Genomic DNA, 55,819 nt, shown 5'->3' with positions numbered 1-55,819 from the left:
CAAGGGCGTCTCCTCAAGGTCATTCTTGAAACGGGCGAGCTTGTCGATCCCGCCTTGATCGAAACCGCGAGTCGTTTGTCGATTGATGCGGGCGCCGATTTCATCAAGACATCCACCGGCAAGTCTCCCGTTTCCGCGACGCCGGAAGGGGCAGAGATCATGCTTAACGTCATCAAGGCGTCTGCGCGTCCCGTCGGGTTCAAGCCATCCGGCGACATCCGCACGTCCGAGGACGCCGCATTCTATATCGCGCTCGCAGACCGCATCATGGGTGCAGGCTGGGCGACGCCGAAGACGTTTCGCATCGGCGCGAGCAGTGTTTACGATGCTTTGATTGCCACCATCGAAGGCCGTACGGGCCCGACGTCCGCAGGAACTTATTGATATGACGATGCTTCCGCAGGAATTCATCCGCCGCAAGCGTGACGGCGGCGCGCTTGCCGCCGAAGAGATTCAAGAATTCGTGGAAGGCATCACGACAGGCCGCGTCTCCGAGGGACAGGCGGCGTCCTTCGCCATGGCCGTGTTCTTTCGCGGCCTCTCCGTGCCGGAGCGCGTGGCGCTGACGCGCGCGATGATGAGTTCCGGTGAAGTGCTGAAATGGGACCTGCCGGGTCCGGTGCTCGACAAGCATTCCACTGGCGGCGTCGGCGATACGGTGAGCCTCGCGCTCGCACCGGCAGTCGCGGCGTGCGGTGGCTATGTGCCGATGATTTCCGGTCGCGGGCTCGGCCACACAGGTGGCACGCTCGACAAGCTCGATTCCATTCCGGGTTACGTGTCACAGCCCGACATCGAAACGTTTCGCCGTGTGACGCGCGAGATCGGTTGCGCCATCATCGGCCAGACGGCGGACCTCGCGCCTGCCGACAAACGGCTCTATGCCATTCGCGATGTGACGGGCACGGTGGAATCCGTCGACCTCATCACGGCTTCGATTTTATCGAAGAAACTCGCTGCTGGATTGCAGGGTCTGGTGATGGACGTGAAATGCGGATCCGGCGCTTTCATGGACAATGCGAAGGACGCGCGCGCGCTCGCCGAGAGCCTCGTTCTTGTCGCCAACGGTGCGGGCCTGCCCACAAGCGCGCTTCTGACCGATATGCACGAACCGCTCGCATCCGCCGCAGGCAATGCGGTCGAGGTGGCCTATACCGCCGATTATCTCACGGGTCGTCGCCGCGAGAAGCGCTTCCATGAAGTGACCGTGGAGTTGTGCGCGGAGATGCTGGTGCTCGGCAAGCTCGCCGCGACCATCGACGATGCGCGCGCGAAGATCGAGCACGCGATTTCATCCGGTAAGGCTGCCGAGATTTTCCAGCGCATGGTCGTCGCCCTCGGTGGGCCGAGCGATCTTCTGGATAAGCCGTCCGCGCATTTGAAGGCCGCGCCAATTGTTCGCGCGATTCATGCTGAGCACGCTGGCATCGTACAGCGCGTCGCTACGCGCGATGTGGGCGTCGCCGTTGTTGCGCTTGGCGGTGGCAGAACGCGCCCGCAGGACGCAATCGATCACGCCGTCGGCTTGACAGATCTTGCCGGCGTCGGTGAGCGCGTGGATTCGCAACGCCCGCTCGGCATTGTTCATGCGCAGACGGAATCGCAGGCTGAAGCGGCAGCGGCGCAGTTGCGCCTTGCTTATACGATTGGCGATGCCCCGGCCAAAAGCGCACCTTCCATTCTGGAGCGCGTCGACGCGAGTGCTTGATCATGTCTCTTTGAAATGATCAAGCACTCGATTCTTTAGATTCCGCATAATCCGGGCGAACAACCGATTTTCACTTGTTCTGATCGTGCTCGAAAGGGTGAAGCTTTCGCGGCTTCACTTCCTACCGAGCGATGGCAGACGTTTGATCGAGGTGATGGGCCTTGCCTCGTTCGCCAGAATACGCTCCTGCGCGACGCGCAGAGGTTCAGAGAGAACCGTCATCGTGAAACCGGTGGCGTGAAGCAGGCGGGTCTCGTCCTGCATCATGCCCACATGGCCTTTCCAGAACACGAGATCGCCGCGCTTGAGATCGCTCAGATCGGAACGGATCTCGACCTGCACACCGACTTGTTCTTCCTGCATGTCGCTGTCGCGGGGCGCTGAAATGCCGGCGGCCTTGAGCGATGTTTGCGCGAGACCCGAGCAGTCGAGTCCGAGGCTCGACTTGCCGCCCCAGAGATAAGGCACGTGCAGGAAGCGCTCGGCGACGCTGACGAAATCAGGCTCCGTCACATCGAGCCCGATGAGATGCGGCGCGAATACGAAGCCGCCGGTCGCAAGCTCCGCATAATCGCCTTCGATTTTGGTGACGCTCACCGCCGCATTCATCGGCAGATGATCGAGGAACGGCAGCTTCAAACTCGGGCCAGGATAGAGAAAGCTGCGGATCGTGCCGATGCGGTGGGTCGGCTCGATATTCGTGCCCAAAGCCGCGCTGGAAACGTAGCCAACATAGCCGTCGTTTTCGAGCTGGATCCACGCCCAACCGTCATGCTCGTCATAGACCCGCGCCAGTTCGCCGAAGATCGCCTGCGTATCGATGGGCGCGTCGGTAGCGGGACGGCGGTGCAGCGATATGCACGGTGCGATGACGCGTTTGAGAGTGCCCGTGGCGAAGCGCTCAGCCTCGACTTTGCCGCGCAGACGCTCGTCGGCGAGATCTGACCGGAAGGGCGTGATGCGGCGGTCGAAGGTCATAGCGGCAACTCCTTGGCGCGAATAGCGATGATATCTCCTAGTCGTTCCACCGCCAACGCGCCAGCGACTGTGCGCTGAATGATGACGTTGCGCCGGTCAAGCTCGTCGCGTCGCCGTGTCACAAGGTCGAGCTTGCCCATGCTGTCGAGAGCACGGGTGATCACGGGCTTCGTCACGTTGAGCTTCTTGGCGAGGCCACGCACTGTGTGCGGAGGCGCTTCGAGATAGATCGTGAGTAGGATCGCAATCTGCCGCACGGACAGGTCGGCTCCTTCATGCACGAGGTCGAGATTGACATCGTGCCAGAGCCTCAGGGCTTGCAGAGCGCGCAATTCGACAGGCATGGCCGCACCATTCGTTTCGGGGCCGTATTATTCTACAGCTTCCGCGTGGTGCAAGCCGAGCCTGTCGCTATGCTTAAGAAAGCCGCTCAGAGTTTGTTTGGAATGGATCGGTCCTTCGTCATTCCGGGGCCGCGTCAGCGGAGCCCGAACCCATAACCACAACCGTTCAGAACTGTAAGCAACGGGTGAATTGCATCGCATCCGGAGCTGTCGGCGGTTATGGGTTCCGGGCTCGCCTGCGGCGCCCCGGAATGACGCTGAAAGCGCGCTAGACCATTTCCAAAAATACTCTCAGGAATAGCGCTTCCGAATCAGCGCATACATGGTCCGCGCTGCCTGGATCTCCGCGCCTTCCGGGCGGCCCGGCTTGGAGGCGTTGTTCCAGGCAAAGATGTCGAAATGCACATACGATTTCGCAGCGCTCACGAAATGGCGCAGGAACAGGGCCGCCGTGACCGAGCCCGCCATCGGGCCGCCGGTATTGTTGAGATCCGCGATCTTGGAATCGAGCTGCGCAAGATAGGGCGACCAGAGCGGCATACGCCAGACGGGGTCGTTCGCTGCCTCCGACATCCTGGCGATTTCGCCCGCAAGCTCATCGTCATCCGTGAAGAAAGCCGGAAGCTCGGGACCGAGGGCCACGCGGGCAGCCCCCGTCAGCGTCGCGAAATCCACGATCAGGTCGGGCTTTTCCTCATCCGCCAGGAAGAGCGCATCGGCAAGGATCAGGCGACCCTCGGCGTCGGTGTTGCCGATCTCGACGGTCGTGCCCTTACGGCTCGACAGGATGTCGCCGGGGCGAAAGGCGTTGGCCGAGATCGAGTTCTCGACGGCGGGGATCAGCACGCGCAGGCGCACGGGGAGCTTCGCGCCCATGATCATGTCGGCAAGCGCGAGCGTTGTCGCCGCGCCGCCCATGTCCTTCTTCATCATCAGCATGGAAGCGGCCGGCTTGATGTCGAGGCCGCCCGTATCGAAGGCGACACCCTTGCCGACGAGGGTGACGAGCGGGGCACCGGCCTTGCCCCACGTGAAATCGATGAGGCGCGGCGCGACAGCCGAAGCGCGACCGACCGCGTGGATCATTGGAAAATTCTGCTTGAGCAGATCGTCGCCGACGATGCTCTTGAACGATGCGCCGTGCTTCTCCGCAATCTTTTTCGCCGCCGCCTCGATGCCGTCCGGGCCGAGATCGGAGGTGGGTGTGCTGATGAGATCGCGGCTGTAGGCGACAGCCTCCGCGATGCGCGTCACGTCGTCAGCGTCCACGCCGACCGGCGTTACGAGGCGAACAGATTTTGCAGGGCGCGTGCGATAGCGGTTGAAGGAATAACCGCCGAGAAGCCAGGCGAGGGTGGCCAGCGTCGGCGAGGGCGGGGCGCTCTCGAAGCGATAGACGCCATCCGGCAGAAGCGTCACCAGCTTGCCGGGCAGGAACGGATCGGGACGCTTGGCTTTCGCGCTATCGAGGCCGAACACGACGCCGACGGGATTTCCGTCCGCTCCCGGCAGCAAGCAATGCGTGCCGGCCTTTGCCGCGAAGCCCTGCGCTTTGGCGAAAGCCAGTGCGGGCCTTGACAATGTCTCGCTCACCTGCGGCCACGTCTCCTCGGTCGCGAACCAGATCGGAAGGGCGGTTTCAGAGGAAGACGCAAGCAGGGGATGGGGCATCGCTGAACTCGAAAGAGTGGAGTGAGACGGTGGGGTTCTTCATAAGGTATCCGCGCGCGTGTGAAAACGCTGCGGAATGTGCCTTTCAGTGCGCGACCTCGCGGACGATTTTCTCCAGACCGGCGATGAGCGCTTTCTGCGGCGCGACAACGATGGTCGCGATGCCCTTGCGGGCGAGCGCTTCCACATAAAGATCGGCGCGAGGCGAATCTGCGATGATGGTGATGGAGGTCGGGCGTGCGAATTGCGACAGGGCGCTGTTGATCTCATCGCCCGTGAGAAGGCCGGAGAGATAAGGCCCAAGCAGCGAGCTTTCCATGCGGCCCGACACGACAGCAGCCCGCGCACCGAAGAGAAGATTGAGCAGGCCCGCATGATGAGCCGCATCTTGTCCGCTGTTGCGCTCGGCGGCCTCCAGCCCAAGATCGAACCCTTGCGGATCTTCCGGCTCGGTCGCCGGGCGACCGATCATCGAATGCTCGCGCAAGAGCGCGTACATCTCGCCCGTCATGTAGGTAGCGAAACGCTCGACCTTTCCAGCGCGCATCTCGATCCATTTGGGATGCGTGCCGGGCAGGCATACGAGCCCGTCCGTGACGCCGGAACCGAGCACCAAAGTTTCTTCCCCTCGCATCACGTCGGCGGCATCGGGAACGGGCTCATAGAACAGGCCGGGGACGATATGGGCTTGCCGCCCGTCGCCGAGATCGACCGGGATCATGGCTTTCGCGATATCGGCGGGGCCTGCGGGGCAGGAGGCGTAAGGGGCCATGACCCAACCCTCGCGGCTGCCGACCATGCCCACGAGGAGGATGGGCGCTTCCGGCTCGGCATCGAGCCAGGGCCCGCAATGCCTCATGAACACATCGCGATGCTGCCCCGACTTGAGGGCGGAGACGCCCTCGGACGAGGAGACGGAATCAAGGATCGTCTCGTTCTCGACGAGATAGCCGCGAAAGCGTGTGGTTCCCCAATCGGCAACGATGAAGCGCACCGAAGTCTCCACTTTTCCTCATTGGCGAGGCGCTGTAACGCGTCTCCCGCCTGTTTAGCTTAACCTCAGCGCGTGCCGTACATCCGGTCACCGGCATCGCCGAGGCCCGGCACGATATAGCCGTGGTCGTTGAGCTTATCGTCAACCGCCGCCGTCCAGATGTTCACGTCCGGGTGCGAGCCACGCAGCTTCTCGATACCCTCGGGCGCCGCGAGCAGACAGACGAAACGCAGATCCTTCGCGCCGCGCTCCTTCAGGCGGTCGATGGCCGCCACCGCTGAATTGGCGGTCGCAAGCATCGGGTCGAGGACCAGAACCATGCGGTCGGCGAGATCGGACGGGGCCTTGAAGTAATACTCCACAGCCTGCAAGGATTCCGGGTCGCGATAGAGGCCGATATGGGCCACACGCGCTGCCGGCACCAATGTGAGCATACCATCGAGAAAGCCGACGCCAGCGCGCAGGATGGGAGCGAGAACGAGCTTCTTGCCTGCGATCTGGGTGCCCACCATGGTCGTCATCGGAGTTTCGATCTCGACAGATTCGGTGGGCAGATCGCGGGTCACCTCATAGCAGAGCAGCATGCCGATTTCGTTGAGGAGCTGACGGAAACCCTTGGTCGACCGCCTTTTGTCCCGCATCAGCGACAGCTTATGCCTGACGAGCGGGTGATCGACTACGGTGATGCCCTGCATGCTTTTTCCCCCTGCATTTGCCGTGTGCTGATTCATTTTAAAATACCGTCCCATCGCTGATGATAACCAGCGGCGGAGCGCCGTCCTCTCGCTTCGCTTTAGCGAGCCTGCGCCCGGTCGCCCAGGTTCCGCCTTCGAGGATCTTCGCTAACGGGAAACCGGCTTTTTGCAAGCTGAGTTTGGTGCGGATCGGCTCCGCGATCAAATCGAGCAGTGCCACGGTCAAAGCGCGCCATTCGACCACCAGGGCCGAATCGACGGTGTGCGGCCGCTGTTCGTCAGCCCGGTCTTTGAGTGCGAGAACGCCTGAATCGAGAAACAAGCCGCCATTGCGATACTCCGGCAGCCCGGTCAGGTCGTCGATGTCGATGACGGTGAAGCCCGCCCATTCCAATGGTTCGATCAGGGAATAGGACAGCCATTGCGACAACTTGTGGAAAGGTACGAGGCCGGCCGATGCATCCTCAGCCTCGACCAGCGGATGTCTCCAGGTGTCGCCGAGATTGATGCCGCCAAGGGAAATGCGGCCCGGCCAGATTGCCCCGAGATAGGCAAACAGCGTTTCGAGAATGGTCGCCGCCTTGATTTTTCCGCCCTTGGCCGTGGCTGCAATGACGTCGAACAAACCTCCCGGCCTGGGGTCGTCATGGCTCCCGAAAATATCGGGATTGGTGGTGACCACCCGACCGAGTCGATTGAGAAGCAGGATGCGCCCCTCATGGCCTACGATGGGGTTCTCAGGCCCGACCTGGAAGCCCATCGCAAGCTCTTCCGAAGTGAGCGCGAGCAGGACATCCCCGTCAACACGGAAAGGGTCTTCCGGGTGGCTCGAGAAGGCACCGCTGACGAACATATCGAAGCTTGCGACGGCCAGGCCCTCGGAGCGGGTAAACGTCTCGCCGGTCCGACCCTCTTCGTAGTGCCAGGTGGGGCCTGCTCCCGCATCGAGCAGAACGGAGAGGATAGCCATATCGAAGGCAGCACGCGCCATGGCGGCTTCATCGCCCCACGATGCGCTCTGCATGATTGCGCCCCAACGCTCATGACCACCGGCCGCGAGATGCCGCCAGCGGGCGTGGAAGGGGATTTCGAGGGAGGGATAGGTGGAACGTATGGTCTTCACCACCTCGTCGGCGCATGCGTCCAGCCGGTCGAGATGGATCATGAAGTGTCGGAGCCTGCCATCCAGGCCGTGCTGGAAAAGCTGACCGGCCCTCTCTCGCACGGCCGCAGACGACAGTAATTTTCGCGCGGCTTTCGCTTCTGAAGACAAAGGCTGATGATCGCTCACGAAGGGCTCCGGGTGCTCTTGCGAAGACTGTTTGAGAGGAGGGTTATCACAAGTCGCGTCCCATCAATCGTCCTTCCCACGGGCGTTTGATGAGACGGTTAAGAGCTAGGGCATGATTCGGAAAAGTGGATTTCGGTTCTCCGAAAAGATAATGCTCAACCAATGGCGATCAGCGAACGAGCTCTAGAAGCGATCGAGATCACGCTCCTTCACCTGTTCGAGATGGCACCGATGCACTACCGGGCGAGTAATAGCCGGCGGCCTTATTCGCCTCTATCTCGACCCTAGCATCCGGCGGAACAAGTTCTTCCGGGATCGGGACCCGTTCCACGATTTCGATGCCGGGACCGATGAGGGCGTCGTATTTTTAAGTTCGACATGGACATGAGCCGGTCGATGCGGCGGACGCCGAGCAAGTGGAGCACGTCTGGCATCAATCGCGGAAGCAGGCATCCCGGACACTCGCCACGGATTCCGTGTGCTCGAAAAAGGTGGGCGCGGAATCGCCTCCCTCCTGCCGGTTGCGCGCATTGTACACTAGGAATTTGGTGACCTCTGCATAGGAGCCAGGGTCAAGGTATTTGGCGCTTATCTGCGATTGAGAGAATGTTGGAAATTTGATTGATTTCTTCCGAAAAATCGTCTTGCCGAAAGTAAATATGGGTCAGTTTAGACAAAATATCTTTTATATCTTCTGTTAGATCCATGCGACTGTTTAAGATATTCCCAGCCCTCTTATGAGGATTTGCTAATGCCTCTATGAGCAATCCAACATCATTTTCCCAAAATGATTGCCTAATTGACTTAGTGTAACCTGATTTAGAGAGATATTTATTGAGTGTAATTATCAATATTTCTAAATCATTCTCATCAAGGGGCAAATAAGAATTGTATAGAGACGGTAATAATTCGAGGAGCGTACGGTCATCTCTAGAAAGCAAGTTCTTGAGCGAAGAGGATCCTTCTAAGCGAACAGAAGCTAATTTGAAGATTGCCGCGGCAATCTTGTCTTGTTCTTGACTTGAAAGGTCATTGAGAAGCTTGATGGAATCTTTGTCGCCCAGACACATTAAGGCCTTTGCAGCGGCGAGCTTTTGAAGCCGATGAGGTGCGGTGAGGGTTTCTTGCAATCGGTCTTTGAGACCAATGTAGCGGGATATAGCGGCGGCATGACAGAGCTCAACAGGAAGGGGTCCTGATTGAGTCGACGCTTGTTCGAGATCCTGCTCGCTGACCAGCATACCGATCCCGTCCTGATTGGACACGAGAAAGGTCATGATTGCACCATGAACCAACTTTTGCCTTTTCGCAGTGCTGGAAACCCAAGGTGGTCCATAAGAGTTGCCCCGATATCGGCGAAGCTTTCCCGCCGTCCGATCTTGTCCGCCTTCATACCCGGTCCGAAGGCAAGAATCGGGGTGTGTTCACGGGTGTGATCCGTGCCGCGCCAGGAGGGGTCGTTGCCGTGGTCGGCGGTGATGATCACGAGATCGCCTTCACGCAAGGCCGCCTCGATTTCCGGGATCCGCCTGTCGAAAGCTTCCAAAGCCGCGGCATAACCGGGAATATCGCGGCGATGGCCGAATTCGCTGTCGAAATCGACCAGATTCGCAAAGACGAAGCCGCCGTCGGGCAGGCGGCCCATGGCATCGATGGCGGCGGAGAGGCAGGCGTCATTGCCGTGCGGCTTGATTTCTTCGCCCGTGCTGCGGTGGGCGAAGATATCGCCGATCTTGCCGACCGTGACGACGGAGCGCCCGGCCTTCACGAGCGTGTCGAGAATGGTGTCGGAGGGCGGAAAGACGGCAAAGTCCTTGCGGTTGCCTGTGCGCTTGAAGCCTGTCTCCACCGACCCCACGAAGGGCCGGGCGATGACGCGGCCGATATTGTAGGGGTCGCAAAGATCGCGCGCGATCTTGCAGAGATCATAGAGGCGCTGAAGACCGAAGGTTTCCTCATGCGCCGCGATCTGCAGAACACTGTCGACCGAGGTGTAACAGATCGGCTTGCCCGTGCGCACATGCTCAATGCCGAACTCGTCGATGACATCGGTGCCAGAGGCGTGCTTGTTGGCGAGAATGCCGGGGAGTTGCCCTCTTGCGATCAACGCGTCAGTCAGTTCTGCCGGGAAGGATGGGATCGTGTCGGGAAAATAGCCCCAGTCGAAGGTGACCGGAACCCCCGTGATCTCCCAGTGGCCCGACGGCGTATCCTTGCCGTTGGAGGTTTCGACGCCGTAGCCCCACGCGCCTTTCAAGGGGCTTATCGGCGCAAGGTTTGGCGGCAGGCGGCCGGTGGAGGCTTCGCAGGCGAGGCCCAGGCCGAGGGCCGTCATGTGGGGAAGATCGAGCGGCCCCTGACGCAAGCCCTCCCGGTCGCCTCGGCCTTCCGCGCAGGCCTCCGCAATGTGCCCCACGGTATCGGCTCCGGCATCACCATAAGCGGCGGCATCTTCGGCGCCGCCGATACCGACGGAATCGAGCACGATTACAAGAGCGCGGGGCATTCATTCATCCTTTAGATCATGATCGGAACAAGTGGAAACCGGTTGTTCGCCCGGATCATGCGGCAATAAGAAATCTAGAGCTTGATCGTGTTTCAAAGAGACACGATCAAGCTCTAGTGTGGCGTTGAGCCGACCGATACCTCATATCGAGGGAGGATGCATCTCATCAGGAGTGAGGTGCTGGTCCCCCATGATCGTCGGGGTCGAGAGGGCAGTGATCCTGGCGATGTGGGGAGCCGATTTCGATCTGCAGCGTCGCATGCCCGATGCCGAAGCGCTGTTTCAGCTCCCTCTGCGCGTCGGCGAGAAAGTCGTCGCCGGGATGGCCTTCCGGCATCACGAGATGGGCCGTCAACGCGGTATCCGTCGTGCTCATCGCCCACACATGCATATGGTGCACGCCGCCGACGCCGGGCAGATTTTCGAGCGCGCTCCTAACCTCGGCGACCGCGATGCCGCTCGGGACGCCATGCAGTGACAACGTCAGGGACTGTCGCAACAGGTCCCATGTGGTCCACAGGATGACACCGGCGATGATGAGGCTGATCGCCGGATCGAGCCAAGCTGCTCCGGTCCACAGAATGACGAGGCCGGCAACGACGACGCCGAGCGAGACTGCGGCGTCTGCCACCATGTGCAGAAAGGCCCCGCGAATATTGAGGTCGCCATGGCTGCCCTTCATGAAGAGAAAGGCGGTGAAGCCGTTGACGACGATGCCGATGCCCGCCACCACCATCATGGTACCCGCGGCAACCGGTGTCGGCGTGATCAGGCGCAATACCGATTCCCACGCGATGCCACCGACGGCGATCAGGAGTAGGAGCGCATTGAAGAGAGCCGCGAGAATGGAGCTGGAACGCCACCCGTAAGTGAAGCGGTCCGTCCTTCTGCGCCTTGCCAGCATGGCTGCGCCCCAGGCGATGCCGAGCCCCAAGACGTCAGAGAGATTGTGGCCTGCATCCGAGAGGAGCGCCATGGAATCTGCGAGGAAGCCGTAGAATGCCTCGACGGCGACGAAACCAAGATTGAGCGCGATACCGATGGCGAAGGCCCGACCATATCCGTTGCGGTCATGGTTGTGTGCATGGCCGTGATTGGAATGGTCGTGCCGATGACTTGCCATGGCGACAATCCATCTACTCGCGAACCGCTTTCGCGCCCGTCGCGTCCAGATTGAAGGCGGCGGCGAAGAGCGCGCGGGTGTAGTCTGTTTTCGGGGACGCGAAGATCGTTTCCGCAGCGCCTTCTTCGACGACCTTGCCGTTCTGCATCACGATGACCTGATTGGCGAGGGCGCGCACAACCTTCAGATCGTGACTGATAAACATGTAGGCGAGATCGCGCCGCTTTTGCAGATCGCGAAGAAGCTCGACGATCTGCGCCTGGACCGACATGTCGAGCGCGGAGGTCGGCTCATCGAGCACGATGAATTGCGGTTCGAGGACAACGGCGCGCGCAATTGCGATGCGTTGGCGCTGGCCGCCGGAGAACTCGTGCGGGTAACGATCCATGGTCGCCGGATCGAGACCGACATCGGCAAGCGCGCGCGCAACGATCTCTCGGCGCTGGGCATAGGACGATCCCTTGTCCTGAACGAGCAAGCCTTCCTCGACGATTTCTGCCACCGACATACGTGGCGAGAGAGAGCCGTAAGGATCCTGGAAGACGACCTGCATATCCTTGCGGATGGGACGCAGTTCGCGCGAGCCTAGCCCGTTGAGCGGCTTGCCCAAAAAGACAATAGGCCCTTCGGAAGAAACGAGCCGCATGATGGCAAGCCCAAGCGTGGTTTTCCCCGATCCCGACTCGCCGACGATCCCGACCGTCTCGCCTTTGCGGACGCGAATCGACACTCCATCAACCGCCTTTACGTGACCGACCGTCCGACGAAAGAAACCGCGTTTGATCGGGAACCACACCTTGATTGGACCCGCTTCGATGACAGGCGGCGCATTGGGCGAGACCGGGTTCGCACGGCCACGCGGTTCGGCGGCGAGGAGCTTTTTTGTGTAGGCATGCTGCGGATTGTCGAACACTTCCGCGACTTTTCCCTGCTCGACGATTTCGCCCTTCGACATTACGCAAACCCGGTCGGCGACTTTGCGCACGATACCCAGATCGTGGGTGATGAAGAGCATCGCCATGCCGAGCCGCTTCTTAAGGTCGGCAAGAAGCGCAAGGATCTGTGCCTGAACCGTCACATCGAGCGCGGTGGTCGGCTCGTCTGCGATCAGGAGATCGGGCTCGTTCGCCAGGCTCATGGCGATCATCACGCGCTGGCGCTGGCCGCCGGAAAGCTGATGCGGATAAGCGGAGAGACGGCTTTCCGCGTCGCGCAGGCCCACCAGGTTGAGCAGTTCGAGCGTGCGCACCCGCGCCTGACGATCCGATAGGCCACGATGGAGGCTGAGGATTTCGCCGATCTGCCGGTCGATGGTGTGGAGTGGATTGAGCGATGTCATCGGCTCCTGAAACACCATGGTGATGTCGTCGCCGCGGACACGCCGCATCTCGTCCTCTGTCTTGGCGATGAGATCCTCGCCCTTGAAGAGGATTTTGCCGGAAGGATGATGTGCGGACGGATAAGGCAGGAGTTTCAGGATCGAGAGGGCGGAAACGGATTTTCCGGAGCCGGATTCGCCGACGAGCGCCACCGTCTCGCCGGGCATGACATCGAAGGAGATGCGATCGACGGCAAGGCTATCCCTTCCGCCCTGGCGGAAGGCGATGGAGAGATCCTGAACGGAGAGAAGAGGTTCGGTCATTGGAACGTCTTTCTCGGATCGAAAGCATCGCGCACGGCTTCGCCCGTGAAGATGAGAAGGCTGAGCATGAAGGCAATGATGAAAAAGCCTGTGAGGCCGAGCCACGGTGCCTGCAGGTTGGCTTTGCCTTGAGCGAGCATTTCGCCGAGCGACGGTGAGCCGGGTGGCAGGCCGAAGCCAAGGAAGTCGAGAGAGGTCAGCGTCGAGATCGAGCCGTTGAGAATGAAGGGCAGGAAGGTCAGCGTCGCGACCATGGCGTTCGGCAGGAGATGTTTGAGCATGATGTTGGCGTTGGAGAGACCCAGCGCCCGCGCGGCGCGCACATATTCGAAGTTGCGCGCGCGCAGGAACTCGGCACGCACGACACCGACAAGCGCGACCCAGGAGAAAAGGAGAAGAATGCCGAGCAGAACGAAAAAGCTCGGCGTGATGATCGCGGAAATGATGATGAGAAGATAAAGCGCGGGGATCGCGGTCCAAACTTCGATGAAGCGCTGGAAGAGAAGATCGACCCACCCACCGAAATATCCTTGAACCGCTCCCGCGAAAATGCCGATGACGGATGAGATACCCGCGAGGATCAGGCCGAAGAGAACGGAAATGCGGAAGCCGTAGATGAGACGCGCAACGACGTCGCGGCCCTGATCGTCCGTGCCGAGCCAGTTCCATTCAAGGCCTCGGCATCCGTCGACGCCGAGACGTTCCGCCATCGGCTTGCATTGCTCCTCGGTGAGCAGCCACGTCGGCGGCGATGGCGCTGGAACCGGCAAGTCGAGATTGTGCGTGTTGTAGGAGTAGCGGATCGGCGGCCAGATCATCCAGCCGTTTGCCGTAATCTCCTTCGCGATGACGGGGTCGCGATAATCGGTCTGCGCGAGAAAGCCGCCGAACTTCTCTTCCGGATAATCGACCAGCACGGGAAAGAGCAGTTCGCCTTTGTAGGATGCAATGATCGGTCTGTCGTTGGCGATGAATTCGGCGAACAGGCAGAGGATGAAAACGACGATGAAAATCCAGAACGACCAATAACCGCGTTTGTTCGCCTTGAAGTTCTGCAGGCGCCGCCGGTTGAGCGGCGAGAGGCGTAAGAAACCCTCTTTCGGCAAGGGCGGGGCGAGGGGTGTCGCGATGACGTTTGCTTCGTTCACGTCAGGCCTCCCGCGTCTCGAAATCGATGCGCGGATCGATCCATGTGTAGGTGAGATCAGAAATGAGGTTCACCACGAGGCCGATCAGGGAGAAAACGTAAAGGTTCGCGAACACGACGGGATAGTCGCGATTGACGATGGATTCGAAGGAGAGAAGTCCGAGGCCGTCGAGAGAGAAGATCGTCTCGATGAGAAGAGCGCCTGCGAAGAATGCGTGGATGAATGCGCCCGGGAAGCCCGCGATCACGATCAGCATCGCATTGCGGAAAACATGGCCATAGAGAACCTGCCCCTCGGACAGCCCCTTCATGCGCGCCGTCAGGACGTACTGCTTGCGGATTTCATCGAGAAACGAGTTTTTCGTCAGAAGTGTCGATGTCGCGAAAGCGCCGAGCGCCATGGAAATGATGGGCAGGGTGATGTGCCAGAAATAATCGGTAATCTTTCCGGTGAGTGAAAACTGCGCCCAGTTTTCCGAGGTCAGCCCGCGCAAGGGAAAGATCTGCCAGAACGATCCGCCGGCAAACAGCACGATCAGCAGAATCGCGAACAGGAAGCCCGGAATGGCGTAGCCGATGATCACGACAGCCGAGGTCCAGACATCGAAGGATGTGCCGTCATGAACCGCCTTGCGGATGCCGAGCGGAATTGAGATGGCGTAGGAGAGAAGCGTCATCCACAAACCGAGAGAAATGGAGACCGGCAGCTTCTCCTTGATCAGCTCCAGCACCGAGGCATCGCGGAAATAGCTCTTGCCGAAATCGAACCGCGCATAATTCCAGAGCATCATCGCAAAACGCTCGGGGGCCGGTTTGTCGAAGCCGAACTGAACCTCGAGCTGTTTGATGAATTGCGGGTCGAGGCCCTGCGCGCCACGATAGGCTGATGAGGAAGCGTCGCCGCCTGCGGAGAAATCTCCGCCGCCGCCCGAGATGCGCGAGGTCGCGCTCGAATTCTGTCCCTGCAATTGCGCGATGATGCGCTCGACCGGCCCACCCGGCGCGAATTGCACGATGGTGAAGGAAATCAGCATGATCCCGAAGAGAGTCGGGATCATGAGAAGGATACGGCGCAGGATGTATGCGAACATCAAGTATCCATGTTGGCGCGGCCGATACGGCCGAGATGAGTGTGATTGAAACCGGATGCGTATTTCAAACCGTATCCGAGCATGCGGTCAAATCCGATATGGGCGACCCAGATGGCGGCTACCGCAAGCAGGCCCGGTTGGTTGAAAAGAAAGGCGGTAACGGCCAAGGCCGCTGGGCCGAGTGTCGCATGAAGCGCATTGTAGACGATCGCTCCCGGCTTCGGTCCCGCGAGATAGGCGGCGAAACTCAGATCAGGCACCAGAAAGAGCAGAACGAAGAGCCACCAGGAAAAGCCGGTCAAGGCATAAGCGACGATGGCGACGACGAACAAAGCCGCACCTTCGTAGCGCAGAAGCATGCGAGGGCCACCTGTTACCGCGCCAAAGCTTGTGTCCATCACGCTTATGCCTTTCCGATCCGTTTGGCCTTCTCGGCATCGTACCACCAGATACCGGGTGCGCCGGAGCTGAGTCGGGGCTTCGTTTCGGGACGGGAGAAGATGTCCCAATAAGCGACCCAATCAGAGTTCTTGTACCACATGGGAACCCAGTACTGGCCCGCGCGTAGAACGCGGTCGAGTGCCCGGCAGGCAACGTAAAGATCCTTACGATTGTCGACCCGTGCGATATAGTCGATGAGCGCATCGGCGGCCGGGCTCTGAATGCCGGCGATGTTGCGCAGGCCCGGCGTGTTGGCGGCGTCGGAGCCGAAAATGCTGCGCAATTCGTCACCCGGCGTCAGCGAGCTTCCGAGAGCACGGCTTGCCATGTCGAAATCGTAATTCTCCATGCGCCGCTGATACTGGGCCGCGTCTACGAGGCGGGATTGTGCGTCGATGCCCAGTCGCTTGAGGTTTGCCTGGAACGGCTGCGTGTGTGGCTGCAACGCCCCTGAAAAGTCCAGGAACTCGATGGTGAAGGGTTGGCCGTTCGGCAGCTTCAGCACGCTGCCTTCACGCTTGCAGCCCGCTTCCCGCAGCAGTTGATCGGCTCGGCGAAGCAGGTTGCGATCTTGCCCGGAGCCGTCGGAGATAGGCGGTACATAAGGTTCTCCGAACACGGAGGCCGGAAGCTTGTCGCGGAGTGGTTCGAGAAGCTTCAGCTCTTCGGTGGAGGGAAGGCCGTTCGCCTTCATATCCGTGTTCTCGAAAAACGACGTCAGCCGCTTGTAGAGACCGAACATGATGTTCGTGTTCGTCCATTCGAAATCGAAGGCGAGGCCGATGGCTTCGCGAATACGCCGATCCTTGAACGCCTCGCGGCGTGTGTTGAAATACCAACCCTGAATCGGCACAGGGCCACCGTCCTCAATGATTTCCTTCTTCACACGTCCGTCACGAATGGCGGGAAAATCGTAGCCGGTCGACCAGATACGGGACGTGTATTCCTCATTGTAGTTCAGGGTGCCGTTCTTGAACGCCTCGAACGCCACCGTTCTGTCGCGGAAATATTCATAGCGAATGCGGTCGAAGTTATTCTGGCCCACATTCATGGGCAGATCCTTTGCCCAATAATCCGCCACGCGATCGATCTCGATGAAACGGCCGGGCTCGAAACGCCCGACGCGATAGGCTCCCGATCCGAGAATCGGTTCGAGCGTCGCTGCCTCGAAATCGCGGTCCTGCCAGAATTTTTCCGAGAATATCGGCATGCCCGCCACGACGAGGTGAAGATCGCGGCTGCGCTTTTCCGAGAGCTGGACCCGCAGGATGTCGTCCGCCTCCGCCTCGGCCGAAATCATCTCGGCCAGCAGCAGTCGGTAGGTCGGATATCCCTTTTCTTTCAGAATGTTGAGAGAAAAGGCCGCGTCGCGAGCGGTGAGTTTCGAACCGTCGTGGAAGCGCGCTTCCGGCCGCAGGAGAAAACGATAGGTCAGTTTGTCCTTCGAGATGCGAACGGCGCGCGCCACGAGGCCGTAGACCGAATCCGGCTCGTCGCCCGATCCGGCCATCAGGCTGTCGAAGGTGGCGCCTATTCCGGCCGCGCCGTCGCCCTTCAACACGAAGATGTTGAGCGTGTTGAAGGTGTCGAAATTCTGGTTGCCGCCGCCCTGCTTGAGCTGGATGGCCAACGTCCCACCCTTCGGTGCGGCCGGGTTTACATATGAGAAATGCTTGAAATCCGGCGGATAAAGAAGTTCGCCGAAGCTGGAAAGGCCATGAGTCTCGGTTTTCTCCGCCGCTTGCGCCAGGGCGAGCCTGGGCGCGCTGCTCCAGGCGGTGAGCGCGGCAGCCCCGACAACGATGTCTCTGCGGCTCGGGCGTTTCATGGCGTTCCTCCGGTCTTTCGGACGATCAGGGGCGTGGCCACAAGGGCGCGGAGACGGCCCATGCGATTCACAAAAAAGGAACCTAAGGGATTGTCGTTAAAAAACAAAAGCCGGGCCATGGGGCCCGGCTTCAAAAGAGCGAGATGACGCAAAAGTCTTACTGAGCAGCCGGGAAGGGGACGGGGCTGTCGGACAAAGTGCGCAGATAGGAGAGGATGTCCGCGCGCTCCTGAGCCTGGGCCACGCCCGCGAAGGCCATGATCGTGCCCGGCACGTAACCCTTTGGGTTGTTGATGAAGTGGTCGACCTCTTCATAGGTCCACTTTCCACCCTTGCCCTTCATGGCGCCGGAATAGTTGAAGCCCTCGTGCGAGGCGACCGGGCGGTCGATCAGGCCGTAGAGATTCGGGCCGACCTTGTTGGGGCCGCCCTTTTCGAAGGTGTGGCAGGCCGCGCACTTCTTTGCGGCGGATTGCCCTTTGGCCGGATCGGCCTTGGCCAGAAGAACGGGAAGCGGCTCGGCAGACGCGGCAGGCTTGGCAGCCGCCTCGGCGCCGGCTTCCGGGGCCGGAAGGTCATAGCCGGGAACGGCAGGCTTCTTGGGAGCAAACAGACCGCCAGCGATGACGTTGACGCCGACCACGAAGAGAAGCGTGCCGAAAACGGCGCCCGCGATCTTATTGGCCTCGATATTCATGAAATGGGCTCTCCTCGCCTTTAAGTCACGGCGGAACCAGCGCAACGGTTGGACAAGCACGGGCAGCGCCCGCGCGGATAGTGGCGTTGCTTAGCCATAGAGAGGGGGGTTTGACAATGGGGTTTTGTCTGTCTCTTGGTCGCAGCTTGGCATTTGTTTTATTAAAATGTGGGAATCCCGACCGGATAGGGGTTTTGCACCTCTCGACGAGTCGCCAGTCATGACAAGCCCGCTAGGGCTTGGTAAGGACGCGGCGTCCTTTACGCGTTGTCCAGATATGTCCAATCCTCTTGTCCTGATCCCCGCACGCCTCTCAGCCACACGCCTGCCGAACAAGCCTTTGGCCGATATTCAGGGCGAGCCGATGATCGTCCATGTCTGGCGTCGGGCCATCGAGGCGGGCGTCGGGCCCGTGGTCGTGGCGACCGACACACCCGAAATCGCCGCGGCCGTCGAAGCGGTGGGCGGTGTGGCGGTTATGACACGGAGCGACCATGCCTCTGGATCGGATCGCATTTACGAGGCTGTGGAAAAGATCGATCCGGACGGACGGCACGATATCGTGGTGAACGTTCAGGGCGACCTTCCGACCATTGATCCAAGGGTAATCGCTGCATCCGTCTCGCCTTTGTCGAATACGGACGTCGATATCGCAACCCTCGTGGCCCTGATCACGCGCGAGGAAGAAAAGACCGAGCCTAGTGTCGTCAAAATGGTCGGCAGCGAAATCGCTCCAGGCCACTTCCACGCTCTCTATTTTACGCGCGCGACAGCCCCTTATGGGGATGGGCCCCTTTATCATCACATCGGTTTGTATGCCTATCGGCGCCAAGCCTTGCGACGCTTTGTCGGCCTTGCGCCTTCTCCGTTGGAACAGCGCGAAAAACTCGAGCAGTTGCGTGCGATCGAGGCTGGAATGCGGATCGACGCCATTGTGGTGAACGACGTTCCGCTTGGCGTCGATACGTCACACGATCTGGAGAGGGCGCGCGCGATTATCGCGGCCCGGAGGAAGCCATGAACAAGTTAATTTCATTCCAGGGCGAGCCGGGAGCCAATTCCCACATTGCCTGCGAGGAGACTTATCCCGATTGGCAGGTTCTGCCGTGCCCGACCTTCGAGGATGCCTTCGCCGCCGTGGACGAGGGACAGGCGGAGCTGGCGATGATCCCGATCGAGAATTCGATCGCCGGACGCGTGGCGGATATCCACCACCTTCTGCCGACCTCCGGGCTTCACATCATCGGTGAGCACTTCCTGCCGATCCATTTTCAGCTCTTGGGTCTGCCGGAGGCCAATCTCGGTACCATCAAGAGCGTGCACAGCCACGTTCATGCGCTCGGCCAATGTCGTAAGATCATCCGCAAGCTCGGACTGAAAGCGCACGTGGCCGGCGACACGGCAGGGTCCGCGCGCGAGGTTTCCGAATGGAAAGACCCGACGCGGGCATCCCTCGCGCCCCGCATGGCGGCGTCGATCTACGGCCTGAAGATTCTGGCCGAGGATGTGGAGGATGAGGCGCACAATACGACCCGCTTCGTCATTCTCTCCAAGACTCCGCAATGGGCGTCTGCCGGACAAGGGCCGCTCGTCACGAGTTTCGTTTTCCGCGTCCGCAATATTCCCGCTGCGCTCTACAAGGCGCTCGGCGGGTTTGCGACGAACGGCATCAACATGACGAAGCTTGAAAGCTACATGCTCGAAGGCGATTTCAACGCGACCCAGTTTTACGCGGAAGTGGATGGTCATCCGGACGATGCCGATCTCAAGCGTGCGCTGGAGGAACTGGAGTTCTTCTCGCGTGAGCTTCGCATTCTCGGTGTCTATCCGGCAGCGCCCTTCAGGAACAAGGTGAAAGAGGCTGCCGAGTAACGATGCTGGTTCGCGAAGCACTGGAGATTGATGTCGAGGGCGTTGCCCGCGCACACGTCCAGGGCTGGCGCGAGTCCTATAAGGATTTTCTCAATCCGGAATCGCTTGCCGGCCTTTCGGTCGAAGAGCGCGCTCGGATGTGGCGCTCTACGTTCGAGCAGCCCGACCCAAGGGCGAGATTTCTCGTTGCCGAGGCCGGCGACGGAGAGATTGTCGGCTTCGTCCGCGGAGGAGCGGTGCGATCCAAAGGAACGGTGCCGCTCGATACGGATGCGGAAATCTACGCCATTTACCTTCTCGACAAGGTGAAACGTCAGGGCATCGGCCGCCGGCTGATGACAGGCGTTCTCGATCATCTCAGAGGGCAGGGTTTCCAGGCGGCGGGACTTTGGGTTTTGAAACAGAACCTCCCAGCACGCAGTTTCTACGAAGCGCTCGGCGGCAAAGCTGGTCCCGAGCAGTCCCTTGAATTACGCGGTCAGATCGTCACGGAAATCGCTTATCGGTTTGAGCCGATCTCGCGACTCTCCGCTTAGATCCGACATTCTTTGTCATGGCTGGGCTTGTTCCGGCCATCCACGCCTTCCTTCCCACCGCTCATCCGGTCCAAGGCGTGGATGCCCGGGACAAGCCCGGGCATGACGTGGAGGGGTTTTGAATCTCATGCAGAACCTGCGAATGCTGCTCTAACTTCGCATCCATTCGCGCAAGAGATAATGCGCGATTGCGATAGGATTGGGCGCGGCATAGTGCTCGTGCGTGCCGTCGAGCATGCGGCGCACGTCGTCGCGGGTGAACCACCGCGCATCCTGAAGCTCGGCCTCGTCGATGACGATCTCATCCGACAAAGCTTCACCGATGCAACCGATCATCAGGGATGAGGGGAACGGCCAGGGTTGCGAGGCGAGGTAGCGCACCTCACCCACATGCACGCCCGCTTCCTCGAAGGTTTCACGCCGCACTGCATCCTCGATGGTCTCGCCGGGTTCCAGAAAGCCTGCGAGGCAGGAATACACCTTCTCCGCAAAACGCGGCTGTCGCCCGAGCAGGCACTTATCGTCGCGCGCGATCAGCATGATGACGACCGGGTCGGTGCGCGGAAAATGCTGCGTGCCGCATGCGGAGCAGTCGCGCCGGAAGCCCGCATGGGCGAGGCTCGTCGGCGCGCCGCAATTGGCACAGAACCGATGGCGGGAATGCCAGTCGAGCACGGATTTCGTCGTTGCAAGCAGCCCCAGTTCCTCCGGCCGCACGAGCCCCTGTGTTGCGATGGAGCGCAGATCGGTGACGGTAAAAGCAGGATCCGCGCGAAAAAGGTCGGCGGTCTCGGGTGAGGCCAGAGTCGCGACGACCTTCTGGCCTGCGAAAATGCCGAGAAACACTTGTTCCTTATGATCCGGCAGGCGCTCCAGCATCGAGGCCGGGAGCAGGCTGGAGCCCGGTTGCCCCGTGAGCAGAATCGGAATGTCCCCCGCCATCACCACCATGGCGGTCTTCGCATCGGCAATGGCGTGCGCGAGTGCCTCCGGATCGCCCTCGGCGGTGTGACGGACGAGGTGGTTGGTGGCAAAACCGATAGCCATTCAAGCCGCCTGAAAAAGCGCAGCGGCGCGCTCGATCAGCGCGGTTGTCGCATGGTCGGGATAGGGCGTGCGAGTACCGTGGCCCCAGACGGGGCCGGGCCAGGCCGGATCGGAGCGAAAGCGCCCGATCACATGCACATGAAGCTGTGTCACGATGTTGCCGAGAGCACCCACGTTCACTTTGTCGGGACGGGCGAGGCTCGCCATCACACCGGTCGCGAGGCGGATTTCGCGCATCAAGGTCGCGGCCTGATCATCCGACAGATCTGTCAACTCGCTCGCGTCCGGGATGCGCGGCACCAGAACGAACCAGGGAAACCGGGCATCGTTGAGGAGCAGAACCGAGGACAGGGACAGATCGCCGATGGGAATGGTGTCGGCTTGGAGGCGGGAATCGAGAGCGAAGGTCATAGGGCTTTGTAGCCCAGGGGGAGGGGCGGTGTCAGCCGTCATCCCGGTCCATCGTCATCCCGGACGCCGCAGGCGATCCAGGATCGTGCGCCGGATAAAGCGCCATTCACCTCGGACGATCCCCGGTACCACTAGCGCGGCCCCCGGGATGACGGGTAGGTACCGGGGATGACACGGGAGGGCGTCGACACCTAACTTGCGTTCCTCTTCCGAAAACCTCATATAGGCCTCGGGAGGTTGGCGAGGGACGTCTCACTCGCCAACCGGGTCAGATCCGGAAGGAAGCAGCCCTAACGAGACCGAACGGGTCTTCGTCCAGCCTCCCACCCTGGCGCCTCGAAACCCTGGCGCTGACAATCATTCCAAAGCCTTTAAGCCGATGGACGAAACCACAGCCGGCACGCCCCTGAACGACGAGCCGGCTCTGCCGGGGTTCCCGGCTGCGCCGGTGGCCGAAGCGCCCGCTTCGCCTTATCGCGTTCTCGCCCGCAAATACCGTCCGAGCACCTTCGAGGATCTGGTCGGGCAGGAGGCGATGGTTCGCACCCTGTCCAATGCTTTCGAGACAGGCCGCATTCCGCAGGCCTGGATGCTCACCGGCGTGCGCGGCGTCGGCAAGACGACGACGGCGCGCATTCTGGCGCGCGGCCTCAACTACCAGAAGGCCGACGGTTCCGGCGCTCCGACCATCCATATGCCCGAACTCGGGGTGCATTGCGCCTCGATCATGGAATCGCGCCATGTGGACGTGTTGGAGATGGACGCCGCGTCCCATACGGGCATCGACGATGTTCGCCAGATCATCGACGGCATTCGCTATTCGCCGGTCTCCGCGCGCTACAAGGTCTACATCATCGACGAGGTTCACATGCTCTCCGAGAAGGCGTTCAACGCCTTCCTGAAGACGCTCGAAGAACCGCCGCCGCATGCGAAGTTCATTTTCGCGACCACTGAAATCCGCAAAGTCCCGGTCACGATTCTTTCCCGCTGCCAGCGCTTCGATCTGCGGCGCATCGAGGCGGACAAGCTCGTAGCGCATCTTGCACGCATCAGCGATGCCGAGGGCGTGCAGGCCGAAACGGAGGCGCTCGCCGCCATCGCCCGTGCGGCCGAGGGCTCGGCGCGCGATTCACTGTCGCTGCTCGATCAGGCCATCGCCCATGGCGCGGGCATCGTGAAGGCCGACACCGTTCGCGACATGCTCGGCCTTGCCGACCGCACGCTCGTCATCGACCTGTTCGAGGCGGTGATGCGCGGCGATATTCCGGCTGCTTTCGCCGGACTTCGCGCGCAATACGATGCGGGTGCCGATCCCGGCATGATTCTCTCCGATCTTGCCGCCTTCACCCATGTTGTCACGCGCCTGAAGCTCATTTCTGAGGCGGCGAAAGATCCTGCGCTTTCCGAGATCGAGCGCACGCGCGGTCTCGAATTCGCGGCGAAGCTTTCCGTGCGCATTCTCTCGCGTACATGGCAGATCCTTTTGAAAGGTTTGCCGGAAGTGCAGGGTTCGAACCGGCCTGTCGCGACAGCCGAAATGGTGCTCGTGCGTCTCGCCTATGCTGCCGATCTGCCGACGCCGGATGATGCCTTGCGTGCGTTGAAGGATGGTGCGCCGTTGTCTACGGGCGGATCGCTTTCGCCCGCACCGACGCGACCCTCCGGTGGCGGCGGCCCGATGATCTCCGGCAATATCGCGCTCGCGACATCGCAACCGTCCCCGCAGCCGCGCCTCGAACCGCCGCAAGGCGCTCCCGTCATGCGGCTTCGTCGTTTCGAGGACGTGGTCGCTCTCATGGGTGAGAAGCGCGAAATCGTGCTCAAGGCCGCGCTCGAGCGTGATGTTCGTCTCGTGCGTTTCGAGGAAGGGCGCATCGAGTTCAATCTCGCCCATGGGGGCAGCCGCGCCATCGCCAATGATCTCTCTCGCGCGCTCCAGCAATGGACCGGCCAGCGTTGGGTCGTGGCCTTGTCCTCGCAGGATGGCGATGCGACCTTGAAGGAGAGAGCGGACGCCGCCGAAAAAGAACGCAAGGATGGCGCAGCGTCCCATCCGCTCGTGCAGGCGGTTCTTTCGAAATTTCCCGGCGCGCAGATCGTGAATGTGGTCGAGCGCAGCGACAAGTCTGGCGACGATACATCTTCCGACACCGAGATCGATGCGCCGGCCGACACCGATATCGACGACGAACTGGAGTAGAGATCATGCGCGACATCATGGGATTGATGAAGCAAGCCCAGGCCATGCAGCAGAAGCTTCAGGATGCACAGGCCGAACTTGAAAACGTGGAAGTCGAAGGCTCATCCGGCGGCGGCGCCGTCGTCGTGAAGATCACGGCCAAGGGACAATTGCGCGCCATCAACATCGATCCGTCTCTGATGAATGCGGACGAGAAGGAGATCCTGGAAGATCTCATCGTCGCGGCCATGAACGACGCCAAGGGTAAGGCCGACCGCGCCACGGAAGAGCGCATGTCGGCGCTTACCAAGGGCCTGCCTTTGCCGCCGGGCCTGAAGCTGTTCTGAGAGTCGAATGGCCCAGTCCGTCGCCGGCCCTGAAATCGAACGTCTGATCCAGCTTCTGGCGCGTCTGCCGGGGCTCGGTCCGCGTTCGGCCCGGCGCGCGGCGCTTCATCTCATCAAGAAACGCGACACGCTTCTCAATCCGTTGAGCGAGGCCATGCGCGTCGCTACCGAGCGCATCGTCGTGTGCTCGGCCTGCGGCAACGTGGATACGTCCGATCCGTGCACGATTTGCGCCGATCATCGCCGCGATTCGTCCATTCTCGTCGTGGTGGAAGACGTGTCGGATCTGTGGGCGCTGGAGCGTTCGGGCGCGATCAACGCGCGCTATCACGTGCTCGGCGGCGTGCTCTCGCCGCTCGATGGTATCCGTCCGGAACATCTCAATCTCGACAGCCTCGTCGCGCGCGCTTCCGATCCGGGAGTGGGCGAAATTATCCTGGCGCTCAACGCTACCGTCGATGGCCAGACGACAGCCCATTACGTGACCGATCTTCTGAACCATCTGCCCGTGAAAGTGACGAAGCTCGCCCATGGCGTGCCGGTGGGCGGTGAGCTCGATTATCTCGACGAGGGCACGCTCTCAGCCGCAATCAAGCAGCGCACGGCGTTTTGAGCGAGTGCTCGTCATCCCGGACGCCGAAGGCGATCCGGGATCGTGAAACGAGAAAAGCTCCACATCCGGCAGACGATCCCGGGTTCCGCTTCGCAGCCCCGGAATGACGGTTAACACTTCAACGTGACAGCGCCGACAAGCGTTGCTAATCAAGCTTCGTCCCTTCACCTAAGCTCCGAGCCAGTCCATGCCCTTCGCCGATCTCGCCCGCACCATCGATGCCGCCTGGGAAGACCGGGCTAATGTCAGCCCCTCGACGAAAGGTGCGGTTCGTGAGGCTGTCGAGCAGTCGCTCCACCTTCTCGATTCAGGCAAGGCGCGCGTCGCGGAAAAGGTCGGGACTGAGTGGCAGGTCAATCAATGGCTGAAGAAGGCCGTACTTCTGTCCTTCCGCCTCCACGACATGGGCATCATCAAGGGTGGCCCCGGTAATTCCGTGTGGTGGGACAAGGTGCCCTCCAAGTTCGATGGTTGGTCGGACGTCGAGTTCAAGCAGGCGGGCTTCCGCGCCGTGCCGAATTGCGTAGTGCGTCGGGGTGCGTATATCGCGCCGAACGTCGTTCTCATGCCGTCCTTCGTGAACCTCGGCGCTTATGTGGGCGAGGGCACCATGGTCGATACCTGGGTGACGGTCGGCTCCTGCGCACAGATCGGCAAGCATGTGCACCTCTCCGGCGGCGTCGGCATCGGCGGCGTGCTGGAGCCGTTGCAGGCCAACCCCGTCATCATCGAGGACAATTGCTTCATCGGCGCGCGCTCTGAAGTGGTGGAAGGCGTCATTGTCGGCGAGGGATCCGTGCTCTCCATGGGCGTCTTCATCTCGGCCTCCACCAAGATCATAGACCGCAACACGGGCGAAATCTTCATCGGCCGCGTGCCGCCATACTCCGTCGTCGTCCCCGGCTCGCTACCCGGAAAGCCCTTGCCCGACGGCACGCCCGGCCCGTCGCTCTACTGCGCGGTGATCGTGAAGCGCGTCGATGCGCAAACCCGCGCGAAAACGGCGATCAACGAGTTGTTGCGGGATTAGGCCGAAGGTCGACTGGAAGTTTTATCTCGAGTGTTATAAAGGAGCAAAACACATTGGGGGAATAGAGTGAATCTTTCGCAGCTTCTTTTCAGCTTCAACGGTCGCATTAACCGCGCCCGTTATTGGGGCGCAGTCGGAATTATGCTCCTGATAGGGATCTCTCTGGGAATCCTACAGCTCGTTCTTCATGGGCTTTTTAGCGCGGTTGTCAGCTCGATTATCAGCGGTTCTCTCAGCTTGATTTCGCTGATCCCGAGTTTTGCCATCGAGGCAAAGAGACTTCACGATCGTGACCTGAGTGCGTGGTGGATGTTCGCCCAACTGGCTCCCGCGCCGGTTTTGATCCTAGGTGCTATTCTCCAGAGCCCGGCCTTGATGATTTGTGCCGGCATTTTCATGTTCAGCTTCGGCGTCTGGCTTTTCGTTCAAACAGGATGCTTGCGCGGCACTGACGGCCCGAACAGGTTCGGGAGTGATCCGCTCGATCCAGGTGCTAGCCTTAGCCTCAACCTGGCCGAGTAATCGCCGCATCGGGGATTGATTTCCGACAGCAACGTGCGCCATGAAAAGCCATGCCGCACGACACATCCCCCCTCGCTCTTGCCCAATCCCTTCTGCGCTGCCCGTCCGTGACGCCCGTGGAGGGCGGGTCGCTTGCCTTTGTCGCGAGCGTTTTGCGCGAAGCGGGGTTCGAGGTTCATCGTCCTGTTTTCTCTGAAGCAGGCACGCCGGATGTGGAAAATCTTTACGCGCGCTTCGGTAACGCTGAGCCCTACCTGCTCTTCGCAGGCCACACGGATGTGGTGCCGCCCGGCGATGTGAGTCGGTGGCGGCATGATCCGTTCGGAGGCGTGATCGACGGCGGCGAGCTTTATGGGCGCGGCGCGGTCGATATGAAGGGCGGTATCGCCTGCATGATGGCGGGCGCGCTATCGTTCCTGCGTGACAATCCCGATTTCAATGGCTCTATCGGCTTCCTCATCACGGGTGATGAGGAGGGGCCTGCGATCAACGGTACCGTCAAGCTGCTCGAATGGGCGAAGGCGCGTGGCGAGCGCTTCGACCATTGCATCCTGGGCGAACCGACGAACCCGGACCACCTCGGCGATATGATCAAGATCGGCCGTCGCGGTTCGCTGACGGGCCATGTGATCGTGGAGGGGAAGCAGGGGCATGTGGCTTATCCGCATCTGGCGGAAAACCCCATTCCGGGTCTCATGCGTCTTCTTGAAGGCCTCTTGAGCGAGCCGCTCGACAAAGGCACGGCGCATTTTGATGCGTCCAATCTCGAGGTGACCACCTTCGATGTGGGCAACCGCGCGTCGAACGTCATTCCCGCCGAGGCGCGGGCCACCTTCAATATCCGCTTTAACGACCTGTGGTCGCCGCAAAGCCTGGAGGAGGAGTTGGCGCGCCGCCTGCGCGAGGCCGCGGGCAATACGGTGCGCTACACGCTGATCGTCGAGCCGACTAACGCCGTCGCCTTCCTGACGCCGCCCAACGATTTCGTCGACTTCATTGCGGATGCCGTCGAAGACGAGACAGGACGGCGTCCAAAGCTTTCCACCACCGGCGGCACCTCTGATGCCCGCTTCATCGTGAAGGACTGCCCCGTGGTCGAGTTCGGCCTCGTCGGCCAGACCATGCACCAGATCGACGAGCGGGTTGCGGTGGCCGATCTCGACCGGCTGGCGGCGATTTATCGCAAGGTGCTCGACGCCTATTTTGCTCCCAAGGGCTGACAAGCTCTCCATCTCAGTCATACTAGACTAAAGTCTAGTTTTGATGGAACCGCTCCCAAACAGGCCGGTTCTGCCTTGGCGAGGTCTGCTGGAGGCGTTCAATGATCGTTTCAGCCGAAGAGGTGAACCGTTCTCTGAAAGGCGCGATCGATCTGCTTCATAGCCGAACGGAAGGGCTTCAGGCTTTCGACATGAGTGAGCGTGGTTTCTGGCGCTCCTTCGCCGCAATTTGGCTCGCGCTTCCGGCTTACGTAGTTTCCGTGGCGCTTGAGCGCCTGCGCCTTGGCCTCCTGCAACCGGATCGGGCGCTGCTCGGCAGCATCTGGGTCGATCTCGTTGTTGCTCTCGGCTTCGCAGCGAGCTTTCTAGCGTTGCCTCTGGCGATGATCTGGATTTCACGCAAACTGCACAAAACGGATCGCTATGTGCCGTTCGTGATCGTGACGAACTGGATCACGGTTCTTGCGCTTCTCGCACTCTCTATTCCTGCACTCCTGCTCGTGGTCGGCTGGGCGACGCCTGCGCTCGCCAGCGTGTTCACCGTTGCTTTCGCCATCATTCTCATGCGTCTGCAATGGTTCGCCACGAAGGAGACTCTCGGCGTGTCCGCTGGGCTTGCCTTCGGCATCGTGGTGATCGGCGTTGTTCTCAATCTCATCATCGACGGGATAACGCGCACGCTGATCGGCTAGAGTTTGATGCCGCATGATCCGGGCGAACAACCGGTTTCCACTTGTTCTGATCATGCTCTAGGGTAATCCACACCAATCAGATAAAGCCCAGTGGATGGGGCCATGGGGCCGCAGCGTTGACGGTCGCGCGAGTCGAGCGCCGCTTTGACGTCCTCGACCGACCATTTTTCCGCGCCAGCGCGCTCCAATGTGCCGACCATCGAACGCACCTGATGGTGAAGAAACGAGCGCGCCGACGCGAAGATGCGGATCTCGTCACCGATGCGCTCAACATCGAGCCTGTCGAGAGTCCGCACCGGGCCACTCGCCTGGCATTCAGCCGCGCGGAAAGTCGTGAAGTCGTGGCGTCCCACGAGATGCTGCGCTGCCTCGTGCATGGTCACGGCATCGAGTCCCCACGCCACATGCCAGACACGATTGGTATCGAGAGCGGGCGGGGCACGGCGATTGAGGATGCGATAGAGATAGTGTCGCTTCACTGCTGAGATGCGCGCGTTGAACGCCTCCGGAACTTCCTCGGCGGAGAGGATCGCAATCGGCCGTGGTTTCAAATGGGCATTGGTCGCATCGCGCACGGTATCGGCACGCCAGTGCTTTTCGAGATCCACATGCACGACCTGATGCATCGCATGAACACCGGCATCGGTTCGCCCCGCGCAATGAATGCGCACGTCGTGTCCGGCGAAACGCCGGATGGCGGATTCCACCGCTTCCTGCACGGACAATCCGTTCTGCTGATGCTGCCAGCCGGAATAGGGCGTGCCGTCATATTCGACGACGAGTTTATAGCGCGGCATGTCAGAACAGCTCCGTCAGACACGCTTTGTGAACGACCGCGCTCATAAAAGCTTGATGCCGGGTTCCAGGCGAATGCCACGCATGAAGTCTTCGGCACTCATCGGCGATTTGCCCGCGCGCTGAACTTGCAGAAGCCGTACCGCACTCTCGCCACAGGCGATGGTGCCGCTGGAATCGAGGAGCATTCCCGCCTCACCAGAGCCCTGTGCAAGAGCCGTGCGCAGCACTTTCACCCGCTCGGGACCTTTGCCGAAATCAGCGCTGAAGAAAGCGCCGGGAAAGGGCGAGAGGCCGCGCACATGATCGTGGAGCGCCTGGGCTGGAAGCTGCCAATCGATGCGCGCATCGTCATTGCCGAGCTTGTGGGCATAGGTGACGCCGATCTCAGGCTGCGGTGTGAAATTCAGGCCGCCACGCGACAAGGCTGCGAGCGCACGCACCATCAGATCGGCGCCAAGCACCATCAGTTTGTCGTGCAAGTCACCTGCATTCATGTCCGAGGTAATCGCAACCTTCTCGACCATGCCGACGGGGCCCGTATCGAGGCCTTCCTCCATCTTCATCACCGCGACGCCGGTCTCCTCATCACCCGCCATGATGGCGCGTTGAATCGGTGCTGCGCCGCGCCAGCGCGGCAGGAGCGAGGCGTGAAGGTTGAGGCAGCCGAGCTGTGGCGCTTCGAGGATCGGCCTCGGCAAAATCATGCCATAGGCCACGACGACGGCAACGTCGGCTTCATGATCGAAGAAGGTTGCGCGCGCCTCTTCCGTCCGAAGAGTCGAGGGCGCGAAGACCTCGAGGCCGAAACGCTCTGCCATGGCGTGGACGGGCGAGGGCTTCAATTCCATGCCGCGCCCGGCAGCGGCCGGGGGGCGCGTGTAGACGGCGACCACGTCGTGACCTTGACCGACGATCTCGGCCAAGGTCGGCACGGCGAAATCGGGCGTTCCCATGAAGACGACACGGAGGGTCATGCGGTTTTTTCCTCGCGTTTCGCGGCCTTTTTGAACTTGGTCACCACCCGGTCGCGCTTGAGCTTCGACAGGTAATCGATGAACAGCACTCCGTTGAGATGGTCGATCTCATGCTGAATGCAGGTCGCCAGAAGCCCATCGGCGTCCTGCTCGACGATTTCGCCCTTAAGATTCATGTAGCGAAAACGCACGCGGGTCGGGCGCTCGACTTCTTCATAATATTCGGGGATCGAGAGGCAACCTTCCTCGTAGACGCTCTTCTCCTCGGAGGAGGAGACGATTTCCGGGTTGAGCAGCACTATGGGCTGACGCTCGTCCTCGGATCTCGACACATCCATGGTCACGACGCGCAATGGCACCCCAATCTGGATGGCGGCGAGGCCCACGCCTGGGGCGTCATACATGGTTTCCAGCATGTCGTCGGCAAGCGCGCGGATCTCGTCCGTAATGCTCGCGACCGGCTTGGAAATGAGGCGCAGCTGGGAATCAGGCAGGATGACAAGGGGTCTTATGGTCATAGTTGCTGGAGATAAGGTTTCGCTTGAGGATGGTCAAATCGTTCGTGATCTGTTCGGATAGGCCGAATCGCTCTGAGACGTGAAGCCATGAATTTTCCCGCCCTGACTTTCGGATCCACAGTCGTGACCCTGGGTGACCTCGCCCTCGGGATGGCGGGTTTGGCCCTGGTCCTGCTGTTCACGGTCACCATACTCCTTTTGAAAACCAGGCGGGAGCGGGCGATTGCCGATGCGGTTGCCGCTGAGCGCGCCATGGAGATGGACGATAAGGTCGCGGAACTCGCCCGCATCAATTCCGAGATGACCGGCCGCATGCAAACCATAGCGGAGGTGTTCGGCAGTCGCCAAGGCGAAGTCGTCCGCATGCTCTCCGAGCGCATGGACGGCTTGCAGCACCGGTTAGGGCAGGGGCTTGAAGCTTCCTCCAAGCAGCAGAACGACAGCTTGTCCAAGCTCAACGAGCGGCTTGCTGTCATCGACGTCGCTCAAAGGAACCTCACCGATTTGACTGGCGAAATCGTGGGTCTGCGCGATATTCTGGCCAACAAGCAGACACGGGGGGCCTATGGTCAAGGTCGCATGGAGGCGATCATTCGCGATGGCCTCCCCAACAATGCGTTCGAATTCCAGCCGACGCTGTCCAACCGCACACGGCCGGATTGCGTCGTGCGGCTTCCCGGTGATGAGCGTGGCCTGGTGATCGATGCCAAGTTTCCTCTGGAGAGCTTCACCCAGTTTCGCGACGCCAGCGGTGACGAAGCGCGCGGGCGCGCTGCAACGCGCATTCGCAACGACATGCTGACTCACGTGAAGGATATAGCAGAGAAATACTTCATCCCCGGCGAGACGCAGGATGTGGCGCTGATGTTCGTGCCGGCGGAATCGATCTACGCGGATGTCGCAGAGTATTTCGACGACGTCGTGCAGAAGGCCCATCGCGCCCGCATCGTAATCGTTTCGCCCTCGCTTCTTGCCCTTGCGATTCAGGTTATGCAGGCGCTGGTTCGCGATGCGCGCATTCGGGAGGAAGCGCGCGTCATTCAAGTCGAGGTTCAGAAGTTGCTTGGGGATGTCGAGCGGCTGTCCACGCGCGTGACGAAACTCGATACGCATTTCCGCCAGGCGCAAGACGATGTGGCGCAGATCAAGACTTCGACCGACAAGATCACGAAGCGTGGGCAACGGATCGAGACGCTCGAATTCGATAAAAGCGAAGCTGTCGATCAGGCCGATCTTTTGCAAACGCAAGGGCGCAGTCTGCGCGCGGTCGAATAGCGTACGAGCAGACTCTAGGACATCATTCTAGAGCTTCCGCAGGAACAGATCGCGGACCACAACGTTCTCCCCCACCTGGGCGATCTCTGTTGCCAACGGATTTCGACGCCATGCGAAGGAGTGAAAGTATGGGTCTTTTTTCAAAGGACATTAAAACTCTGGACGATCTCTTCGTCCACACACTGCAGGACATTTATTACGCCGAGCACCAGATTAAGAAAGCGTTGCCGGACATGATGGAGAAGGCGAGCGATCCGCAGCTCAAGCAAGCCTTCAAGAAACATCTTGGCGAGACGGAAGAGCAAATCAAGCTCGTCGAGAAGGTGTTTGGCTTGCATGGCCACAAGCCGAAGGAAGTGACCTGTCCGGCGATCAACGGCATCATAGACGAAGCACAGGACATAACGAGTGATGTCGCGGACAAGAAGGTTCTGGATGCCGCGCTCATCGCGGCAGCACAGGCCGTCGAGCATTATGAGATCAATCGCTACGGTACGCTGACGGCTTGGGCGAAACAACTCGGCCGGGAGGACAGCGCAGCAATCCTCCATCAAATTCTCGAACAGGAAAAGGCGACGGACGTAACGCTGAATGGTATCGCAAAGAGCAGCGTCAACACGAAGGCTGCGTAGAGAAGTCTTCAACGAAGAGCGCGGCCCGCCGCCGCTCTTCGTTATTCAGATGACGAGTTGTTCGCTTCTCGCAGTATCGGCTTCGGGGTAACAACACTTTTCTCGTCAGCTTCACCCTTTGGAGTCTGATCCTGTTCTGTGAGCGGGATCGGACTCTAAGGATCGGTTCTGAGGCATCGTTTCAGGAAGATCGCGAGATCGTTCGTGATATAGTCGATGTGCGGCGTCTGGACCGCATCCTGCTCGAAAGCTTCACGGAACGGATCGACGGTCTTCGGGACAACCAATGTCGTCATCATGCCGAGTTCGCGTGGCACGATGAGATTCTTGGCAAGATCCTCGAACATGGCCGCACGAGCCGGATCGACGCCGTGCTTCTCAAGAAAGATTTCGTAGGCGCGGCGTTCGGGCTTCGGCACGAAGTTGGCGGCGGCGATATCGAAAACATCCTCGAAGTGATCAAGAATACCAAGCTTCTTCGCCACGTTTTCGGCGTGCTTCCGTGAGCCGTTGGTGAGGATCAGTTTACGGCCGGGCAGGCTCTCTATGGCGGTGCTGAGGCTGAGATCCAGCTCAAGATCCGTGTGATCGATATCGTGCGCGAAATCGAGAAAGTGATGAGGATCGATGCCATGCTCTTCGATGAGCGCGCGCAAGGTCGTCCCGTACTTGTGATAGAAGAACTTCTGCAACGCCTTGGCGGAAATGCCATCCAACCCGAACATGTCGGCGATATACAGGGTGATCCGCTCGTCTATCTGCGGCCATACGCGGGAGCTGTGCGGATAGAGCGTATTGTCCAGATCGAAGACCCAGATATCGACATGCGCGAAGCTGCGCGGTTCGGTGACGGATAGGGTGGGCTCGGCAGGATTGAAGACGTTCATATCACTTCTACAGACAGCAATGGGGCCGGACAGCCCCATTGAAGGTAATATAAGAAATGTTGAGCCAACCGCAAATGGCTCGGAAGGATGACCCTGTTTCAATGAAACAGAGTTACGCCTACCCGCGTCGGATCATTGTGCCGGCACCGTGATCTGTGAACAGCTCCAGAAGCACCGAATGCGGCACCTTACCGTCCAGAATGACGACCGCCTCGACCCCGCGCTCCAGGGCGTAGATGCAGGTCTCGATCTTGGGAATCATGCCATCCGTGATGGTGCCGTCCGCGATCAGCCGGCGACAATCCTCGATGGTCATGTCGGGGATGAGGTTTTTGTTCTTATCGAGAACACCGGGAACGTCAGTCAGCAGAAGCAGGCGCTTTGCATGCATGGCTCCGGCGATGGCCCCCGCGAAGGTGTCCGCGTTGACGTTGTAGGTCTCGCCGTCATGGCCGGCTGCGACGGGTGCGAGAACGGGGATGAGCTCGGCGCTCAGGACCTGATCGAGTACAGCGCGGTTTACATGCTCGGGCTCGCCCACGAAGCCGAGATCGACCACTTTCTCGATGTTCGAATCCGGATCGACCGTCGTGCGGGTCACTTTGCGGGCGGTGACCATGTTGCCGTCTTTGCCGCAAAGCCCCACGGCCTTGCCGCCTTCGGCGCCGATCCAGCCGACGATCTGTTTGTTGATGGAGCCGGCCAGCACCATCTCGACCACCTCTACGGTGGCGGCGTCCGTGACGCGCAATCCGCCCTTGAACTCGGACTTGATGCCGAGCTTTTCGAGCATCTTACCGATCTGCGGCCCGCCACCATGCACGACGATGGGCTTGATACCCGATTGTTCGAGCAGCACCACATCCTCGGCGAAGTCTTCCGCCGCAGCACGGTCGCCCATGGCGTGGCCGCCATACTTCACAACCACGACCTGCTGGTCATAGCGCTGCATGTGCGGCAAGGCCTGAACGAGCACTTCGGCGCGCACATGCACGTTGGGGAGCTGGTCGGCGGTATCGGACATCAAAAGGCTCCGGTTACGGGAATCGGGCAATCGGCGAGCCTTCTAACTCAGCTGCACTGCCCTGGAAACTCAAGATTTCAAGTGTTTCGACGAAGGACAGCGGAGATGCCGATAAGGGCCCAGCCGATCATGAGCAGAACCCCGCCTGTCGGCGCGGCCATGGGAGCGAGGGCCTCCCCGGCAAGCGCCCGCCGCGCGAGATCTCCGCTGAAGAGGGCAAGGCCCAATACCAGAATGAACCCGGCAAGCCGCGCCAGCTTCGGGCGAATCGCTTCGGTTTTCACCAGGGCGACGAGGGCAAGGAGAGCAGGGGCGTGGAAAAGCAGGAACTGCGCCGCAACCTGCAGGCTGCCGTCGCCCGTCACATGGGCCGCGGCGGCAGAAAGGCCGACTCCGAAGAGCCCTGCCAGAGCAGCCAGCACGGTAAGGATGCGATCGGACGCGCTCATTGCCCCCCTCTTTCGGCAAGAAGCTGGGCTATGCCCGCCCGCAACTCCGGAATACCCCCGCCGGTGCGGCTCGAGGTCGGCATGATCTCCGGGAAGGCCGCCGCGCGTTTGGCGATTTTCCCGGCGGTGTCGGCGATGCATTTTTCGATTTCGCCGCTCTTCAGCTCATCCGCCTTGGTCAGGACGATCTGGTAGGAGACGGCGGCCTTGTCGAGGGTTTCCAGAACCGCCTCGTCGGTCTGCTTGATGCCGTGGCGGGAATCGATCAGCACATAGACCCGCGCGAGGCTGGCGCGGCCACGCAGGTAATCGTGGATGAGCTTCGTCCAGGCCTGCACCTTCTCCTTCTCGACGGCGGCATAGCCATAGCCCGGCATGTCGATGAGATGCAGGCGTCCGCCGATGTCAAAGAAGTTGAGCTGTTGGGTCCGGCCCGGCGTGTGGGAGGTGCGCGCGAGCGTGTTGCGCCCCGTCAACGCATTGATAAGGCTTGATTTTCCCACATTCGAACGCCCGGCGAAGGCGATCTCGACCTTGGTCATGGGCGGGAGGTTCTTGAGGGATGTCGAAGCCCATTTGAAATCCGCCTCGCCGGCAAAGAGCTTGCGGCCGATTTCGAGATAGGGGTCGGGTGCGGTGTCTGTCATGCCCCCTTATCGGCGCTCAGACCGCATTCTTCAAGCGCTTCGATCCGCGCCCGCGCTCCAAGGGAGGGATGGCGTGGCTATTCCCAGAATGGCTTGACCTTCGAGAGCTTGTCGGCTGCCGACGCGGCTTTGCTGAGAAGTTTGCGTCGCTGTTGCTTGGCGCCCTTGTTGACGCTCTTTATATCGGGCGCGAGGGATTTCGCGATGGCCTGATCGTTGATCTCGCCCAGGGCATCCTGCAACACTTCGAGTTGCGCGAGGAATGCTTTTCGCCGTCGCTTGATCGTGGGCACGTCGAACAGGCTCGCGAAAAACTCCGTGCCATATCGCAGGGCCTTGATGCGAATCCGCAGTTTGTGATGCTGATCGGGGTTCAAATCTTCGACGCGCGTGACGCGCTTACTGATCCGCTTCCAGCGACGGGAGAGATCTTCGGCGGCGCGCTGCTCCACACGCATGAAGCGTTGCGCTCGCGCCTTCCGCTTGTCTCGCGTCAGCCATGCGCCCGTTTCGATCCATGCCGCCAGCGCGAGAAGAGCTTTCTTGAAACGGCGCGCGGCGAGGACTTCGAATAGGGCGATGTAAGTTTCCTTGCGGCGGGCCTCGATCTCGCGCAGATCGCGTTGGCGCGCGTGCGCATGGCGCAAATTGCCAAGCAGCACATCGATGTCCCGCGCCGGATTGAGCTGCTTTGCCATCCAGCGCAATTCCAAACGACATGCGCGGCTCTCGCGATCGCGGAGCTGGTCTTTGAAAATGGATGTCGCCGCACGCAACCTTCGTATGCCCACCCGCAATTGATGGACGGCTTCCGGTGCGCGGTTTCGTTGGAGAACGGCATCGTTTCGGACGATCTGAAACAGGCAGGAGCGTGCGATGACCTGAAATGCTTCCGCGCTCGCCAGATAATGCGGAAGCGCGACAGGTCGAGCGTGCGACGGCTTGAGAGCGGACTTCTTCGAGAGTGCGTAGGCGCGCTCCGATTTCGTCACGAGCGAAAGGCGCAGCGGAACAGCTTTCGCGATTTCGCGCGCGATGGCGAACAGGGTGGTGGGCTCGCCCCGTTTCAGTTCAAGCTCGATCTCGGCGAAGTTCTCCTTGTGCTTGCCGCATGACGCACGCGCCATGTCGATGGCGATCTCGATGCGAGAGCCGTCGCGTGCGATCAGGAAGGCGCGCCTGTCGGTTTCCACTGTGAAGAGAGGGCGGATCTTGTCCTTCGCCGATGGGTCGGAGAGGAAACGGGTGAGCGGCGTTCCGGCCGCAGCCGCCGGATCGAATGCGCCATCGACGGCGCATTCCCATTCGGCCCTGTCGAGGGCGAGAGAGTGCGATTTCTGTTCCGCCTTGATCGTCTGGATGAAACGTCCGTTCTCGTGGCGCACGCGTAGCGACAGGCCCGCCCGGCGCAGGGCGTGATTGGGCGTGTCGTAGTAAACCGCGTGAAGATGGCCGCCGCGTTCCGGCAGCGCTTTCGCCTCCGTCAAAATCGGATGCCGCAAGATGCGATGAATGTCGTGCGGCGCGAATTCGAGCTTCAGTTCGATCTCACGCGCCAGCTTGGCGCGATCTGGAATCGCCTTCTCCGGATGCTCGACCTTGTTCATGAAAAAGCCGCCGCGATGGTGCTCGCGACGGCTGATTTAGGGCGTGAAGCCGGAAGGGACAACGCGGCCCTTCCGCCGTTTTCGTCAGCTCTTGGCCGGAGCCTTGCGGCTGAAGGTGTTGCGCAGGTTGTCGAACAATTCCACCTTCACGCCGTTGCGCCGCATGATGAAGGCCTGCTGCGTGACGGAGAGCAGGTTGTTCCAAGCCCAGTAAATGACAAGGCCGGCGGGGAACGAGCCCAGCATGAAGGTGAAGATCACCGGCATCCAGGCGAAGACCTTCTGCTGCACCGGATCCGGCGGAGCGGGGTTCATCTTCATCTGCAGCCACATGGTGATGCCCATGATGATCGGCCAGGCGCCAAGCAGCAGGAAGTGGCCGACCCCCGGCACGTTGCCGGGATTGAAGGGAAGCAGCCCGAAGAGATTGAAGATCGTCGTCGGATCGGGAGCGGCGAGATCGTGGATCCAGCCGAAGAACGGCGCGTGGCGCATTTCAATGGTGACGAAGAGCACCTTATAGAGCGCGAAGAAGACCGGGATCTGGATCGCGACGGGCCAGCAGCCAGCGACCGGATTGATCTTCTCTTTCTTGTAGAGCTCCATCAGCGCCTGTTGCTGCTTGACGCGGTCATCCGCATAGCGCTCGCGGATCGCGGTCATCTCCGGCTGCACCGCTTTCATCTTGGCCATGGAGGCGTAGGACTTGTTGGCGAGCGGCAGGAAGAAAACCTTCAGGATGACGGTAACGATCAGGATTGCGACACCGAAATTGCCGACGAGCTTGTAGAAGAAATCGATGACCTTAAAGAGCGGCTTGGTGATGAAGTAGAACCAGCCCCAATCGATCAGGAGATCGAAGTTCTTGATCTGCAGGTTGTTCTTGTAGCCGTCGACGACGGCGACTTCCTTCGCACCGGCGAACAGGCGCTGCGTGGACTCAACGGTCGCGCCGGGCTGGATCGTCTGTCCGCCGCCGAGCACGTTGGCCTGATAGACCGTATTCGTCGGGTTCACACGAGCCGTGAACGAACCTTTGTAAGGCTGCGCCTGGTCCGGCACGACGGTCGCTGCCCAATACTTGTCGGTGATACCGACAAAGCCGCCGGTCACGTTGTCCCAGGACTTGCCGATAGCGGTCTGGCCGGGGAGCGGAGCTTCCTTGTCGAGGTTCGCGTAGGTGATTTCCTGCAGTCCCTGATCGCCGAGGACGCCGATCAGGCCTTCATGAAGCACATAGTAGCCGAGAGTGACGGGTCGCCCGTGACGGGATACGAGGCCGTAGTTGTTCAGGATGACAGCCGCTCCGCCGCGGTTCTCAACCGTGTCCTTCAACGTGAACATGAAATTGTTGTCGACGCTAATCGCGCGGCTGAAGACGAGCCCTTGGCCATTGTCCCAGGTGAGGGTCACCGGGGTTTGCGGGGTTAGAGTCGTCTTGTCCGCCGTCCACAGCGTATCGGGACCGGGTGCCGCGCCCGCAGCGGCGCCGACCCAGCCGAACTCCGCGTAATAGGCATGCGGAGAGCCCGAAGGCGAGAAGAGCACGATGTTCGGGCTCGTGGGATCCACCGTCTCCCGGTAGTGATTGAGCGAAACGTCGTCGATGCGCGCGCCACGCAGGCTGATCGAACCCGAGATCGCGGGAGTGGCTATCTTCACACGCGGGGAGCGGGCAAGAGCCGCCTCGCGTGATTCCACCACCGGAACCGCAGGCATGGTGCTGGGAGCGACGCCGGATACGTTCGGAACGGGCGCTGTAGCCGAAGGCGCTGACTGTTGAGCTTGCGTCGTCTGCTGCTGCTGCTGTTGCGCAAGCTGGGCCTGGCGCTGCTTTTCCGCCTGTGGCGTGGCGTAGAAATATTGCCACCCGAGGAGGATCAGCACCGACATGGCGATGGCGATGATAAGGTTCTTATTGTCCTGGCGCATTGGTGCTTCCGCGACGTTCAGCGTCGGTGGGTGGAAAGGAAGAATCCTGGGAACGATTCCCGGGTCGCGGGCCTTTCGGCTTCGTCACAACCCGAAGTGCTCGCTGAAGATCGTCAATAAGGAGGTGGTAGTCAGCAGACAGAATGTCACGGCGTCCGATTACCACGATATCGGCGTTGATGCCGGCGTGTTCCGCCCCGGCGATCTGGCAGGCGGTTCGGAGCCGCCGCTTGATCCGGTTGCGTTCGGTAGCATGACCGACCCGTTTCGTGACCGTCAAGCCGATACGCAATCCGAGGCCTATATCCTCGCGTGGACGGCCCTGGACCGTCATCCGCTCCGTATGAAAGCGGCGGCCAGAGGCCGCCGCGACGAAGTCAGGTCTTTTGGTCAGACGCCCGACCGGTTCTGCGCGATGGCCGCGCACGGACAGGCCTCCCGCCGCTTACGCCGAAAGGCGCTTGCGGCCATGGGCGCGGCGAGCGGCAATGACCTTACGGCCACCCTTGGTCGCCATACGCGCACGGTAGCCGTGGCGGCGCTTGCGAACCAGCTTGCTCGGTTGATACGTCCTTTTCACGGCTCATCTCCGGTCACACGACATGGCAAGCTCTTGAGGCCCGCGCCTGTCTTGGATTTATTGGGGAAAAACCCCGAAATTGTTTGCAAAAAAGATCAGCGCCCGAGACGAGCGCTGTCAGCCCGCGGCTTATGGCGGAAGCAGGCGGCAAAGTCAACGCCGCTCTTCCTGCTGACCGCTTTTCTTTCCAGCGTCACACGGGGTGTGACGCTGGTCTGACTTGGCACTACATAGCATACTTGGAAGAGGCGAAAGGGCCTGCGTGATAGTTTTGGGACAAAAAGAGCGACGTTTGGGCGGAAGCGACGGAAGTTCGGGTTCGGGCTGGCGGCGATGGATTCCTATCTTTCTCCTTGTTTTGGCGCTTGTTGTGCTCGTCGGTTCGGGGGCGACCCGATATTTGAGCTTCGACGCTCTCCTGGATCGCCGCGAAGAGATGGGGCTTTTCGTGGAATCCCGGCCCTGGACTGCTTTGGCATTGTTCACAGTCGTCTATATCGGTGCCGTGGTCCTCTCCATGCCTGCTGCAGCTTTTTTGTGCACCGCAGGCGGATTTCTCTTCGGATGGCAGCTCGGAGCTCTCGCCGGCACGGTCTCCGCGACACTCGGTGGAGTTTGCGTTTTTCTGATCGTCAGAACCTCGCTCGGGAACCTCTTCAAACGCGGGGCCGGTCCGCGCCTTCAGGCTCTCGCTGCCGGGTTCAGGCAGAATGCCTTCTCCTATGTTCTATTTTTCCGCCTGCTGCCGATTGTGCCTTCGTGGCTCGTCAGTATGGCCGCCGCTTCCGTTGGAGTGCGTCTGCGAATCTTCGCATCGGCCTCGTTGATCGGAATAATACCGATTTCACTGGCCTTCGCGATCGCAGGCGCCGGTCTCGATGACGTTCTGCGCGAGCAGCAAAAACTTCGCCAAGCCTGTCTGGTGACCGGGGGAACCGATTGCCGCGTCAATCTCAGCATCACAAATCTGCTGACGCCGGAGATTATAACGGCTTTGGCCTTTCTCGGGTTTCTGGTTCTGCTCTCCATTCTGCTAAAGCATTTCCACGGGGCTAAGACGCGTGAAGGATCGCTGTCGTGACCGAAATGCTGAAGCCGGATCTATGTGTGGTTGGAGGAGGAGCCGGTGGATTAACGGCGGCCTCGATTGCGGCGTCCTTCGGTGTGTCTGTTGTTCTGATCGAGCAGAGCGCCATGGGCGGAGAAAGTTTGAATACCGGCTCGGTTCCAGCCAACGCTTTGATCGCCGCTGCCAGCCGTCTGAAGGCGATCCACGAAGCGCGACGCTTCGGGATCGTCACGGGTGGTGAAGTCTCGGCGGATTTCGTGAACGTGAAGGCCTCTATGCGGGGGGTCGTGGGAGCCATCGAGCCCCTGGCGTCCGGCGAGCGCATGGCCGCGATGGGCATCCGGGTTATCCATGCCCAGGCCAGTTTCCGGGATGAAACCACGATTGTCGCGGGCGATTGTGAGGTCAAAGCCCGGCATTTCGTGATCGCCACCGGGTCAGAAGCTGAAATTCCGGCCATTCACGGTCTCGATGGGGTTCCCTTCCTTACGACCGATACGATCTTCAATCTCGCCGACAGGCCGGACCACTTGGTGGTCCTTGGCGCTGGAGCCTCCGGAGTCGAGCTCGCCCAAGCCTATCGACGACTCGGATCCAAAGTGACGCTTGTCGAATCTGCGACCCGGATTCTTCCCCAAGAGGACCCGGAAATGTCGGCCGTCATCGAGCGCGCTTTGCGGGGCGATGGGATCGACTTGCGGATTAGCGTAGCCATCGAGCGGGTGGAACCGTCCCCGGATGGCGGCCTGACTTTGCAACTCGGCGACGGGCAGCCGATCATGGGCACCCATCTCCTCGTGGCGGCGGGGCGCCGGCCCAGGATCCATGACCTCGGGCTCGATGCGGCACGCATCAAAAACGACGATTCAGGAATCGTCGTCGACCGGGGCCTCAAGACATCGAATGTGCGGGTTTATGCCATCGGAGATTGTGCCGGCGGGGCAGCGCGGGGTGGGCACTCGACGCATGGAGCCGACCATCAGGCCGGCCTCGTGATCAGGAACACCTTGTTCCGGCTGCCGATCAATGCGGAAGACGCGCCGATTCCCCGGGTGACCTTCACCGATCCCGAGCTGGCTACGGTAGGCCTCTCGGAAGAGCAGGCGCGGGCGAAGTATCGCGCCATCCGTATTCTCCGCTGGCCATTTGCCGAAAACGACAGGGCACGGGTGGACCATGCGACTGCCGGCCATGTGAAGGCCGTCGTGACACCGCGAGGGCAAGTGCTCGGTTGCGCGATTACAGGTTTAAATGCGGGAGAGTTGATTTCTCCCTGGACGTTGGCCATCGCCCAGAACCTCAAGATATCCGACCTGGCCGGTCTCGTGTTCCCGTATCCCACCTTCTCGGAGGCGTCGAAACGGGCGGGGGTGGAGTTCGTGAAGCCGACCACCCAGAGTCCTTGGGTGCGCCGGTTCATCGGCCTTGCACGGATCTTTGGGTAAAATCGCGATGCATGGCCCCCGACCCATGATCCACCGATTGTCAGGCCGCTTTGGCCTCTCGGCACGGGTGCTCCTCATGACGGTATTGTTCGTCATGGTCGCGGTGGTGCTGGTCTATCTTCCTTCCATCGCGAGCTTTCGTCTCAACTGGCTGAATGATCGCCTGGCGGCTGCTCAGGTCGCCGCCCTGGTGCTCGATGCAGCGCCGGAGGGAAGCCTCTCGGAGGATCTGGAACTGCGCCTCCTCGAAGGTGTCGGTGCCAAGGCGATTGCGGTGCGTGGGGGAGGGCGGCGTCGCCTGCTCGCGGTCGACGATGTGCCTCCTGAGGTCAGCAAGACCGTCGACTTGCGTCAGCCGAGTTGGCTCGGGCTGACCCGCGAGGCCCTTGAAACGCTCTTCGTTCCCACACGAATGCCGATTCGCGTCATCGGCCCAGGCATGGGGGTCGATTTCGTGGAGATGATCTTCGACGAGAGGCCGCTGCGTCGGGCGATGCTCGATTTCTCACGCGACATCCTGCTTCTCTCGATTGTCGTCGCCGGAATCACGGCAAGCTTGCTCTATTTCGCCCTGCAATGGGTCATCGTACGGCCGGTGCAGCGGCTATCGCGCAATATCGGCGCGTTCGCCAGCCGCCCCGAAGACGCCGCGCGCGTCATCCGCCCCACTGGACGCTCCGATGAAATTGGTCTGGCGGAAGAGGCGTTGGCGCAAATGGAGGCAACGCTTGCCAATGAGCTGCGGCAGAAACGGCGCTTGGCCGAGCTCGGCCTCGCGGTCAGCAAGATCAATCACGAGCTACGCAACATCCTTACGACGGCGCACCTTCTCACCGAGCGCCTCGACCGGGTTCAGGACGACACGGTGCAGCGGGTGGCGCCGCGTCTGGTCGCGACGCTCAATAGAGCCAGCGCCTTCTGCGAGGCAACGCTCGCCTACGGCCGTGCGACCGAGCACTTGCCGCAGCGTAGTCGATTCGCGCTCAAGCCGGTTGCTGAAGACTTGGCCGATCTGACAGGCCTCGCGCCTGAAGCCGCCATCGAGTTCTCCGTTCAGATCCCCGACGATCTCATGGTGGATGCCGATCGGGAGCAGTTGTCGCGCATTCTGGTCAATCTCATCCGCAACGCGGTCCAAGCCTTGCGTCAAGCCGGAGCGACCGATGGGCCGCCAAGAATCACCGTGCGGGCGGTGCGTCTTGGCCATGAGGTTCAGGTCTCGGTCCAGGATAACGGCCCCGGCATTCCCGAGCGGGTTCGAGAAAATATTTTCGGGGTCTTCCAACATTCTTCCCATGCCGGCGGTACGGGGCTCGGCCTCGCGATTGCCGCTGAATTGGTGAATTTGCATGGCGGAACAATCGCTTTGGCCGATACGCCCATCGGAGCCTGTTTCCGCTTCACGATCCCCGATTGTGAGCCCACCGGCGAGGACGCATGAAAAGGAGGTCACGAAGAGGGTTGCCAAGCGCCGCAGAAAGCTCTAAGTGACCGGCCTCCGCACAACGCTGCCTCTCAAAAAGCAGCGCGCGAGGGCGCCCGTAGCTCAGCTGGATAGAGCACCAGACTACGAATCTGGGGGTCAGAGGTTCGAATCCTTTCGGGCGCGCCATTTTCTGCATCGAAAACTCCTTACAGATAAAGCCTTGGTAAGCCCGCTTGTGGTCCGCGTCCCTTTTCGGGTGCGCGCCGGCGCTGCTGGGCTTTTAGGCATCCAGGCAAAAAGTTTCTTACCTTGCGCTCGTCATAGCGATAGGAACACTGAAACGTAACGTGGGTGGGCGAGTGTTGGAACAAACGAGACCTGAGGGAATCTACGGAATCCCGCCGGCGGAACTGGCCGATCTTCCTCCCGAAGGAATCCAATTCTCGCCACTGATTCTCGGCTCCGCCCGGCTCGAGGATAGCAGCGAGAGCAGTCTCGGCTCCATGCTCATGCTGGCGCCGCCCGGCACCATCGAGCGGCGTTACACTCTTGCTCTTGCCCTGAAGGCCCTCACTCCGGGCGCGATGCTGACTGTGCTTGCGCCAAAGGACAAGGGCGGGTCGCGTTTGGCGAAAGAGCTTTCCAGCTTCGGTTGCACGGTGTCCGAGACGGCGCGACGACATTATCGCATCTGCGTCTGTGCGCGACCGATTGCCTTGACGGGATTGGACGATGCGCTTGCCGCGGGTGCTCCGCGTTTCGACGAAGCGCTCGGCTTGTGGACTCAGCCGGGTGTTTTCAGTTGGAATCGCGTCGATCCGGGAAGCGCGCTGCTGGTCCAGCACTTGCCTGTGCTCGCAGGTCGCGGTGCGGATTTCGGATGCGGCCTTGGTTATCTCTCACGGGCCGCTTTGTCCTCGTCAAAGATTGAGCAACTGACGTTGATCGACATCGACCGGCGGTCAGTCGAGGCAACACAACGCAACATCGTCGATCCACGCGCGGCTTTTCAATGGGCCGATATCCGCAAATCCGGGGCGCAACTCACAGGTCTTGATTTCGTGTTGATGAATCCGCCTTTCCACGATGGTGGAAGCGAGGATCAGAGTCTGGGGCAGAGCTTCATTCGTCGGGCCGCGGAAGCCTTGCGTCCCGGTGGCATTTGCTGGCTCGTGGCCAATCGTCACTTGCCCTACGAGGCCATGATGAAATCGCATTTCAAGCGCGTGACGCCGAAGATCGAAGCCGGTGGTTACAAGATCTACGAGGCACAAAAATGAGCAAGGGCGTTTCAACTTTGCGGCTCGATAGGCTTCTTGCGAATTTGGGTTATGGTTCGCGTCGGGAGATCCAGCAATTGGCGCGCGCGGGTGCTGTGACGCTTGACGGCGTGGAGATCGAGGACGCCGATCAGCGCATTGCCATCACGCCGGATCTTTCCTCGCGTATGCGCGTGGATGACGAACCGCTCGATCCGCCACCGGGACTGGCACTGTTGCTGCACAAACCTCTCGGTGTCACGTGCTCGCACAAGGAAGCAGGACCGCTGGTTTATGGGTTGCTTCCCGAGCGCTGGCGGCGTCGCGATCCGGCCATTTCGACTATCGGTCGGCTCGACAAGGAGACCTCCGGTCTCTTGCTGCTGACGGACGACGGAGCTTTGCTGCATAAAGTGATCTCGCCACGCAACCATGTCGCCAAGCGCTATCGCGTGACATTGGATCGTCCGTTGCGGGGTGACGAAGCGGATGTTTTTGCGGCGGGCACACTGATGCTCGAAGGTGAGGACAAGCCACTTCTGCCCGTGACGATGGAAACACTTTCGCCGACGAGTGCGTATGTGACCTTGACGGAAGGACGCTACCATCAGGTCCGACGCATGTTCGCAGCGGTCGGCAATCACGTCACCGCTCTGCATCGTGACCGTATCGGCGGTTTGACGCTGCCTGACGATCTCGATGCCGGCGCTTATCGCATTCTCGGCACGAACGACATCGATCTGATCTTCGCGCAAGACTGACGGTACGCTGTTGACCTCGCGTCGCCGCGCGCCGCATAATCCGGTCGATTCAATTCATTAGGAAATGTCCGCCATGGAAACCCGCGCAGCCGTCGCGTGGGAGGCCGGAAAGCCTCTCACGATTGAAACCGTTCGCATCGAAGGGCCGCGCGCGGGCGAGGTTCTGGTCGAGGTCATGGCGACGGGTGTTTGCCACACGGATGCCTACACGCTGTCCGGTCTCGATCCCGAAGGACTCTTTCCGGCCATTCTCGGCCACGAAGGCGCGGGCATCGTCCGCGAGGTTGGACCGGGCGTCACCATTCTCAAGCCCGGCGATCATGTGATTCCGCTCTACACGCCGGAATGCCGGCAGTGCAAAACCTGCCTCTCACGTCGCTCCAATCTCTGCACTTCGATCCGTGCAACGCAGGGCAAGGGCGTGATGCCGGATGGCACGAGCCGCTTTCGCTGCGATGGCGATACGGTGTTCCATTATATGGGCTGTTCGACATTCGCGAACTTCACGGTGCTCCCCGAGATCGCGCTGGCCAAAGTGCGAGAAGACGCTCCTTTCGACAAGATCTGCTACATTGGATGTGGTGTCACCACCGGCATCGGTGCCGTCATTTACACGGCGAAGGTCTGGCCTGGTGCGAATGTCGTTGTCTTCGGTCTCGGCGGTATTGGCCTCAATGTGATTCAGGCCGCCCGTATGGTCGGTGCGGACAAGATCATCGGCGTCGATCTCAATCCGTCAAAGCGTGCCATGGCGGAGAAATTCGGGATGACCCATTTCATCAATCCCGATGAGGTCGGGCGCGATAAAGTAGTGCAGGCGATCATCGACGCGACCGATGGTGGCGCCGACTTTTCCTTCGAATGTATCGGCAACGTTCACACCATGCGGCAAGCTCTCGAGTGCTGCCATCGCGGTTGGGGTGAAAGCATCGTGATTGGTGTTGCGGCGTCCGGGCAGGAGATTTCCACCCGGCCATTCCAGCTTGTCACGGGACGCGTCTGGAAAGGCTCTGCTTTCGGTGGTGCAAGAGGGCGCACCGATGTGCCGAAGATCGTGGACTGGTACATGGAAGGCAAGATTAATATCGACGATCTCATCACGCACGCGATGCCTCTGGAAGAGATCAACACCGCTTTCGATCTCATGCATGAGGGCAAGTCCATCCGTTCCGTCGTGATCTACTGAGCGAGAGTTTCCGTGACACTCGAGATCGTCTCGCAATCACGCTGTTTCGGCGGCGTGCAATTCGTTTATCGTCACCAGTCGTCCGAGACCGGAACGGCAATGCGTTTTGCCGCTTTCGTGCCACCTCAGGCCGAGGCGCGAAAGGTTCCGGTCGTGTGGTTCTTGTCGGGCCTGACCTGCACGGAAGAAAACTTCACGGTGAAGGCAGGCGCGCAACGGGTGGCGGCTGAACTGGGCCTTATGGTGATCGTTCCCGATACCTCTCCGCGTGGGGAAGGAGTGCCTGACGATTCCGACGGCGCGTACGATTTCGGTCTCGGCGCGGGCTTCTATGTGGACGCGACCGAGGCGCCGTGGGCGAAGAACTTCCGCATGCGCAGCTATATCGAGCGCGAGTTGCCGGCCCTCATTGCCGCAGAGCTTCCCGCCGATCCGGCGCGGCAGAGCATCATGGGTCATTCCATGGGTGGCCACGGCGCGCTCACGATCGCGTTGCGCAATTCGGGGCGGTACGCCGCCGTCTCCGCCTTCGCGCCGATTTCCTCGCCCATGCACTGCCCATGGGGTGAAAAGGCTCTCTCAGGCTATCTTGGTTCGGACAAGACCACGTGGCGCGAATACGACGCGTGCGCTCTTATCGCTGACGGCGCGCGAATGCCGGATCTCCTGGTCGATCAAGGAACGGCCGATACCTTTCTCGACAGCCAGCTGAAGCCGCAATTGCTCGAAGAAGCGTGCCGGGAAGCGGGCATTCCGCTGACTCTTCGCCGTCAGCCCGGCTACGATCATTCGTATTTCTTCATCGAGACCTTCATCGAGGATCATCTGCGCTGGCATGCGGAGCGTCTGAGTGCCCGATAGAGGGGCGGGGCGGTGCAGCGCGCCGCTCTGTCATATTGCTGTAAGATCGTCGTCATCAAACTGAAGTAGCGAATCGTCTTTAGTCCTCGCGAAAGATCAGCGAGGTGATCCCGTGCTTCAGGATCTTGATGTCACGCGCGTGCGGGCGCTTTTTCTCTCCGATATCCATCTTGGTACCAAGGGCTGCCAGGCGGGTCACCTGCTCGATTTTCTCAAGCAATACGACGCCGACATGGTCTATCTCGTCGGGGACATCGTCGATGGATGGCGGTTGAAATCGGGTTGGTACTGGCCGCAAGCCCACAACGATGTGGTGCAGAAGCTGCTGCGCAAGGTCCGCAAGGGGACGCGGGTAATCTATATCCCCGGTAATCACGATGAATTCCTGCGCGACTATGTCGGCAGCAATTTCGGCGGAATCGAGCTAGCCGATCAAGCCATTCACGAGACGGCGGATGGAAAACGTTATCTCGTCATTCACGGAGACCAGTTCGATCTGGTGGTACGGCACGCACGCTGGCTCGCGCTTCTCGGTGATTGGGCCTACACGACCGCACTCTTCATCAACACTTATCTCAATCTGGTGCGGCGGCGCATGGGCTTGACCTATTGGTCCTTGTCGGCCTGGGCGAAGCTCAAGGTTAAGAACGCCGTCAATTTCATCAGCCAGTTCGAAGAGTTCCTGTCGTCGGAAGCCAAGCGTCAGGATGTTGATGGCGTCATTTGTGGCCACATTCATCACGCTGCGCTTCACGATACATTCGGCATTCGCTACGTGAATACCGGCGATTGGGTGGAATCCTGCACAGCAGTTGTCGAGCACTATGACGGCACGCTCGAAATCATCCGCTGGCTCGAAGGTAAATCTCCCATGACGCAGGGCCGAGCCGAAATTTCGCAACTGGCAAAACAGGCCGCTTGATGCGTTTGCTGATTGCAACTGATGCCTGGCACCCGCAAATCAACGGTGTCGTTCGTTCACTTGAGCACATGGCGGATCAGGCGCCGCATTTCGATGCGCAGGTTTCTTTCCTGACGCCGCAACGTTTCCGGTCATTCCCAATGCCGAGTTACGGCGAAATCCGTCTCTCGTTGGTAACGCCGGGAATGGTTGGAAGCATTCTCCGCGAGGCGTCGCCAACCCACGTTCACATTGCGACGGAAGGGCCGATCGGTTTCGCGATGCGTCTGGCTTGCCTCCGGCAAAAGAGACCTTTCACCACGAGTTACCACACGCGCTTTCCCGAATATATTTCTGCCCGGGCGCCAATTCCAGAGAATTGGACATATCGGGCGCTTCGCCGCTTCCACGCTCCCGCCTGCGCCACGATGGTGAGCACGCCCTCACTCGAACGCCAGCTGAAAGCGCGCGGCTTCGACAATATCATGCGCTGGACTCGCGGCGTCGACACGAAACTCTTTCGGCCCCGCGAGAACCGGATTCTTGATGTTCCCGGACCGATCTTTCTTTATGTGGGCCGTGTCTCGGTCGAGAAAAATATCGAAGCTTTTCTGGCGCTCGATCTGCCGGGAACGAAGGTCGTCGTGGGGGATGGGCCTGCGCGTGAGGGCCTTCAATCGCAATATACGCAGGCCCGGTTCCTTGGCGCGCTCACGGGCGAGGCGCTGGCTGAGATCTATGCTTCGGCGGATGTCTTCGTATTTCCGAGCTTGACCGACACCTTCGGGATTGTGCTTCTCGAAGCGCTCGCTTCAGGGCTTCCAATCGCAGCCTTCCCGGTTACGGGTCCGCTCGATGTCATTGAAGGATCGGGCTGCGGTGTTCTGGATCACGATCTCAGGAAAGCTGCACTAGAGGCGCTCGATATTCCGCGCGCGCAATGCCGGGCCTATGGCGAAACTTTCACTTGGCGCGAAAGTGCCCGGCAGTTCTTTTCCAATATCCAGATCGCGCAGGCTGTCGCAGGCGAGACGCGATCGCGTGATGCGATATTGGGCTGCAATCACACGATCGCCTAGAAATGTAATCTGCTTTTATTCTTTTATTCTAAGCGCCCGTAGAGCACTTAACAATTAAGGCGGCCTATCCGCCGCCCTTTTGTTTGATGTGGAATCCGGTATTGGCTCAGGCGACCGGAGCTGCTTTCGTGCTGCCGCGCTTGGGCTTCTTCTGCTCGTCGGACGCGCTTTTTCTCTTAGCCTTGCCTGACGTCTTCTTCACGGAGGAGCGGCCCTTCGGGGTGTCCAACGCGACCGCACCCTTCACCGCGGCTTCCGCAGCTTGGGCGATCTTTCTCGGGTTAGGACGCTGGCTAATGAGAACGTTGGCTGCCGCGCTCGCAGCGGCGAGGAGGGCATCGGCCAAAACCTTGCGGCCAATCTCAGAGTCGAGCAGGGCTTCCAGCCAATCGCCTTGGCGAACGGTTTTGAGCAGCTTCACACCAGCGACCGTTTTAGGCAACTTGGTCTTCACTTTCTTCGTCATCGAGACACTCCGGTTACACTGCGAGGCAGTGTTCTAGTGGGGCGTGTGTTCCATGGAGACAAAGTGTGACAATCATATTGCAGTTTTTTTGTATAAGCCTGTCCAGAGCCGACGCGGACCGCAATTGAACTATTTGGAGAGGGATGGGCTGTGGATAGTGTTGCCACGCGGGTGTTCGAAGTCTCCCTTGACGTGCCGGAATGGTTTTCCTGCCAAGGCAAAGTGATAAGGATGAGCCCGTCGCTGGTCCCTGGAGCGTGAATATGCCCGGCCGTCTGCCGCCCCTGATCGCCTTGCGCGCCTTCGATGCCGTCGGCCGCGCCGGCAGCTTGCGTGCGGCGAGTGAGGAGCTGGCGGTGAGCCACACCGTGGTCTCCCGCCATATCCATAATCTCGAAGCACGGCTCGGCCTCACCCTATTCCGTCCCCAGGGGCGTGGTCTGGTCCTGACGGAGGAGGGCGCGCGTTATCACGCCCAGATCCGCCAGGCATTCGATCTCATCGCTCGCGCCACCGCCGAACTGAAGCGCGGACAGAGGCGCAATTTGGAAATCTGGTGCATCCCCGGCCTTGCGACGTTGCGGCTGATGCCGCGTCTTCCCGATCTCGAAACCCTGCTGCCCGATTGCGAGATCATCCTGCGGCCCACCCTCACGCGGCCGCAACTCCTGCGGGGCGAGGCGGATGTGGAGGTGGCCTATCTGGAGGATGCGCCCCTGCCGAACGGCGTGGGGGCGGAAGTTCTCGCGACGCCGAGGGTGTTTCCCGTGGCGAGCCCGGCCTTGCTCGCGCGGCATCATATCGAGCGAATGGATGTGGAAGCCGCCCTGAAGTTGCCGCTGGTGCATGAGGAATCCACCTCGCAGTGGCAGACCTGGCTGCGCCGGGCGGGCCTGCGCGAGATCCTCCATCTCCACGGCCCCCATCTTTGGCACGCCCATCTGACCATCGAGGCCGCGCGGCTCGGGCAGGGGGTTGCGATTGCCAACGAAGTGCTCGTCGCCGACGATCTCGCCGCCGGGCGGCTAGTGGAAATCGGCGCCACGAAGGTGGAGCTGGGGGCCTATTACTTTATCGCCTCCCGTGCGCGCTGGGACGAGCCGGACGTGGTGAAGCTGCGGCATTGGCTGGAGCGCGCCCTGAAGGATGGCCACCAATAGGTGCGTTTCATGCACCAGTCGCGCGCAAAATAGATCATTGTCGCAGGGTCGGCATGCGGGGAAGCTGTGCGGCAGTTTCACCCTGAGGGCCTCATCCCATGACTACGAACGCTGATCTTCTCGCGCGCCGCCAGGCCGCCGTTCCGCGCGGCGTCGGACATGCCACTCCGATTTCCGCCGCGCGCGCCGAAAACGCCGAGGTCTGGGATGTGGAAGGCAAGCGCTACGTGGACTTCGCGGGCGGCATCGCGGTGCTCAACACTGGCCACCGCAACCCGGCCGTGATGGATGCGGTGAAGGCCCAGATGGAGCTTTTCACCCACACCTGCTTTCAGGTGCTGATGTATGAATCCTACATTGCGCTGGCCGAGCGGCTGAACGCGCTCGCACCGATTCCCGCACCCGCCAAGTCGATCCTGTTCAGCACCGGGGCCGAGGCCACGGAGAACGCCATCAAGATCGCCCGTGCCGCCACGGGCCGCTCCGGCGTCATCGCCTTCACGGGCGGCTTCCATGGCCGCACGATCATGGCCATGAACATGACCGGCAAGGTCGTGCCTTACAAGAAGGGCTTCGGCCCCGCTCAGGCGGAAATCTGGCACGTGCCGTTTCCGGTGCCGCAGCTCGGCGTCGATGTCGAGGATTCACTGAAATACCTCAACTTCCTGTTCAAGGCGGATGTGGACCCCTCCCGTGTGGCGGCGATCATCATCGAGCCGGTGCAGGGCGAGGGCGGTTTCCATCAGGCCCCCGCGGAACTGATGCGCGCGCTGCGCAAGATCTGCGACGAGCATGGCATCGTTCTCATAGCGGACGAGGTGCAGACGGGCTTCGGGCGTACAGGCAAGATGTTCGCCATGGAGCATTATGATGTCGCGCCAGATTTGATCTGCGTGGCCAAGAGCCTTGCGGGCGGCTTCCCGCTTTCGGGCGTCATCGGCCGCGCGGCGATCATGGACACGGTGGAGCCAGGCGGTCTCGGTGGCACTTATGCGGGCAACCCGCTTGCCTGTGCCGCCGCGCTTGCAGTTCTCGACGTGTTCGAGAAGGACAAGCTGGTGGATAGGTCCAACGCCATCGGCGCGCGCGTGAAGGCGCGTCTCGAAGCGATCCAGCGACGCAACGACGTGGTGCCGATTGCTGCCATCCGCGGCCCCGGCGGCATGGTCGCCTTCGATATCGTCAAGGAAGCGGGCACGGAGACGCCGGATGCGGAGGCGACCAAGCGCGTCACCACGGCGGCTTACGAGAAGGGTCTGGTACTCCTCTCCTGTGGCGTTTACGCCAACACGATCCGTATTCTGGTGCCGCTCACGGCCGACGATAAGGTGATCGACGAAGGGCTCGACTTGCTCGAAGCGGCGCTCGCGGCCTAAATTCAAGCATCATGACGGCTCGGGATGAGATCCCGGGCCGTTCACTCTTTTCTGACAACACAACGGTTCACGATGATCTTGCGCGACACGACGCTTCTTCGCGAAGCTTGCCTTATCGACGGCGTTTGGACGGGCCAGCCGGTCGACCCGGTGGAGAACCCCGCCACGGGCGACATTCTCGCGCGCGTGCCGCGCTTTGGTGCTGAAGAGACCACACGCGCCATCGAAGCCGCCGCTGTCGCGTTCAAGCTCTGGTCGAAGAAGACCGCCAAGGAGCGCAGCAACATTCTGCGCCGCTGGTTTGACCTGATCATTGCGAACAAGGAAGACATCGCGCTGATCATGACGAGCGAGCAGGGCAAGCCGCTCGCGGAGGCGCGCGGCGAGGTGGATTACGCCGCGTCCTTCGTGGAGTTCTACGCGGAAGAAGCCAAGCGCATCTATGGTGAGACGATCCCGAGCCACCGTGCGGACGCACGCATCATCGTGGCGCGCCAGCCCATCGGCGTCATCGCTGCGATCACGCCGTGGAATTTCCCGGCGGCGATGATCACCCGCAAGGTTTCGCCCGCTCTTGCCGCCGGCTGCACGGCCGTCATCAAGCCCGCGCCCGAGACGCCGCTGACCGCTCTCGCGCTTGCCGTGCTCGCTGAACGTGCGGGCATTCCGGCAGGCGTTCTCAACGTGATCACGGGTGAAGCGCCGGCCATCGGCAAGGTCATGACCGAGCATCCGAGCGTCCGCTTCATCGGCTTCACGGGCTCGACCGCCGTCGGCAAGATGCTCATGCAGCAGGCCGCCTCCACGGTGAAGAAGGTCGGCCTGGAACTCGGCGGCAATGCGCCGTTCATCGTATTCGACGATGCGGATCTCGATGCGGCGGTGGAAGGTGCGATCGTCTCGAAATTTCGCAACATGGGCCAGACCTGCGTGTGCGCGAACCGCCTCTACGCGCAGGAGGGCATCTACGACGCGTTCGTTGCAAAGCTCGCCAAGCGCGTCTCCGAGATGAAGGTCGGCTCCGGCGTCGAGGATGGCGTCGTGCAGGGGCCGCTGATTACCATGAAGGCGATCGACAAGGTCGAGCAGCACATCGCCGATGCGGTGAGCCGTGGCGCTCAGGTTCTCACGGGCGGCAAGCGCCATTCGCTTGGCCGCAGCTTCTTCGAGCCCACCGTTCTCGCCAACGTGAACACCTCCATGCGCATCACGCGGGAAGAGACCTTCGGCCCGGTGGCTCCGGTCTATCGCTTCAAGGATGAGGCGGATGTGGTGGCGCAGGCCAATGCCACCGAGTTCGGCCTTGCGGCCTACTTCTACGCCCGCGATCTCGGACGCGTGTTCCGCGTGGCCGAGGAGCTGGAATACGGCATGGTCGGCATCAATACGGGCCTCATTGCCACGGAAGTCGCGCCCTTCGGCGGCGTGAAGGAAAGCGGCATCGGTCGCGAGGGATCGCGCCACGGCGTCGAGGAATTCGTCGAGATGAAGTACATGCTTCTCGCCGGGCTCGACCGCTGATCGCGGTTGTCGTTCCAACGATCTCTGAAAGTTGCGAAGCGCCGAGGCTCTCGGCGCTTCTTTCGTTTAGAGAGTTGGAAAAATCGAGCGCCTTTTCACGGCCCGTCATTCCGGGGGGCGCCGCAGGCGAGCCCGGAACCCAGAACCGAAACCCTGATAATACTCATGGGTGGATACTAAAGCAGATATAGCAGAAGCGGGATCGCGGTCATTCTGTTCGAGGCGAGCTGCCGGCACACGCTTCCTAATATTCCCATTCGGCGCCAACCCCGATCGAGGTATTTCCCGTCGCGCCGATTTCGCCTTGCACGCGAATGCGGCGGGTCACGTCGATATTGACCGAAACACCGCTATCCTCAGGCTTTGCGCCAGCCTTTACACCGACGCTCACGCGATCGCTGATGGCCCGCGAGAGGCCGACAGTCGGCCCGCCCTCTGCGCCGACCGAGATGTCGAGATTGTCGACGCCGAGCGAGCGGCGCAATTGTTCGAACACGTTATCATTGCCGCCTGCGAATTGCGCGGCAGCTTGCGCGAGTTGTAGTGCCTGCCCGGTGGAAAGGCTGCCGGACGATTTCGAGAAAAGGATTTGCGAGAGAACCTCATCCTGTGGGAGCGAGGGCTCGGACGTGAAGGTGAATTGCGGCGCATCTGCGGGACCTGTCACGGTGATATAGGCGGTGACATCGCTGGATCTGGTCTCTGCGACGAAGTCTAAATCCGGAATAAGGTTTCCGGTAAGCGACACACGGCCACGCGTGAAATCGAGCCGACGGCCGAGAACGATCAGGCGTCCACGGCGGAGATCGAAGGCGCCAACCGCGTTCGGGTTCGCGAGCGTTCCTGTCAGACGCAAATCGCCACCGAGTTCGGCATCTATGCCACGTCCGCGCACGAAGATGCGGTTTGGCGCGGAGATCGTCAGATCAAGCGCGGCATCGAAAGACGGTGCACGGCGCTCACCTCGCTTTACACGTGCCGCCAGTGCCAGTCGCGCCTTGGCCTCCGGTGTCGGGTGAAGATGCTTGGTCCCGGGGATCGGACGCATTGTCGTCGGGAGGCTCTCAGGCACCGTAATGTCAGTCGAGATCATGTCCACTCTGCCCGCGACACGCGGACTTCTTGCGAGCGGCCCCGATAGGTCGAGGGCGAGGTTTGCCGTTGCTGTCACGAGGGTGTTCGAGACCAGCTGCGCGCGCTGACCGGAAATCCTCAGATCGCCGGGGAAACCTTCTTCGCTGTCGAGCCGCACGCGGCCGCTGGCCGTCAAAATACCGCCATTCGGTGTCGCCGCCGAGAGGCGCTCGACGGTGACATCAATGCCACGCGCTACCATGCGAGCTTCTATGCTCTGAAGCCGG

The 55,819-nt window shown here is 60.7% G+C and carries 56 protein-coding genes, 1 tRNA gene, 1 other RNA gene and 1 pseudogene (2 of these 59 cut by a window edge); 28 read left to right on the top strand and 31 right to left on the bottom strand.

The annotated features are described in order from the left end of the window. Both deoC and deoA read left to right on the top strand, forming a co-directional pair. Positions 1-384: the 3' portion of a deoxyribose-phosphate aldolase gene (deoC, locus tag AB4072_RS15700; protein WP_441969419.1), read on the top strand. It extends 378 nt beyond the left edge of the window; the window shows 384 of its 762 coding nt (coding positions 379-762); its start codon lies off the left edge, out of view; the stop codon is at positions 382-384. A gap of 7 nt (positions 385-391) precedes the next feature. Continuing rightward, complete coding sequence (gene deoA / locus AB4072_RS15695; RefSeq protein ID WP_441969483.1) at positions 392-1,708, top strand: thymidine phosphorylase; 1,317 nt, start codon at positions 392-394, stop codon at positions 1,706-1,708. Between the two features lie 114 nt (positions 1,709-1,822). Here the strand turns inward: deoA and AB4072_RS15690 are convergent, their stop codons facing one another. The 16 genes and pseudogenes from AB4072_RS15690 to AB4072_RS15615 form a co-directional block, all read right to left on the bottom strand. Next, positions 1,823-2,686, bottom strand: a complete 864-nt coding sequence (locus AB4072_RS15690; protein WP_441969417.1) for a C40 family peptidase — start codon at positions 2,684-2,686, stop codon at positions 1,823-1,825. Beyond that, positions 2,683-3,030 (bottom strand): MarR family transcriptional regulator, encoded by a 348-nt coding sequence (locus AB4072_RS15685; protein ID WP_441969416.1) that lies wholly within the window; start codon positions 3,028-3,030, stop codon positions 2,683-2,685. The genes AB4072_RS15690 and AB4072_RS15685 overlap by 4 nt, the downstream gene beginning before the upstream one ends. A 291-nt stretch (positions 3,031-3,321) precedes the next feature. After that, positions 3,322-4,701 (bottom strand): leucyl aminopeptidase family protein, encoded by a 1,380-nt coding sequence (locus AB4072_RS15680; RefSeq protein ID WP_441969414.1) that lies wholly within the window; start codon positions 4,699-4,701, stop codon positions 3,322-3,324. Between the two features lie 85 nt (positions 4,702-4,786). Further along, on the bottom strand, positions 4,787-5,695 hold the full coding sequence (locus AB4072_RS15675) for a 2-dehydro-3-deoxygalactonokinase (RefSeq protein WP_441969412.1): 909 nt from the start codon (positions 5,693-5,695) through the stop codon (positions 4,787-4,789). Between the two features lie 65 nt (positions 5,696-5,760). After that, complete coding sequence (gene upp, locus AB4072_RS15670) at positions 5,761-6,390, bottom strand: uracil phosphoribosyltransferase (protein WP_441969410.1); 630 nt, start codon at positions 6,388-6,390, stop codon at positions 5,761-5,763. 37 nt (positions 6,391-6,427) lie between these two features. Continuing rightward, positions 6,428-7,681 (bottom strand): URC4/urg3 family protein, encoded by a 1,254-nt coding sequence (locus AB4072_RS15665; protein WP_441969408.1) that lies wholly within the window; start codon positions 7,679-7,681, stop codon positions 6,428-6,430. 183 nt (positions 7,682-7,864) lie between these two features. After that, positions 7,865-8,237, bottom strand: a pseudogene (locus AB4072_RS15660) (GTP cyclohydrolase II); the annotation flags it as partial. A gap of 16 nt (positions 8,238-8,253) precedes the next feature. Further along, a complete protein-coding gene (locus AB4072_RS15655; protein ID WP_441969406.1) occupies positions 8,254-8,958 on the bottom strand; it encodes a hypothetical protein in 705 nt (234 codons plus the stop codon). Next, positions 8,955-10,187: a phosphopentomutase gene (locus AB4072_RS15650; RefSeq protein WP_441969405.1), complete on the bottom strand. Its 1,233-nt coding sequence runs from the start codon at positions 10,185-10,187 to the stop codon at positions 8,955-8,957. Before AB4072_RS15650 ends, AB4072_RS15655 begins: the two co-directional genes overlap by 4 nt. Positions 10,188-10,353: 166 nt before the next feature. Continuing rightward, positions 10,354-11,310: a cation diffusion facilitator family transporter gene (locus tag AB4072_RS15645; protein WP_441969403.1), complete on the bottom strand. Its 957-nt coding sequence runs from the start codon at positions 11,308-11,310 to the stop codon at positions 10,354-10,356. A 13-nt stretch (positions 11,311-11,323) separates the two neighbouring features. Continuing rightward, positions 11,324-12,952, bottom strand: coding sequence for an ABC transporter ATP-binding protein (locus AB4072_RS15640; RefSeq protein ID WP_441969401.1), 1,629 nt, complete (start codon positions 12,950-12,952; stop codon positions 11,324-11,326). Continuing rightward, on the bottom strand, positions 12,949-14,100 hold the full coding sequence (locus tag AB4072_RS15635; RefSeq protein ID WP_441969399.1) for an ABC transporter permease: 1,152 nt from the start codon (positions 14,098-14,100) through the stop codon (positions 12,949-12,951). The genes AB4072_RS15640 and AB4072_RS15635 overlap by 4 nt, the downstream gene beginning before the upstream one ends. 1 nt (position 14,101) lies before the next feature. After that, positions 14,102-15,190, bottom strand: coding sequence for a microcin C ABC transporter permease YejB (locus AB4072_RS15630; protein WP_441969397.1), 1,089 nt, complete (start codon positions 15,188-15,190; stop codon positions 14,102-14,104). Continuing rightward, positions 15,190-15,549, bottom strand: coding sequence for a DUF4260 domain-containing protein (locus AB4072_RS15625; protein ID WP_441969396.1), 360 nt, complete (start codon positions 15,547-15,549; stop codon positions 15,190-15,192). Before AB4072_RS15625 ends, AB4072_RS15630 begins: the two co-directional genes overlap by 1 nt. A gap of 44 nt (positions 15,550-15,593) precedes the next feature. Beyond that, positions 15,594-17,459 carry an extracellular solute-binding protein gene (locus AB4072_RS15620; RefSeq protein ID WP_441969395.1) on the bottom strand — a complete coding sequence of 622 codons (1,866 nt, stop codon included), beginning with the start codon at positions 17,457-17,459 and terminating at the stop codon, positions 15,594-15,596. A 157-nt stretch (positions 17,460-17,616) separates the two neighbouring features. Next, entirely contained in the window at positions 17,617-18,156 is a 540-nt protein-coding gene (locus AB4072_RS15615) for a c-type cytochrome (protein WP_441969393.1), read from the bottom strand. 277 nt (positions 18,157-18,433) lie between these two features. On the opposite strand from AB4072_RS15615, the gene AB4072_RS15610 reads away from it, so the two are divergent. The 3 genes from AB4072_RS15610 to AB4072_RS15600 are packed head-to-tail and all read left to right on the top strand — an operon-like array spanning position 18,434 to position 20,564. After that, the gene (locus AB4072_RS15610; protein WP_441969391.1) at positions 18,434-19,177 is read left to right on the top strand and encodes a 3-deoxy-manno-octulosonate cytidylyltransferase; all 744 of its coding nucleotides are present in this window, start codon (positions 18,434-18,436) and stop codon (positions 19,175-19,177) included. Beyond that, positions 19,174-20,028 (top strand): prephenate dehydratase, encoded by an 855-nt coding sequence (locus AB4072_RS15605; protein ID WP_441969390.1) that lies wholly within the window; start codon positions 19,174-19,176, stop codon positions 20,026-20,028. Before AB4072_RS15610 ends, AB4072_RS15605 begins: the two co-directional genes overlap by 4 nt. A 2-nt stretch (positions 20,029-20,030) precedes the next feature. Further along, positions 20,031-20,564 (top strand): GNAT family N-acetyltransferase, encoded by a 534-nt coding sequence (locus tag AB4072_RS15600; RefSeq protein WP_441969388.1) that lies wholly within the window; start codon positions 20,031-20,033, stop codon positions 20,562-20,564. 150 nt (positions 20,565-20,714) lie between these two features. Here AB4072_RS15600 and nudC read toward each other — a convergent pair whose 3' ends face one another. After that, the gene (gene nudC, locus AB4072_RS15595) at positions 20,715-21,611 is read right to left on the bottom strand and encodes an NAD(+) diphosphatase (protein WP_441969386.1); all 897 of its coding nucleotides are present in this window, start codon (positions 21,609-21,611) and stop codon (positions 20,715-20,717) included. Continuing rightward, a complete protein-coding gene (locus AB4072_RS15590; RefSeq protein ID WP_441969384.1) occupies positions 21,612-22,022 on the bottom strand; it encodes an HIT domain-containing protein in 411 nt (136 codons plus the stop codon). A 231-nt stretch (positions 22,023-22,253) separates the two neighbouring features. Between AB4072_RS15590 and ffs the strand changes: the two genes are divergently transcribed. The 8 genes from ffs (at position 22,254) to AB4072_RS15550 (ending at position 28,625) form a co-directional block, all read left to right on the top strand. Continuing rightward, positions 22,254-22,350, top strand: an RNA gene (gene ffs / locus AB4072_RS15585) — signal recognition particle sRNA small type. Between the two features lie 51 nt (positions 22,351-22,401). After that, the gene (locus AB4072_RS15580) at positions 22,402-24,222 is read left to right on the top strand and encodes a DNA polymerase III subunit gamma/tau (RefSeq protein WP_441969382.1); all 1,821 of its coding nucleotides are present in this window, start codon (positions 22,402-22,404) and stop codon (positions 24,220-24,222) included. Positions 24,223-24,227: 5 nt separating this feature from the next. Next, complete coding sequence (locus AB4072_RS15575) at positions 24,228-24,548, top strand: YbaB/EbfC family nucleoid-associated protein (protein WP_441969380.1); 321 nt, start codon at positions 24,228-24,230, stop codon at positions 24,546-24,548. Between the two features lie 7 nt (positions 24,549-24,555). Then, positions 24,556-25,161, top strand: a complete 606-nt coding sequence (gene recR, locus AB4072_RS15570; protein ID WP_441969378.1) for a recombination mediator RecR — start codon at positions 24,556-24,558, stop codon at positions 25,159-25,161. A 187-nt stretch (positions 25,162-25,348) separates the two neighbouring features. Continuing rightward, entirely contained in the window at positions 25,349-26,191 is an 843-nt protein-coding gene (gene dapD / locus AB4072_RS15565; protein WP_441969376.1) for a 2,3,4,5-tetrahydropyridine-2,6-dicarboxylate N-succinyltransferase, read from the top strand. A 66-nt stretch (positions 26,192-26,257) separates the two neighbouring features. Further along, positions 26,258-26,713 (top strand): DUF805 domain-containing protein, encoded by a 456-nt coding sequence (locus AB4072_RS15560; RefSeq protein WP_441969374.1) that lies wholly within the window; start codon positions 26,258-26,260, stop codon positions 26,711-26,713. A 50-nt stretch (positions 26,714-26,763) separates the two neighbouring features. Further along, on the top strand, positions 26,764-27,933 hold the full coding sequence (gene dapE, locus AB4072_RS15555; RefSeq protein WP_441969372.1) for a succinyl-diaminopimelate desuccinylase: 1,170 nt from the start codon (positions 26,764-26,766) through the stop codon (positions 27,931-27,933). A 101-nt stretch (positions 27,934-28,034) separates the two neighbouring features. After that, positions 28,035-28,625, top strand: a complete 591-nt coding sequence (locus AB4072_RS15550; protein WP_441969370.1) for a hypothetical protein — start codon at positions 28,035-28,037, stop codon at positions 28,623-28,625. Between the two features lie 50 nt (positions 28,626-28,675). On the opposite strand, the gene truA is transcribed toward AB4072_RS15550, so the two are convergent. From truA to def, 3 genes are read right to left on the bottom strand one after another with little or no spacing between them, the layout of a single operon-like run. Continuing rightward, positions 28,676-29,422: a tRNA pseudouridine(38-40) synthase TruA gene (gene truA / locus AB4072_RS15545; RefSeq protein WP_441969368.1), complete on the bottom strand. Its 747-nt coding sequence runs from the start codon at positions 29,420-29,422 to the stop codon at positions 28,676-28,678. Between the two features lie 42 nt (positions 29,423-29,464). Then, on the bottom strand, positions 29,465-30,397 hold the full coding sequence (gene fmt, locus AB4072_RS15540) for a methionyl-tRNA formyltransferase (protein WP_441969366.1): 933 nt from the start codon (positions 30,395-30,397) through the stop codon (positions 29,465-29,467). Further along, entirely contained in the window at positions 30,394-30,915 is a 522-nt protein-coding gene (def, locus tag AB4072_RS15535; RefSeq protein ID WP_441969365.1) for a peptide deformylase, read from the bottom strand. Before def ends, fmt begins: the two co-directional genes overlap by 4 nt. Before the next feature lie 87 nt (positions 30,916-31,002). On the opposite strand from def, the gene AB4072_RS15530 reads away from it, so the two are divergent. Together AB4072_RS15530 and AB4072_RS15525 are read left to right on the top strand one after the other, a co-directional pair. After that, complete coding sequence (locus tag AB4072_RS15530; protein WP_441969363.1) at positions 31,003-32,190, top strand: DNA recombination protein RmuC; 1,188 nt, start codon at positions 31,003-31,005, stop codon at positions 32,188-32,190. A 128-nt stretch (positions 32,191-32,318) separates the two neighbouring features. Continuing rightward, positions 32,319-32,822, top strand: a complete 504-nt coding sequence (locus AB4072_RS15525; protein ID WP_441969361.1) for a YciE/YciF ferroxidase family protein — start codon at positions 32,319-32,321, stop codon at positions 32,820-32,822. A gap of 155 nt (positions 32,823-32,977) precedes the next feature. Here AB4072_RS15525 and AB4072_RS15520 read toward each other — a convergent pair whose 3' ends face one another. The 8 genes from AB4072_RS15520 to rpmH all read right to left on the bottom strand — a co-directional run bounded on the left by AB4072_RS15520 (position 32,978) and on the right by rpmH (position 39,948). Next, positions 32,978-33,709: a pyrimidine 5'-nucleotidase gene (locus AB4072_RS15520; RefSeq protein ID WP_441969359.1), complete on the bottom strand. Its 732-nt coding sequence runs from the start codon at positions 33,707-33,709 to the stop codon at positions 32,978-32,980. A gap of 118 nt (positions 33,710-33,827) precedes the next feature. Then, a complete protein-coding gene (gene argB / locus AB4072_RS15515) occupies positions 33,828-34,733 on the bottom strand; it encodes an acetylglutamate kinase (RefSeq protein WP_441969357.1) in 906 nt (301 codons plus the stop codon). A 77-nt stretch (positions 34,734-34,810) separates the two neighbouring features. After that, entirely contained in the window at positions 34,811-35,182 is a 372-nt protein-coding gene (locus AB4072_RS15510; protein ID WP_441969355.1) for a DUF423 domain-containing protein, read from the bottom strand. Next, positions 35,179-35,829: a ribosome biogenesis GTP-binding protein YihA/YsxC gene (yihA, locus tag AB4072_RS15505; RefSeq protein WP_441969353.1), complete on the bottom strand. Its 651-nt coding sequence runs from the start codon at positions 35,827-35,829 to the stop codon at positions 35,179-35,181. Before yihA ends, AB4072_RS15510 begins: the two co-directional genes overlap by 4 nt. A 77-nt stretch (positions 35,830-35,906) precedes the next feature. Continuing rightward, positions 35,907-37,436 (bottom strand): CYTH and CHAD domain-containing protein, encoded by a 1,530-nt coding sequence (locus tag AB4072_RS15500; protein WP_441969351.1) that lies wholly within the window; start codon positions 37,434-37,436, stop codon positions 35,907-35,909. An 84-nt stretch (positions 37,437-37,520) separates the two neighbouring features. Next, positions 37,521-39,368: a membrane protein insertase YidC gene (gene yidC / locus AB4072_RS15495; protein ID WP_441969350.1), complete on the bottom strand. Its 1,848-nt coding sequence runs from the start codon at positions 39,366-39,368 to the stop codon at positions 37,521-37,523. Then, positions 39,352-39,795: a ribonuclease P protein component gene (gene rnpA / locus AB4072_RS15490; protein ID WP_441969348.1), complete on the bottom strand. Its 444-nt coding sequence runs from the start codon at positions 39,793-39,795 to the stop codon at positions 39,352-39,354. Before rnpA ends, yidC begins: the two co-directional genes overlap by 17 nt. Before the next feature lie 18 nt (positions 39,796-39,813). Then, positions 39,814-39,948 carry a 50S ribosomal protein L34 gene (rpmH, locus tag AB4072_RS15485; protein ID WP_038364779.1) on the bottom strand — a complete coding sequence of 45 codons (135 nt, stop codon included), beginning with the start codon at positions 39,946-39,948 and terminating at the stop codon, positions 39,814-39,816. 400 nt (positions 39,949-40,348) lie between these two features. Between rpmH and AB4072_RS15480 the strand changes: the two genes are divergently transcribed. From AB4072_RS15480 to AB4072_RS15435, 10 genes are all read left to right on the top strand, one after another. Next, positions 40,349-41,029: a TVP38/TMEM64 family protein gene (locus tag AB4072_RS15480; protein WP_441969346.1), complete on the top strand. Its 681-nt coding sequence runs from the start codon at positions 40,349-40,351 to the stop codon at positions 41,027-41,029. A gap of 5 nt (positions 41,030-41,034) precedes the next feature. Continuing rightward, complete coding sequence (locus AB4072_RS15475; RefSeq protein WP_441969481.1) at positions 41,035-42,462, top strand: dihydrolipoyl dehydrogenase family protein; 1,428 nt, start codon at positions 41,035-41,037, stop codon at positions 42,460-42,462. A 76-nt stretch (positions 42,463-42,538) separates the two neighbouring features. Further along, the gene (locus tag AB4072_RS15470) at positions 42,539-43,903 is read left to right on the top strand and encodes a sensor histidine kinase (RefSeq protein ID WP_441969344.1); all 1,365 of its coding nucleotides are present in this window, start codon (positions 42,539-42,541) and stop codon (positions 43,901-43,903) included. Between the two features lie 94 nt (positions 43,904-43,997). Then, positions 43,998-44,074: transfer RNA gene (locus AB4072_RS15465), tRNA-Arg, on the top strand. A gap of 176 nt (positions 44,075-44,250) precedes the next feature. Beyond that, positions 44,251-45,168 carry a class I SAM-dependent methyltransferase gene (locus AB4072_RS15460; RefSeq protein ID WP_441969342.1) on the top strand — a complete coding sequence of 306 codons (918 nt, stop codon included), beginning with the start codon at positions 44,251-44,253 and terminating at the stop codon, positions 45,166-45,168. Beyond that, positions 45,165-45,908: a pseudouridine synthase gene (locus tag AB4072_RS15455; RefSeq protein WP_441969340.1), complete on the top strand. Its 744-nt coding sequence runs from the start codon at positions 45,165-45,167 to the stop codon at positions 45,906-45,908. The genes AB4072_RS15460 and AB4072_RS15455 overlap by 4 nt, the downstream gene beginning before the upstream one ends. 73 nt (positions 45,909-45,981) lie before the next feature. Further along, on the top strand, positions 45,982-47,094 hold the full coding sequence (locus tag AB4072_RS15450; protein ID WP_441969338.1) for an S-(hydroxymethyl)glutathione dehydrogenase/class III alcohol dehydrogenase: 1,113 nt from the start codon (positions 45,982-45,984) through the stop codon (positions 47,092-47,094). 12 nt (positions 47,095-47,106) lie between these two features. Then, positions 47,107-47,955 carry an S-formylglutathione hydrolase gene (gene fghA / locus AB4072_RS15445; protein ID WP_441969336.1) on the top strand — a complete coding sequence of 283 codons (849 nt, stop codon included), beginning with the start codon at positions 47,107-47,109 and terminating at the stop codon, positions 47,953-47,955. Between the two features lie 112 nt (positions 47,956-48,067). After that, positions 48,068-48,877, top strand: a complete 810-nt coding sequence (locus AB4072_RS15440) for a UDP-2,3-diacylglucosamine diphosphatase (protein WP_441969335.1) — start codon at positions 48,068-48,070, stop codon at positions 48,875-48,877. Next, complete coding sequence (locus tag AB4072_RS15435) at positions 48,877-49,935, top strand: glycosyltransferase family 4 protein (protein ID WP_441969333.1); 1,059 nt, start codon at positions 48,877-48,879, stop codon at positions 49,933-49,935. Before AB4072_RS15440 ends, AB4072_RS15435 begins: the two co-directional genes overlap by 1 nt. Before the next feature lie 106 nt (positions 49,936-50,041). Here AB4072_RS15435 and AB4072_RS15430 read toward each other — a convergent pair whose 3' ends face one another. Beyond that, complete coding sequence (locus AB4072_RS15430; protein WP_441969331.1) at positions 50,042-50,401, bottom strand: hypothetical protein; 360 nt, start codon at positions 50,399-50,401, stop codon at positions 50,042-50,044. A gap of 263 nt (positions 50,402-50,664) precedes the next feature. On the opposite strand from AB4072_RS15430, the gene AB4072_RS15425 reads away from it, so the two are divergent. The 3 genes from AB4072_RS15425 to AB4072_RS15415 all read left to right on the top strand — a co-directional run bounded on the left by AB4072_RS15425 (position 50,665) and on the right by AB4072_RS15415 (position 54,458). Then, complete coding sequence (locus AB4072_RS15425) at positions 50,665-51,561, top strand: LysR substrate-binding domain-containing protein (RefSeq protein ID WP_441969330.1); 897 nt, start codon at positions 50,665-50,667, stop codon at positions 51,559-51,561. Between the two features lie 98 nt (positions 51,562-51,659). Continuing rightward, complete coding sequence (gabT, locus tag AB4072_RS15420) at positions 51,660-52,937, top strand: 4-aminobutyrate--2-oxoglutarate transaminase (RefSeq protein WP_441969328.1); 1,278 nt, start codon at positions 51,660-51,662, stop codon at positions 52,935-52,937. A 24-nt stretch (positions 52,938-52,961) separates the two neighbouring features. Next, entirely contained in the window at positions 52,962-54,458 is a 1,497-nt protein-coding gene (locus AB4072_RS15415) for an NAD-dependent succinate-semialdehyde dehydrogenase (RefSeq protein WP_441969326.1), read from the top strand. A gap of 244 nt (positions 54,459-54,702) precedes the next feature. On the opposite strand, the gene AB4072_RS15410 is transcribed toward AB4072_RS15415, so the two are convergent. Then, on the bottom strand, positions 54,703-55,819 hold the 3' end of the coding sequence (locus AB4072_RS15410; protein ID WP_441969324.1) for a translocation/assembly module TamB domain-containing protein. 3,176 nt of this gene lie beyond the right edge of the window; the window shows 1,117 of its 4,293 coding nt (coding positions 3,177-4,293); its start codon lies beyond the right edge, outside the window; its stop codon occupies positions 54,703-54,705.

This window comes from Microvirga sp. 2MCAF38, from assembly GCF_052115485.1.
Taxonomy (GTDB): Bacteria; Pseudomonadota; Alphaproteobacteria; order Rhizobiales; family Beijerinckiaceae; genus Microvirga.
This window is presented reverse-complemented; position numbering and strand designations above follow the sequence as displayed.

Bases quoted from the DNA above. Each gene is read 5' to 3' on its own strand.
- def (WP_441969365.1), bottom strand. From the start codon at position 30,915: ATGACCATAAGACCCCTTGTCATCCTGCCTGATTCCCAGCTGCGCCTC.
- AB4072_RS15640 (WP_441969401.1), bottom strand. From the start codon at position 12,952: ATGACCGAACCTCTTCTCTCCGTTCAGGATCTCTCCATCGCCTTCCGC.
- AB4072_RS15415 (WP_441969326.1), top strand. From the start codon at position 52,962: ATGAGATCCCGGGCCGTTCACTCTTTTCTGACAACACAACGGTTCACG.
- dapD (WP_441969376.1), top strand. From the start codon at position 25,349: ATGCCCTTCGCCGATCTCGCCCGCACCATCGATGCCGCCTGGGAAGAC.
- AB4072_RS15600 (WP_441969388.1), top strand. From the start codon at position 20,031: ATGCTGGTTCGCGAAGCACTGGAGATTGATGTCGAGGGCGTTGCCCGC.
- AB4072_RS15550 (WP_441969370.1), top strand. From the start codon at position 28,035: ATGATCGTTTCAGCCGAAGAGGTGAACCGTTCTCTGAAAGGCGCGATC.
- AB4072_RS15590 (WP_441969384.1), bottom strand. From the start codon at position 22,022: ATGACCTTCGCTCTCGATTCCCGCCTCCAAGCCGACACCATTCCCATC.
- AB4072_RS15625 (WP_441969396.1), bottom strand. From the start codon at position 15,549: ATGCTTCTGCGCTACGAAGGTGCGGCTTTGTTCGTCGTCGCCATCGTC.
- AB4072_RS15520 (WP_441969359.1), bottom strand. From the start codon at position 33,709: ATGAACGTCTTCAATCCTGCCGAGCCCACCCTATCCGTCACCGAACCG.
- AB4072_RS15450 (WP_441969338.1), top strand. From the start codon at position 45,982: ATGGAAACCCGCGCAGCCGTCGCGTGGGAGGCCGGAAAGCCTCTCACG.
- yihA (WP_441969353.1), bottom strand. From the start codon at position 35,829: ATGACAGACACCGCACCCGACCCCTATCTCGAAATCGGCCGCAAGCTC.
- AB4072_RS15685 (WP_441969416.1), bottom strand. From the start codon at position 3,030: ATGCCTGTCGAATTGCGCGCTCTGCAAGCCCTGAGGCTCTGGCACGAT.
- AB4072_RS15655 (WP_441969406.1), bottom strand. From the start codon at position 8,958: ATGACCTTTCTCGTGTCCAATCAGGACGGGATCGGTATGCTGGTCAGC.
- truA (WP_441969368.1), bottom strand. From the start codon at position 29,422: ATGCCGCGCTATAAACTCGTCGTCGAATATGACGGCACGCCCTATTCC.
- AB4072_RS15530 (WP_441969363.1), top strand. From the start codon at position 31,003: ATGAATTTTCCCGCCCTGACTTTCGGATCCACAGTCGTGACCCTGGGT.
- AB4072_RS15690 (WP_441969417.1), bottom strand. From the start codon at position 2,686: ATGACCTTCGACCGCCGCATCACGCCCTTCCGGTCAGATCTCGCCGAC.
- AB4072_RS15620 (WP_441969395.1), bottom strand. From the start codon at position 17,459: ATGAAACGCCCGAGCCGCAGAGACATCGTTGTCGGGGCTGCCGCGCTC.
- AB4072_RS15610 (WP_441969391.1), top strand. From the start codon at position 18,434: ATGTCCAATCCTCTTGTCCTGATCCCCGCACGCCTCTCAGCCACACGC.
- AB4072_RS15510 (WP_441969355.1), bottom strand. From the start codon at position 35,182: ATGAGCGCGTCCGATCGCATCCTTACCGTGCTGGCTGCTCTGGCAGGG.
- AB4072_RS15645 (WP_441969403.1), bottom strand. From the start codon at position 11,310: ATGGCAAGTCATCGGCACGACCATTCCAATCACGGCCATGCACACAAC.
- AB4072_RS15605 (WP_441969390.1), top strand. From the start codon at position 19,174: ATGAACAAGTTAATTTCATTCCAGGGCGAGCCGGGAGCCAATTCCCAC.
- AB4072_RS15455 (WP_441969340.1), top strand. From the start codon at position 45,165: ATGAGCAAGGGCGTTTCAACTTTGCGGCTCGATAGGCTTCTTGCGAAT.
- AB4072_RS15435 (WP_441969333.1), top strand. From the start codon at position 48,877: ATGCGTTTGCTGATTGCAACTGATGCCTGGCACCCGCAAATCAACGGT.
- recR (WP_441969378.1), top strand. From the start codon at position 24,556: ATGGCCCAGTCCGTCGCCGGCCCTGAAATCGAACGTCTGATCCAGCTT.
- AB4072_RS15525 (WP_441969361.1), top strand. From the start codon at position 32,319: ATGGGTCTTTTTTCAAAGGACATTAAAACTCTGGACGATCTCTTCGTC.
- AB4072_RS15470 (WP_441969344.1), top strand. From the start codon at position 42,539: ATGACGGTATTGTTCGTCATGGTCGCGGTGGTGCTGGTCTATCTTCCT.
- deoA (WP_441969483.1), top strand. From the start codon at position 392: ATGCTTCCGCAGGAATTCATCCGCCGCAAGCGTGACGGCGGCGCGCTT.
- AB4072_RS15575 (WP_441969380.1), top strand. From the start codon at position 24,228: ATGCGCGACATCATGGGATTGATGAAGCAAGCCCAGGCCATGCAGCAG.
- nudC (WP_441969386.1), bottom strand. From the start codon at position 21,611: ATGGCTATCGGTTTTGCCACCAACCACCTCGTCCGTCACACCGCCGAG.
- AB4072_RS15615 (WP_441969393.1), bottom strand. From the start codon at position 18,156: ATGAATATCGAGGCCAATAAGATCGCGGGCGCCGTTTTCGGCACGCTT.
- AB4072_RS15475 (WP_441969481.1), top strand. From the start codon at position 41,035: ATGCTGAAGCCGGATCTATGTGTGGTTGGAGGAGGAGCCGGTGGATTA.
- gabT (WP_441969328.1), top strand. From the start codon at position 51,660: ATGACTACGAACGCTGATCTTCTCGCGCGCCGCCAGGCCGCCGTTCCG.
- argB (WP_441969357.1), bottom strand. From the start codon at position 34,733: ATGTCCGATACCGCCGACCAGCTCCCCAACGTGCATGTGCGCGCCGAA.
- AB4072_RS15680 (WP_441969414.1), bottom strand. From the start codon at position 4,701: ATGCCCCATCCCCTGCTTGCGTCTTCCTCTGAAACCGCCCTTCCGATC.
- AB4072_RS15630 (WP_441969397.1), bottom strand. From the start codon at position 15,190: ATGTTCGCATACATCCTGCGCCGTATCCTTCTCATGATCCCGACTCTC.
- AB4072_RS15425 (WP_441969330.1), top strand. From the start codon at position 50,665: ATGCCCGGCCGTCTGCCGCCCCTGATCGCCTTGCGCGCCTTCGATGCC.
- dapE (WP_441969372.1), top strand. From the start codon at position 26,764: ATGCCGCACGACACATCCCCCCTCGCTCTTGCCCAATCCCTTCTGCGC.
- fmt (WP_441969366.1), bottom strand. From the start codon at position 30,397: ATGACCCTCCGTGTCGTCTTCATGGGAACGCCCGATTTCGCCGTGCCG.
- AB4072_RS15500 (WP_441969351.1), bottom strand. From the start codon at position 37,436: ATGAACAAGGTCGAGCATCCGGAGAAGGCGATTCCAGATCGCGCCAAG.
- AB4072_RS15580 (WP_441969382.1), top strand. From the start codon at position 22,402: ATGGACGAAACCACAGCCGGCACGCCCCTGAACGACGAGCCGGCTCTG.
- upp (WP_441969410.1), bottom strand. From the start codon at position 6,390: ATGCAGGGCATCACCGTAGTCGATCACCCGCTCGTCAGGCATAAGCTG.
- AB4072_RS15430 (WP_441969331.1), bottom strand. From the start codon at position 50,401: ATGACGAAGAAAGTGAAGACCAAGTTGCCTAAAACGGTCGCTGGTGTG.
- yidC (WP_441969350.1), bottom strand. From the start codon at position 39,368: ATGCGCCAGGACAATAAGAACCTTATCATCGCCATCGCCATGTCGGTG.
- AB4072_RS15650 (WP_441969405.1), bottom strand. From the start codon at position 10,187: ATGCCCCGCGCTCTTGTAATCGTGCTCGATTCCGTCGGTATCGGCGGC.